Raw genomic sequence first — 55,296 nt, 5'->3', positions numbered from 1 at the left:
TCGTGACCGGGCGAACCATGCCCGGACCGGCGTTCTCATGACCGCCGCCATGGGTCCCCACGCTCCGACGGGGGTGGGCGTGGGGCTCCTGGAACGACGCTACCGGCGGCTACTGCTGGGTTGTCCCCGTCCGTACAGGGATGCCCACAGGGACGAACCGGTCGCGACCCTGCTGGAGACCGCGGAGCCGGGACGCGTCCCTGGTCGTCGGCGGGCCGCGGACCAGGGCGGCCCACGTCGAGTCTGGTCGAGCGCGACGGCTGGAAGCGCTTCCGGACCGAACTCCAGAAGCTCCCCGAGGTGGACACGCCGCACCTGGACAGGGAGATCAGGGCGTCCCTTGAGGACCCGGAGTGCGGCAGGGGCTTCTCCACCGCCTTTCCGCCCAGGCGCAGGCAGATCATGGAGAGGACCCTTCAGGAGTCCGGCTGGAAGGACGGGCTGCTGCGGTGGTGAACCCCTCCGGGGAACGGCCGGTGAACGGCCCGCTCCCGGCCTATGGACGCTGGGTGGCGGATAGGCAATCATCTACCGATGAAATCGCTCCCCCTCACGTCGGGCATCATCGGCGGCGTGCTCGTAGTCGGTGTCGCAGGCTGGATGATCTGGCAGTTACAGGAGCCGGACTCGACGGGCCTCGCGCGTGAGCCGGTCGTCGTCGTCGGCGACAAGACGCGCGCCTCCCTGATGGAGGCCATCGACCGGTACCTGGAGACGGCCGATCCCAAGCGGGAGAAGCCCCAGGTGCTGGCCGCGTTGAAGCCGGAACTCAAGCCCAGGATGTTCTGTCACGAGAACCTCGTCGAGGTTCGGAAGAAGAGCGAGAGCCAGCAGCTCGTCGGCATCGCCGCCTCGTGCGAGGAGTACGCCCGGGTCGGGCAGAAGCTCCTGGCCAGCAGCCAGTACAAGAACCTGTCACTGCTGACCGTCGAACCGAACGGCGAGACCTACCGCGTCATCGACATCCAGGAGGCCCTTGAGGGGGACCTGGTGCGCTCCTCGGTGCGGGAGATGTTCTCCGCCGAAGGGGCGCCCCGGGCCCTGGAGATCAGCGACTCCGACTTCTCCGCGCTGAGCGAGGAGAACCGGGTCGAGGGCCGCAAGGTGTTCGGCCTGCCGCCGAACGCCGAGATCCAGCTCTACCAGCCTTCGTAGGGGTTCCCCCTCATTCGAGGCTCTTCGGCGTCGGACTCCCCTCGCCGACGTGTGACCCGCCGCTCGCCGGGGCTCCGGACAACCCCCGCATGTCCCGAACCCGGCGCGCCGCGGCTGTTTTTTCAGCCCCCGGTACGGTGCCAGAATCACGTCCATGATCACCGTCCGCCCCTACCTCCCCGAAGACCGTGCCGCCGTGCTCGCGCTGACCCCCCGCCTGGCCGAGGGAGTCGCGACCTGGCGGGACCCCGGCGCCGTGAGCACCGCCGTACTCGGCTGGGTGACCGGGTCCCTGGAACGGACGGGCAACGACGACCATGGAACGTTCGTGGCGGTTCACGACGGCCACGTCGCGGGGTTCGTCACGGTCACCGTCCGCACGCACTTCACCGGCGCACGGGACGCCTACGTCGGCGAACTCGTCGTCTCCCCCGAGGCCGAACGCACGGGTGTGGGAAGCACCCTGATGTCCGCGGCCGAGTCATGGGCACGCGCGCACGGCCTGCACCGCGTGACCCTGGAGACCGGCGCCGCCAACCTCCCCGCCCGCGCCTTCTACCGCTCCCTGGGCTTCACCGAAGAAGACGTACGGCTGAGCAAACCGATCTGACCCGATTCGATCTGTACCTTCCCACCACCGCGAACCGGGATTCCGAGCTTTCCCTGCGCCGCACACGAAGGGTTCACGGACTTTTCCGCACCACACGCAAGGGTTCTCCGGACCTTACCGGCACCATGCGTGAAGGTTCGGCCCACTTTTTCCGAGCACCGTCCGTGAGGACTTTGTCTTCGCCCTTCCCGATACCGCGCGGAGAGGTTCGCCCCGCGCTTCCCGACGCCAAGGACCTGCGCCTTCCCCATGCCAAGCCCAGGGGTTCGACCTGCGCTTCCCGGTGTCGTGCGTGAAGGGTTTGCTTGTGCCTTACCGGCCCCAAGCGTGAGGGGTGTCCGGCTTGGGCGCGTCGGTGCTTGGACTGAGGAACGCAGGAGCGAAGCGACGAAGAGACGAGGGAAAGCACCGACTCAGGGCGCCCGAGCCCGCGACGCCGCCAGGCGGAGCAAAGGAACACAACCCGCGACGCCGAAGGCAGCGCAAAGAAACACAGTATGGCTTGAATGAGCACACCCAAGAAGTGAAAAATTGCCGTACCGGTCTGTTCCATCCGACGGTGTCCCGGCACGAAAACGCCTGGTACCGTCCCCCTCACCATGAGTTATGGATTATTTGTCGGACTGCTTTCGAGGTCAGAGTTCCCGTGAAAAGGATTCCCAGGTCAGAGTGGGCAGGACAATGACAGTTGATTGGTTTTCCCGGTCTGGTTTCCGTTCCCCTCCCGATGCCGGGACGACACCGGGAAGCGGGTCACCGGCGTCCCGGAGGGGTCACGATGGGTGACGTCCCCTCCCTCGACCCCGGTTCCCCTCGTGTGCGGTTCGGCGTGGAGATGCGGCGCCTGCGCGAGGCGGCGCACCTGTCCCAGTCCGCCGTCGCCGCCCGTCTCGGATGCACGCAGACCCAGATCAGCAGGCTGGAGATGGCCACCCGTACCCCGTCGAGGGCGGACGCGGAGAAGCTGGACCAGATTTTCAACCTGGCCGAAAGACAGCATTTCGTCGGTCTGCACCGGCGCATCGTGGCCAGACCGGGCGGCCCGAAGTGGTTCATGGGCTGGGTTGAGGAGATCGAACCCAATGCGCTGGCCCTGCACTCCTGGGACCCCCTGCTGATTCCCGGGCTGTTGCAGACCGAGGCCTACGCGCGGCGGATCTTCAGCCTGGAGCCGAGGATCACCGCCACCGAGGTGGACGAACGCGTCCAGGCCCGCATGCGCAGGCGGCAGATCCTCGACCAGCGGAACCCTCCCTCCCTGCTGGTCCTCATGGACACGGGTGTGCTGCGGCGCCCGGTCGGCGGCCCCGAGGTGATGCGGGAGCAGCTCGACCATCTGCTCGACGCGGTGAGACACCCCTCTGTCTCCCTTCAGCTCGTCGCCCCGGAATGCCTGCCGGGAATGCTCGGCGCTTTCATGATCGCAAAACTTCCGAACGGCGATCCCGACATCGTCCATGTGGATTCTTCGGCAGATGGACGGGTTTCCTCCGAGCGCGAGACCGTCGCCTCCGTCTGGAAACGCTATGAAGCCATACGACTGTGGGCCTATCCTGAGCACGCATCCCTCCGCATGATCGAGGAAGTGAAAAAGGAATGGACCTGAGCACCACTGTGTGGCGAAAGTCCTCACTCTCCGGCGGAAACGGTGGGCAGTGTGTCGAGGTCGCCGGTCTGACAGGCGGCACGGCGGTGCGTGACAGCAAGAACCCCGACGGGCCCAGCCTTCTCTTCACCGCCGCCGAATGGCGGACGTTCGTCGAAGGCGTCAAAACCGGTGAGTTCGACAGGTTGGTCTAGGGTTTTTTCCTGATCGGTCACAGGACGACGCGTCGGATGACACCGGCCCGCCCCTCACGGCGCGGGGACCGGTGTCATCTCATGCCAGAGGAAGGTAAACAGGAATGGACCTGAGCACCACCGCATGGCGAAAGTCCTCATTCTCCGGAGGAAGCGCCGGGGCCCCCGAGCTCGCCCGGCTCACTTGATGCGCGGGAGCCGGGTCGCCGGCGTCCTCGTGCTGCTGGCGACGGTCTCCGCCTGTGGCCGGAGCGCCGTGAGCGCCCGGATCCCCGCTCCGGCGCCGTCGTCCTCGCCGCCTTCGTCCCTGGCCGCGTCGGTCTCGGCGCCGTCGTCGCCCGTTCCCCGGCCCGCCGTGACGGTCGGTCCCGGGGTGCCCGGCAAGAAGACCAAGGGGTGCCCGGTGACCAAGCTGCGCAGCCGGGGTGACATGCCGCAGGACGTGGGCGAACAGTTCCGGCAGGAGCAGCTGACCCCCGGCGACTGGTACGGCGTGGGCGGCCTGTGGACGTTGCTGGACACGACCGACGTCGCCTACAAGCGTTCCGGCGAGACGGTGGCCGTCAAGACGGTGTGGTGGCGGGATCGTGACGAGGCGCTGACGGTCGAGGCCGTCTCGGTCAAGACGGGTGAGACCGTGCGGGGGGAGAGCCCCGGCCCCTACCCGGTGCCCGGTGTGCAGCCCATCTCACTGCCGCTTCCCCATCTTGGCTGCTGGCATGTGTCCGCCTCTCTCGGCGGAACAAAGGTCAGTTTCATCACCGACGTGGCCCGCATCGGGGTTCTTGACTAAACCTATCCCAAACCCCCCAAATGGGATGATAAGTAGAAATACAACCCTCTGTTATGGGAAAGAGCTATATAAGCGGAGGGGAATTGCGTGTTGACGATGCGTTCTCGCCGTGGATGCGCCAGAGTGGGATTCGGTCCGGCATCACGGATGTCGGACCGGCGCCTGTTTCACGGTTTCCCTCTGGAGCGAGGAACGGCCAGGAACGCACCACCGCACGGCGTTGAGGGCGACAACGCCGTGAATCCTCACCTGACCGGCTCCGGCGGACGAAGACATCCGTGAAACCGCCAGAACAGCACGGAAAAATCAGGTACCCCAATCGTCCCAGCGAGGACAGCCCATGGCCTCTCCCCCTAATGCCAAGGCGAACGAACTGGTTTCCCGGTTCCGCGAGCTCATCATGCGCAACACGGAACTGGGGCGTCGGACGCCCCCTATCGTCTGCCTGTTCGACGGACAGGACAACGGCGGCGCAGCGAACGAGCTGATCACCGCGCTCCAGGGAAATCAAGGAATCGGCAGGTCGGTCGCCATTTCCTCCACTCACGTCGACGTCTCCCTCGTCTCCTCTCCCTCTTCTGCCACCACCGGCCAGGATCCCTCCGGCACGACCGACCCGGACTCCTCCACCTCGACCGGCCAGGGCCCCGTGTTGCCCCTGCTGCACAGGGTGTACGGAAATTTCGCGAGCAGGAAGAACAAGGGACGCCTTCGGTTCCCTCGCTACGCGCTGGCCAGTTGGCTGACGCACCAGAGGCTGCTCTCGGAAGACGCCGAGAACTGGCGTGCCGAGTTGCGCCGTCATCTGGCGGCCAAGGCGGGCAAGAACAAGCAGGAAGTCACGGAAACGCTGGACCTGCTGGCCGTCACCACTCCGATCCCGCTGGTCGGCTGGCTCCTGTCGTTTCTCATCCGTTCCTGGCCCAGGGCCTGCGCCCGGCTGTGGCTGAGCGGGTCACTGCCCGGCTGGAGACAACGGACGCGGTGGTTCATGCGGCAGGGCTACATGTCACCGCGACCGGCGGGCGACTTCATGGAGTTCGCCCTGAAGCTGACGATCAGGGACATTCCCATCAACGGACAGCGTCAGATCAAGCTGCTGCTGGTCCACGCCTTCCTGGAGGACCTCAGGGCCGCCTACCGACGCACGTGGCGTCCGTCCACGTGGCGCCGTACCGCCAACCCCGTCGTCCTGATCAGCGGGGTCGCCCAGGGCAACGCGGGCATGGAACTGCTGTCCCTGATCAACGACGTGCGCAACGAAACTGGGGAGGAGGATCCGCTTCTGGTCATCGCCCAGTGTGACGGATCAGACGACATGTGGACGGACGCCCCGAAGGACTACAACGACTGGTGGAAGGGGCTCAACCCCCGTCCGCGCACCATGAGAACGGACGCCTGGCGACTGGGGTACACCGTGTCCATGTCCGAGGATGATCTCTCAGCCAAGGAGGTCGTGGAGAGGGCGAACCTCACCCCACCCGACTTCCCCCTGCCCGCCCGTCCCGGTGTGCTGTTCTCCGCGACGGTTGCGGTCCTGTTCCTGGTCGGCAGCGGTCTGTGGTGGGCCGGCGCGCCATACGTCAGGGCCGGGTGTGTGCCGTTACTGAACCACGACGGTGTCTCCGTCGCGCTGGTCGACGACGTCTGTGTCGGCTACAGCGACTCCGCCGATCGGCTCTTCGGCGTGGACACCAACGATCCCGAGGCCGCCGCCAGGCTGACCTGGGTCGAGCAGGCGATCTTCCGGCAGAACGCCTGCGCCGAGAGAGCGGTCGCGAACGACCCCACACGCAAACGGCTCACCATCGTCTATCTGGCGGGCTTCCTCGGCGACGAGGAGAACAGCCGGGACTGGCGCACCGCCCAGGCCGAGGAGATGGAGGGACTGCTGCTGAAACAGATCAGACAGAACGGCAAGGCCCAGCCCGACGGCAGGTGCGCTCCCGCCTCGGCCCGTTCCTATCTGAGGATCGTCATCGCCAACGGCGGTCCCGCCATGCGGTACGCGGACCAGGTGGTCGAGGGCCGGATCAGCGCACTGGTCCGGGACGACCCGCACGTCATCGGCGTCGTCGGTCTCGACAGGAGCATCGCCTCCACGGAGAAGGCCATCGCCACGCTGGGGAACCTGGGGGTGCCGGTGCTCACGACCACTCTCTCCGGCACGAACCTCGACCAAGACTCACCGCTGTACTTCCAGATGGTGCCCTCGAACACGGTTCAGGGCAGGCTCGTCGCCGACTACGTGAAGAGTACGGCCTCAAGCCCTCACCCCATCCGCCATGTCCACGTCTTCCATCCCCCCATCGTCAAAAGCGCGTCCGGCGTACCGGACGACCTCTACGTCGCCTCCCTCGTCCAGAGTCTGGAGGAGTGGCTCGGCGCCGCCCGCGTCCCCTACACCGACCATCCATGGGTCGGCGGGGAGGCGAACTCCGACGGGGGGCTGCCCTCGGCCTGCTCCGACCGGCCGGGAGACATGATCTTCTACGCGGGCCGCCACGAGCGCTTCGCCGACTTCCTCACCGCGATATTCAGCCAGTGCAACACGGCGGGGCAGACCGTACCGATCATCACCGACGACGCGATCACCCGGTTCCTCTCCGACGCACCGAACAACCCCGGCGACATTCCCGCCGACGTGAACATCGGGTTCGTCTCCAAGGGCAGCGATGTCGTGCTGACCGGCCGATACTGCCCCGCCCCCACCGAGGCCCCGCCGCCCGAGAACAAGATGAGCACCGTCCTGGCGACCTTCTGCGCGCAGCTCGCCGACCTGTACTCCGAGCACGGGCAGGGCACGAGGTCGTCCGCCGGGATCAAACTCCCGCGCTGGGCCGGAGAACGGATAGGGCTGGCCTACGACGCGGCCGGGATGCTGCTTGAGGCGGCGAGCGCCCCCTACCCCGACCGCTACGCCCGGCTCGGCGTCGCCTACGAGCCCAACCGGGCCGCGGTGGCGCAGCAACTGCGCGACAAGCGCTATTCCGGGGTGATCGGTACGTACAGGTTCGGCGCCTCGCGAGTGCAGAACGAAACGGGCATAGCAATTCTGGGCGTATAGAACATCCGAAATGCCATCGACCCGCCGACCTGCCTGTACAGGAGAACCTATGCGGCAGGAAACACCGACATTCACAGCACCTGCCCTCCTCTTGGGAAAGAAGAGGACAAATCACGATCATTGATAATGACCGCCGAATAATTCTTTGCCGTTAAGCGATAGGTTGCTATCGTTTTTTGGGAAGGAACAGAACGGCCGGAAGGTAAGTCAACCGGGGGGTCGCATGACCGAGTCCATTGCGCTGCCGCTGCACATGTGGCGGGCGGGGTTCGACCCCGCTCCCGAGCTGGAGGCACTTCGGGACGAGGAGGGCATAAGGCGGATCACGACGACGCTGGGCTTCGACGCCTGGCTGGTCACCCGCCACGACGACGTACGGGCGGTGCTCGGTGACGCCGAGCGCTTCAGCAACGACTGGCAGAGCCACTACCCCGTGCCCGGTGATCCGTACCGGACCGAGGAGGAGAAGGCCAGGTTGCGCGCGGGCAACCTGCTCTCCTTCGACCCTCCTGAGCACACCCGGATACGCCGGATCCTGACGCCGGAGTTCACGCTGCGCCGGATGCGCAGGCTCGAACCCCGGATCACGCGCATCGTCGAGGACCACCTGGACGCGATGGAGAAGGCCGGATCCCCCGCCGACCTGGTCTCCTCCTTCGCGCTGCCGATCCCCTCGCTGGTGATCTGCGAGCTGCTCGGCGTGCCGTACGCCGATCGGGAGGACTTCCAGCGCAGGACCGGCAGGTTGCTTGACCTGTCCCTCGCGCCGGAGGAGCGGATCGCGGCCCAGCGTGAGTCGCGGCAGTACATGGCCGAGCTGGTCGCCCACGTCAAGTCGGACCCGGGCGAGGAACTGCTCGGCATGCTGGTGCGCGAGCACGGCGACGAGCTGAGCGACGACGAACTCGCCGGCATCGGCAGCCTGCTGCTGGTGGCCGGGCACGAGACCACCGCCAACATGCTGGGCATCGGCACGCTGGCCCTGCTGCGCCACCCCGACCAGCTCGACCTGCTCAGGAAGGAGCCCGAGCGGGTCGAGGCGGCGATCGAGGAGCTGATGCGCTGGCTCAGCATCGTCCACTCCGGGGGCTTCAGGATGGCGACGACGAAGGTCGAGGTCGCGGGGCAGGTCATCGAACCGGGCGAGCTGGTGCTGTGCTCCCTGCCCGCGGCCAACCGCGACGCCGCGTTCGTGCCCGATCCCGGACGGCTGGACATCACCAGGGGCGCCTACGGCCACATGGCCTTCGGACACGGCGTACACCACTGTCTGGGGGCCCCGCTGGCGCGGATGGAGATGCGGGTCGCCTTCCCCGCGCTGCTTCGGCGCTTCCCCGGGCTGCGCGTCGTCGATCCCGAGGCGCACTTCCGCACCTTCCACGTGGTGTACGGCCTGACCTCCCTGCAGGTCGCCTGGTAACCGTCCGCATCCGGACTGCTAGCGTTCGGTGTGTGCCAGAGCAACGACACAGAGCCGATGCCCTGCGCAACTCCGACAGGATCGTCAGGGCTGCGATCACGGCCTTGCGAGAGGGGGGCACCGCCGTACCCCTCGATGAGATCGCCCGCAGGGCCGGGGTCGGGATCGCCACCGTCTACCGGCGGTTCGGCGACCGTGACGGCGTGATCAGGGCCTGCTTCGAGACGTACTTCACCGAGGAGGTCGAGCCGCACGCGCTGGCGGCCCGCCGGGCGGCCGACCCTCGGCAGGGGCTCGCCGAGGCGCTGGGCGCCATCGTGGACACGTTGGCCTCGCACCGCGCCCTGCTCACCGCGGCACGGGAGGCGGGCGCGTTCACCGAGTCCCTGTTCGAGCGGTTCGGCGCGCCGCTGGGCGACGTGCTCGCCGACGCCCTGCGGCGCGGACTGGTCCGCGCCGACCTGCTGGTCCGCGACCTGGCGGCGATGGTGGTGATGACCCTGGCCACGATCGGCCCGACGGGTCTCGACGGCCACCGGAGATACCTGGCGCTCCTGTTCGACGGGACCCGTCCTTCAGAGGCGCCGCTGCCTCCGCCGTCCGAGCCGGGCGAGAGGATCAGTCCCGCAGGGCAGCGGCCTCACGCCCGTGCACGATCAGCGCGTACAGGATGACGACGTCGACCGCGATGACGACGATGGACCACCACGGATTGGCCGCGAGCCAGGCCATCTGGGTGATGGCGTTGACCGCCACGAGGACGACGGCCGCCATCCGCGCCCACTCCTGACCCATCAGCAGGGTGATGCCGACGGCCACGAGCAGGATGCCGAGTATGAGGTGGACCCAGCCCCATCCGGTGAGGTTGAGCACCAGCAGCTTGTCGCGGATCTGCACGTAGAGATCGTTGTTGAAGATCGCGTACAGACCGGAGATGGCGTTGAAGAAGCCGTCCACGATCATGACCACGCCCGCGAACCAGATCCAGCCGATCCAGCCCGTCATCCGCGTGTTGTGTGCCATATGGTGCTGTGCCATATGAATCTGCTGCCCCTTGACCGGTGAGTCGTCACCGACGCCGGGGAAACCTCGCCCGTCCCGGTGCCGTCCCGTGGACGGGTCTTTGCCCTCCACTCCTCCACGGGCGAAACCACGGGCGAAACCGCCGCCGACCGTACCGTCCCGGCTGTGCGGATTGAGTGATCCGACCCCGGGTACATCGCACGTTCCGTCCGGGTCCGCGGCACGCGTCCGCACTGATCACTTTCAGATACACTTCTGTATCTGAGCGCGGAGGTATGTGGATGCGGTTGTCAAGGGAGCAGAGCCGTGAGGAGACCAGGCGCAAGTTACTGGCCTCGGCCTCGGAGCTGTTCGCGGAACGCGGGGTCAACGGCACCTCCATCGAACAGATCGCCGAGCGGGCCGGCTACACCCGAGGGGCTTTCTACGGCAACTTCGACGGCAAGCACGAGCTGGTCGTCGCACTGCTCACCAGGCGCACCGAACGGGCACGGGAGGAGTTGGCCGAGATATGCGGCCGGGCCACCTCGTCCGAGCATCTGACGAGCCTGCTGCACGCCTGGCACCGCGACCACGCCGAGCACCAGGAGAGCTGGCTGGCGCTACGCCTTGAGCTCCTCCTCTACGCCCTGCGCAACCCGGAGATCCGCCCGCTGCTCGCCCAGCGGGAGCTGTTCGCCAGGGACGCGATCACCGAGGGGGTACGGCGGGAGCTCGTCCGCCGGGACGCGGGCCCGCCCGCGGACCCGAAACTGCTCTCCATGATCGTCCACGCCCTGGAGGACGGCCTGCTCGTCCAGAGGCTGCTCACCCCCGACGACGTCGACGACCGCACGGCGACCGACGCCGTCACCCTCCTCCTCGACTCCTGGGCGGCACTCGACACGCGAAAGAAGGACTGATGCACGACTACCGGGTGACCATCAGAGGCAGGTTCATCGGTCTCACCGACGACCAGCGGGCCGAACTGACCGCGCGACTGGCCGACCGCGACATGCTGCTCAACGGCTTCACCAGGGAGGGCGGCTTCGCCTACGACGCCGCCATCGGGCCGTTCAGCTTCCGCTACGTCATCGCGGTCGACGACGAGGAGGGCGAGGCCGAGGCCGTCGAACTGGCCCTGGCCGCTGTCAAGGCCAGACTCGGCGAGTACGGCCACGGCGACCTGTCGGTCTCGGCCGTCGACATGCGCGAGGTGAAGATCCGCCGCCGCTGACCGCCTTTCCCAGGCCGTCCTCCGGGGTCGTCCTCCCCAGACCGTCCTCCCCGGTGGCCGTCTTTCGGCGGCCGTCCTCCCCGGTGGGCCGGGTCAGCCTCCGGGTGTGGAGGGCGGCTCGGCGACGGTGGTGTGAAGCGCGAGGCCGCCGCCGTCCAGGGGCCGGAACCCCAGTTCGTGGAGTTCGGGAACGTCGAGCGCGGTGACCACCCGTAGGGCACCCACCTCGGCCGCCTCGTGGATCACGACGCGCACCAGCGCGGCACGCACCTGCGGGGGGACGCCGGGCTGGACGTGCGCCAGTTCCAGGCGGGCGGTGGTGCGCGGCGCGTCCTCCCAGGAGGCCACCGCCTGACCGACGAAAGGCTCTCCCCGCTCGTTGTCGGCGTAGGCCTGCAACCAGCAGACGAGCCTGTTCTCGGCGACCAGCCTCCGGGGAACGGTCACGTCCATCCCCGCCTCGGCCAGCCAGGAACCCGCCTCGGACGCGGCGACGGGAACCACCGTCCTCCTCCGCGTGAGACGGAACCCCCTTCGCAGGGATATGAGCGGAACATCACTGACATAGAACCCCGCAGGCCAGGGGTCCGGGGCGTCGCGAACGCCCAGCACCACATAACCGTCCCTGACCGTCCTGCGCCCCCGGCGGACCAGCCCGGTCGCGAGTTCCTCCGCGAGGCGGTAACCGACGTCCGCCGCCCATTCGTCCGGCGAGGTCATCGGTTCGCCGATCACGGAGTTCCTCGGCTCCGTGGGAAACGCGACCTCGACGGCGTAGGTGTTCGGGTCCTTCCTCCAGCGGAAGACCACCAGCATGCCGTACGGCTCCGCGACGACATCGACGACGAAGGCCCCCTCCGTCAACGCCCTCACCCGCAGCAGACACCCCCTGAGCGCCGCGAAGACCTCCTCCCGAGACCACCCGGTCGTCATTTCCCCACCTTCCCGATGTGGCTCAGCCCAAGGCGTACTCATATAGCTCTCATATAGCTGGAAATTTGATCATCATTGGCTCATCGCCTGATTTCCAGGAAAGGTGGTCCGTTCGTGGTTCCCGAGGGTTTCGTTCGCGCTCTTGACGGGTTCGAGACGGTGCTGGCCGCCGTGCCTTCCGGCCGGTGGGACTCGCCCTCCCCGTGTGAGGGCTGGCGCGCCGTCGATGTGGCCGGTCATGTCATCGCCGGACTGTCGGTGGTCAAGGCCCGTGCCGTCGGCCAGGCGCTCCTCGAGGCCGACCCCGACTGGCGGGAGGTCGCGGGCCCGGATCCGGTGGCGACGTGGCGGGCCGTACGCGCCGACATGACGGCCGCGCTGGAGCCTGAGGCGCTGGCTCGCCGGATCCCACTTGCCCTGGACCTGGAGGTGACGCTGGGCCAGTGGCTCGAACAGTATCCACTGGAACTGCTCGTGCACACCTGGGACCTGGCGCGGGCCACCGGGCAGGACGTCGTCCTTGACCCCTGCCTCACGCGTCAGGCCCTGGAGACGGCGAGGCTCTTCGCTCCGCAGGGCCGGGAGGCGGGCATGCTGGGGCCGGAGCGCGCCGTGGCCGACGACGCCGACGACCAGACCCGCCTGCTGGCCCTCTTCGGCCGTGACGTCACAGAAACGACCTGAGAGCCTGACGCGCCCTCAGCTCGCCGTGGACGGTCCGGCGGTCGAACCGTCCTGAGTTCCACTCTCCAGTCCCTGGAGCAGGACGCGGACGTCCCCCGCCCGATAGCGACGGTGCCCGCTGGGGGTGCGGACGGAGGCGATCTGGCCACGCAACGCCCAGCTCCAGCCGACGACATCTCTGCCAAGCCAATACGCGACCTATATCGGGTTTGAGTCCGAAGCCGAAGGAGTCAGGAACTACGAGATCCTGGCCGTCCCCGGCCTGCTGCAGACCGAAAGTTACGCACGGTCCATGATCAAGGGAACCGTTCCCGACGTGTCGCGCGACGAGGTGGAAACCCGAGTCGCCGCCCGACTGCAGCGACAACGTCTGCTCGACCGCCCCACTCCGCTCAAACTGTGGGCCGTGATCGACGAATCAGCCCTGCTTCGCGAGGTCGGTGGTCGACAGGTGATGCATGACCAACTGGCCAAACTGCGCGAGGCGGCCGAAGAGCCGAACATCACCATCCAGGTGACCCCCGAAGCGCCGGAGCCTATCCCGGAATGCACGGCGCTTTCGTACTGCTTGATTTTCCCGGCGAAGGCCACGACGTCGTCTATATGGAAGGCAGCTCAAGCGATCTATTCTTGGAGGACGAGCAAGATATTTCGCACTACAGCATATTGTTCGAGCATCTCCGGGCGGTAGCCGCCGGCCCGGATGCAACACGTGCCATATTGGCCACAGCCCAAGAGAACTGGAAGGAGGGCAGGGCATGATGGATCTTGACCTGTCCGGCGCCGAATGGCGCGTGAGCAGTCGCAGTCAGGGCAACGGCCAGTGCGTGAAAGTCGCCACCAATCTTCCTGGACTCGTGGCCGTCCGGGACAGCAAGGATCGCGGTGGACCGGCGCTGACCTTCACACCCGCAGAGTGGACCGCTTTCACCGAAGCCATCAGGCACGGAGGGTTCGACCTCCCTCCTGCGTGATCTCTCGACGAATAAAAACCCCTTTTTGGAGTCCCTGCCTCTACGGCAGAGGCTCCGCCTCTCAAGCACGATGCATTTGCTCCATCGCATTTGCATCGTCGCAAAAACTCTGCCGAAGAGCAGTGTCCAGGGCACTAAGATCCCCCACCTCCCTCCCATGAGTTTTCTGCTCCGCGTCTTATCCCACTGATGCTTACACGGATTAGAGCCTCCTGCCGCCCTAATCCAGATCGCGCAGAACCATGAAATCGATTACGGCTGATCCGCCGCTCCCATCCGGGTCACGACCGGCCGCGAATAAACTGTTTAGGCCTTCGATCACCTACTCCTGCCCATACGAGCAGGCGGGTCCGCCGCTCATCGCCAAAGGTCCGCAGATCGGGAACGCTCAGCCCACACAGGTCGGCCGGGTGCGGCGCCAGTAGGACCAGGCGGCCAGGGCCAGGGCCAGGCCGTACGCGGCGAAGGCGCCCAGGCCGAACCAGGTCACCAGGAGGGCGTCGCCCACGGTGGAGAAGTCTCCCCTGGAGACGGTGATCACTCCCGCCGTGCCGAGGGTGGCGTAGACGACTCCGGCCACCCCGTAGGGCGCGAGCGTGGCGGCGCCGATCAGTGCCGGGGTGAGCGGCAGCCAGCGGGGCACCCGTCTCCCCCGCAGGACGAGCGTCCAGCGGGGGAACACCTGGCCCCAGGGCCGCACCAGACCGAGGAGGAGGAACACTCCGAGCGCCACCAGCAGCGCCGTGGGGTCGATGCCCCAGCGGTCCAGGGTGAGCCACAGCTCCGAGGCGCCGTTGCGCTCGTGCGTCGCCACCATCTCCTCGCCGGTGACCCCCGCGAAGGTCCCGCCGAGCACCCATGTCGTCTTCATGACCGCGTAGGGCAGGAACGCCGCGGCGCCCACGTATGCCGACGCCCGGACGCGCCGCGGAGCGGGTGTGGGTTCCGGCCTGTTCCACACGGTCGAGGAGGTGTGTACGGCACCGCACCGCGGGCAGACGCCGGAGGTCGAGGAGCGGTAGGAGAGGGCCGTGGCGGCGAGCAGCACCACACCGAGCCCGGCGAGCGCCCGGTTGGCGGCCCCCGTCCAGCTGTCGACGGTCTGGCCGAAGACGAAGGTGATCGCGTCCATCAGCAGGCCGAACGCGGCCACGCCGACCAGCGCGCACAGCCCGATCAGGGCGGCGAGAACGACCCGCCGGGGAAGCCGCGGGCCCCGGGGCCGCGCCGCGGCCAGCGTCGTCACCGCCACGAGGGCGGCGGCGGTCACGGCGGCCCAGTTCAGGCCGACCGGCAGCGGATGCGCGGCACGGTAGAAGATCGCGGTTCCGGTCAGCGCCGTGACCAGGCCGAATCCCCCGTAGGCCACCGCCCAGCCGAAGGCCGCGTATCCGGTCCACGCCAACCGCCGATCGGGTGACGATGGATGTGCGATGTCAGTCATGAGCCAACCCCCGTTCGGCTCCGGAACCTACACAGGTGGTCCTGTGGCGAAGCTGAGCCGGGCTGAGAGGGCTCACAGCCGATCGGTCAGTCGTCCTCGTCGGGGGGCGGGTCGGGCAGCCGCCAGCCCTCCAGGAGGAGGGGCAGGGTGTAGTGGGTGGCGAGCAGGGTCAGGGCCAGGGGCAGCAGCAGGGCGGTCGGCACGTCCAGGGTCAGCCGGCCTCCCGTGCTCCACAGGCCGGCCAGGACCACCAGTACGGCCAGCACGACCGTGGTGAGGGTGTGCGCGCCCGTGTAGGCGCGCTGCTGTTCGCCACGCTGCCGTTCGTCGAGATACTCGGCGGGGATGGTGGTGACGCCCTTGGTGGCGAGGGTGAGCCAGCCGTACACCGGGACCAGGACGGCCACGGCGAGCGCGAACATGGACAGGTAGACGTTGCGGGCCAGGTCGCTCGGCGCGAGCCTGACGATGACCACCAGGCCCGCCCAGAGCACCAGCAGGGCCGCGCCCCCGGCGATCACGAGCCGCCTGCGGTTGCGCCTGCCCGTCCAGACACGGCGGGCCGGGCTGTTCTCGATGAGGGCCACACGTTCGCGGACTCGACGGTCGATCCAGCGACGCATCGGTCTCTCCTTCCTCATGTCCCGCCCCCGCTGCCCAGCCGGGCGAAGGGGGTCAGTGAGAACACGACCTCCACCGGCACCTCGAAGTACTCGGCGATCCGCAGCGCGAGGAACAGGCTGGGGCTGTACTCGCCGCGTTCCAGGTAGCCGACCGTCTGGTAGTGCACACCCAGGGCCGTCGCCAGGTCCTTGCGGGAGATCCCGCGTTCGGCGCGCAGCATCGAGATGCGGTTGTAGACGATCTCGCTGGACATTCGGGAGCCTCATATCCGCCGCTCGGCCTGCCGGGTCCCGGACGCCCCGCGGGTGACCTTGCGCAGCAGCCAGGGTGCCAGAACCATACCGGCGATCGCCCAGAGTCCCATCACCGTCGCGGCGGTCCCGAGCTGCCAGGCGCCGCCGAGTTCGGCCGCCGCGGCACCCGGCGGCAGGAACGCGGCCCGCAGGGCGTGTCCCTGCCAGTAGAGCGGGAAGGCCTGGGCGACCCGGCCGACCACCTCGGGCAGCATCCGCAGCGGGAGCATCACCCCGGAGATCAGCATCAGCAGCATGGACGGCAGCCCGAGCACCAGCGCCGCGCTCTTGGGGTTGGACAGCATCGCGCCGAGCGCGGCCCCGACGGGCACCACGGAGAGCGCCCCGAGCACGAGCGCCCAGCCGAAGGTCAGCCACGCCTGCGGGGTCGCGGGGGGCCGGACGCCCGCGACGAGCACGCCCGCCAGCAGCATCAGCGTCGCCTGCGTCAGGATCTGGCACAGCACCGAGACGGCGCGTCCCGTCACGTAGACCGGGATGCCGCGCGGCAGCGCCCGCAGCCGGAGCAGCGCGCCCTCCTCCCAGTCGGCCGCGATCAGCATCGGCAGCGTCGTCACCCCGGTGGAGAACACCATGAACGCCGTGAACCCGACCGCCATGAACGTGGCCATGTCGACTCCGCCACCGGCCGGATTGCCGCCTATCCACAGCGTGAGCAGCAGGAAGACGCCGACCCCGCCGGCGAGCTGGCCGGTCACCTCCTTCCTGTCCCGCAGGAGGGTGCCCTGCTCGATCAGTCCTCGACGGATCCCGAGGCCCAGTGTGCCGTTCATGCCGCGCTCCGATCGATCAGGCTCAGGTAGCTCTCCTCCAGCGTCGGCCGCCGGATCTCCAGGTCGGGGACGGGCCCGCCGTACCTCTGGTGGAGTTCCCAGGCCAGCCGTGACGGGTCGTCGGTCAGCTCGCACCCGTCCTGCCAGCGCACCCGTGACGGCGCCCGTACGGCGGCGGCCAGCTCGGCGGGGGTGCCGGAGACGGCGACGCGTCCCTCGACCAGCACCGCGATGCGGTCCGCGAGCCGTTCGGCCTCGGCCAGGTCGTGGGTGGTCAGCAGGATGGTCGTGTCGAGCCCGCGGACCAGGTCGTGGAACTCGCGCCGCGCCTCGGGGTCGAAGCCGGTCGTCGGCTCGTCGAGGAAGAGCAGGTCGGGCCTGCCGACGACGCCGAGCGCCACGTCGAGCCTGCGGCGCTGGCCGCCGGAGAGCCGGCCGACCTTCGCGGTGGCCTTCCCGGACAGGCCGAGGGCGTCGAGCAGCTCCCCGGTGTTCCACGGCGCCGGGTAGTGCGCGGCGACGTGGCCGAGCAGTTCGCCCACCCGCCAGCGCGGGTGGTCCCGCCAGTTCTGCAGGACGACGCCGAGCCTGGCCCGCCAGGCGTCGTCACCCCGCGCGGGATCGACGCCCAGGACCTCGACCTCGCCCGCCGACGGGAGGCGGAAGCCTTCGAGGATCTCGACGGTGGTCGTCTTCCCCGCGCCGTTCGGCCCGAGCAGTGCGACGGTCTCCCCGCGTCGCACCTCAAGGTCGACCCCGCGCAGCACCTCGTTCCGGCCGTACGACATTCGCAGCCCGCGAACGCTAATCACAGCATCCATGCTTTCGAATGTAGTACACCTACTACATAAAAAACAACCACTACTACGAACGGATCTCGGCTGCCAGGATGGAGAGATGATCGACGTTCGTACGGCCCACACCTCGGAACTGGACACCGCCATCCTCGAAACCGCCAGGAGACTGCTCGTCGAGGTCTTCGACGGAGACCTGAGCGACGACGACTGGGAGCACGCCCTGGGCGGGGTGCACGCCCTGGCCTGGCGGGGAGCCGAGCTGGTCGGGCACGCCTCGGTGGTCCAGCGGCGGATGCTGCACGGCGGCAGGGCGCTGCGCGCGGGCTACGTCGAGGCCGTCGGGGTCCGCGCGGACCTACGGCGCGGAGGGTACGGCACCGCCCTGATGGACGCGCTGGAACGGGTCGTCCACGGCGCCTACGACCTCGGCGCGCTCAGCGCGTCCGACGAGGCCGTGCCCTTCTACCGGGGACGCGGCTGGCGGCAGTGGCGAGGCGAGACGTTCGCGCTCACCCCGGACGGCCTCGAACGCACCGAGGAGGAGGACGAGGGGGTCCACGTCCTCCCCGTGACGGTTCCGCTCACCCTGTCGGGCACGCTGACCTGCGACTGGCGCGACGGTGACGTCTGGTAGGCGCCGGTCACCGCGAAGTCAGGGGGCGGCGATCCACTCGGTCTCGGTGGTCAGCGCGTCCAGGTCCTCCTGGACGGGGGTGATGCCGATCCCCGGCCCCGAGGGCACGGTCATCTCTCCCCCGGTCAGCACGAACGGCGCCGTGACGTCCCGCCCGTAGTAGCGCGCGGTCGCCGAGATGTCGCCGGGCAGCGTGAAACCGGGCAGCGCGGCGAGCGCCAGGTTGGCGGCCCTGCCGAGACCGGTCTCCAGCATGCCGCCGCACCACACGGGCAGCCCGTTGGCGCGGGCCACGTCGTGGATGCGCCGCGCCTCCAGGTAGCCGCCCACCCGGCCCGGCTTGATGTTGATGATCGAGCAGGCGTCCATCCTGATCGCCGCCGCCGCGTCACGCGCCGAGGTGATGCTCTCGTCCAGGCAGACCGGGGTGTTCGACCTGGCCGCGAACCGGGCGTGGGTGTGCAGGTCGCCGGGGGCGAAGGGCTGCTCGATCATCGCCAGGCCGTAGGCGTCGAGCCTGGTCAGATGGGGGATGTCGGCGGCCTCGTAGGCGGTGTTGGCGTCCACGGTGAGCATCACGCCGGAGCCGAAGGTCTCCCTGACCCGCCTGACGGGTTCGAGGTCCCAGCCGGGTTCGATCTTCAGCTTCACCCTGGCGTACCCGGCGGCCAGGTGCCGGTCCACGGTGTCGAGCAGCGCGTCGATGCTCTCGGCGATGCCGACCGAGACGCCGACGGGCAGGCTGTGCCGTACCGCGCCCAGGTAGGAGGCCAGGGAGACGCCCCGGGAGCGCAGCCAGGCGTCGAGCACGGCCGTCTCGACGGCGGACTTGGCCATCTGGTGGGCGCGCACGTGGCCGAACGCGGGGGCGACGGCCGCCGGGTCCAGGTCGAGGGGGAAGAGCACCGGCAGCAGGAACCGGCGGATCACGTCCGCGGCGCCCTCAAGGTACTCGGGGCAGTAGCTCGGCTCGTCCTCGGCCACGCACTCCGCCCAGCCCTCGCCCTCGTCGGTCACCACCCGCACGAGCAGCGCCTCCCGCACCGTCTGGGTGCCCAGGGACGTCCTGAACGGGGTCACCAGCGGCAGCGCGACCTTACGCAGCTCCACACCTGTCAGTTTCACGCCGTGCCTCCTCTGGCCAGTAGATACCACCCGGATCGGGTGAAGCCGGTGATCCGGTAACCGTCGGCGAACGCCGCGCCGAGCACCCCGCCCAGCGCGGCCCGCCAGTGTCTGGCCTCGCCGGGCTCGTCCACGCGCAACCGCTCGATGTCCGGCGGAGTCGCGCAGCGTAGCAGAGGCGCCCCGCCGCCTGGCCGTACGGTCCCCGCCTCGTCGAGGACGGTCACGGCGGCGGTCTCGGACGGCCCTGCCGCCCGTTCGGTGGCCGGGGCGGGGTCCGGGGTGACGGGCCAGGTGACGAACAGCCGGTCGGAGACGTCCCCGTCGTTGATGCCGTCACTCATCGGGCCGTAGAAGTCAGGGAGGTACTCGGCGACCTTCGCGCCGAGTTTGACCAGGTTGAAGTAGGCGTTGCGCCGTACGAGCGGGTCGAAGGTCCAGGAGACGGCGACGAGGCCGCGCTCGGCCGCCCAGGCTCGCTGGTGTTCCTTGAGCGCCAGGCCGACGCCGAGTCCCCGCGCCCGGGAGGCGACCCCGGCGACGTGGGAGTGCAGGCTCCTGTCCGCGGCGAGGAACCCCACGGCGGCGCCGACCAGTTCCTCGTCGAGGAAGGCGCCGCCGATGTAGCCGCCGACGTGCGCCAGCGCGCACATCACGTCCAGGGAGATGGGCGGATCGTCACCCGGCCTGGTCCCCCAGACCTGACGGAGCAGCCGGTCGGCGCGCTGCAGGTCGGCGGTGCCGTGCAGAGAGAGGAGACGTACCCCGGCCCGAGCCGAGGCGAGGAGTTCGACCATGGCAGACAGCATCCTGCCGGAAGGCCTCCGGAGCGTTGGCGCACACGCCGAACTTCACCCGCCCGGATTTGTGGTCCCGCTCAGCGCCACCCGTCCGGCGCTCGCACGACCTCGCGGCGTCGCCCGAACCCGTACGGCCCGGCGGCGCCGCTCGAAGCCCGCCCTGCCTCTCTCACAACCTGCCCGCCCGATGACGCCGCTCACGAGCCGTCCGGTCCCGCGGCGCCGCTCAGCCGGAGCTGGAGCGCCAGGACCAGGCGGGTGTCCGGGTCGTCCAGGTCGATCAGCTCGCCGATCCTGCGCAGCCGGTAGCGCAGGGTGTTGGGGTGCAGGGACAGCGTGTCGGCCGCCCTGGGCACGTCGTAGTGCGCGGTCACCCACACCCGCAGGCTGCGCACGTAGTGGGTGCCGTGCCTGGCGTCGTGCGCGGCGACCACCCCGAGCGGCTCGCCGTGCAGGGAGGGCTTGGCCCGGACGGAGGCGTCCATGTCCATCAGGAACAGCGCCGCCGACAACTCCTCGTGGTGCCCGACCTCGGCCCTCGCGTACGGCCCGCACACCGCCCGCAACGCCTCCTCCGCCTGACGGGCGCTGGTCGGCGCCAGCGCGGCCGCCGGGACCACCCTGCCGATCCCCGCCCGCCACTGCCCGCCGAGCCGGTCGCGCATCCTGGCCAGGACGTCGGCGGTGATCCTGCGCAGCAGCGGCGTCACCGAGTCCGTGGCGACGATCGCGTGGGCGCGCCCGTCGACCGCCCCCGTCGCCGCGCGCATCCGGTAGGCCGCGTAGGCGGTGCGCAGCAGGTCGCCGGTGTGGGTGGCCGCGAAGGCGTCGGCCGTACGGCCGTGCGGCCCGATGGTGACCACGGTGACCGGCTCGTCGGGCAGCAGGCCGAAGGAGGTGGCCAGCTCCCTGACCGGCCCGATGCCGCGCAGCAGGTTGCCCAGGCACTCGTCACGGCGCCTGCGGGCCTCGTCCGCGGCCAGGGTGATCCTGGCCAGGTGGGGGGCGGCGGCGCGGGCCGCCTCCGCGAGCACCTGCGCGGCGTCGGCCGCCAGCGGCTCCTCCGCCCTGAGCGCCCAGATCGTGCCGAGCGCCTCACCGTGCGCGCGGATGGCGATGGCCAGCCGGGGGTAGTACTCGCGCGGTTCGTAGCTCCACACCGCGTCCTCGGCGCGCAGCACCGCGGCGTACTCCTCGGTGTTGGTCGGGTGCTCGGGCACCCTGCGGCCCAGGATGCCCTCCCTGCGCAGGTCGTCGATCTGCTGCCCCTCGACCGTCGAGTAGGCCAGCACCCGCATCGCCAGGTCCTCGATGGCCACGGCCCCGCCGACCCGTACCGCCACCTGGTTGGCCAGCGCGAACAGGTCGGCCGCCCTGGCGTCGCCCAGCGACTCGACGGGCGCGACCACCGCGAGCAGGGCGTCGATCAGCGTGTAGAGCTGCCCCCAGGACAGGTCGGGAGCGGCGGCGAGCAACGCCGTACCGGCCGCCTCCGCCACCTCGGCCAGCGACTCCGGGTCGCTCGTGCCCGGTTTGACCACCACGACCGCGACGCCCGCCTCACCCGCGCGGGCCAGCATCTCGGCGGACGGGCGCCCGGTGACCAGCAGCACGGCGCCGTCGAGACCGGTCATGGCCTCCTCGGGGTCGTAGATGACCGGTGTGCCGATCAGCGGCTCCCTGCCGCCGGGCAGGGCGAGCGGACGCACCATCTCGGGACCGAGACTGTCCAGCAGCACACCGAGCGTGACCCGGCCGCGCGCCGTCATGACATCCCCCGGCGCAGGACCGTTCCATGCCTGCCCCCGGTGAACTCGCCGTCGGCGACCACCTCCCGCCCGGCGAGGAACACGTGCCGCACCCCGTGGGGACGCACGTCGGGGACCTCGTAGGTGCCGTCGTGGCCGACGGTCGCGGGGTCGAAGACGCAGACGTCGGCGACCGCGCCGGGACCGAGCCAGCCCCGGTCGGTCAGCCCGAACTGGGCGGCGACGGCCGAGCTGACCTTGCGGATCGCCTCGGGCATCGGGACGACCTTCCGCTCCCTGACGTAGGTCCCCAGGAAGGTGGGGAAGGTGCCGAACGTACGCGGGTGGTTGGGGCCGACCGGGGGCCCGCCGTCCGAACCGATGGAGACCAGCGGATCCGCCATGATCGCGGTCACGTCGTCGTCGTGCATGGTGTGGAAGACCCCGGAGGCGTGCGGGTCCCGCCGAAGCAGGTCGCACAGGGCCTCCCACGGGTCCCCGGGCAGGTCGGCAAGGCGCCTGCCCTCGACGGCGAGGTCGGAGTGGGTGAGGATCTGCACGTCGGCCGGGTGCAGCTCACGCCACAGGCCGACCCCGGTGCCGGTCGCCGGGTCCTCGGCCATCGCGCGGAGCGCGGCCCTGGTCAGGGGGTCGGCGAGCCTGGCCAGCAGTGCCTCCTGGCCGCCCTCGCAGGCGACCGGCGGCAGCACGGCGACCAGACCGGTGCAGAAGGCCAGGTACGGATACACGTCCGCGCGCACGTCCAGGCCCGACCTGCGCGCCTCGGCGAGCTTGGCCAGCAGCATGGCCGAAGACCCGTGTACGGCCCGGCCCGACGCCTTGCAGTGCGAGACCTGCAGCCGCACCCCGGCCCGGGTGGCGACGGTGATCGCCTCGTCGAGCGCGTCGGCCAGGCCCTCGCTCTCGCTGCGCATGTGCGTGGCGTAGGGCAGGTTCCACCGCCGGGCGACCAGCGCGAGCGCGACCAGCTCGTCGGTGCCGGCGTAGGCGCCGGGGACGTACTCAAGGCCGCTGGACAGCCCGACGGCGCCCGCCTCGAACGCCTCGGCCGCCAGGACGCGCATCCGGTCGAGCGCCTCGCCCGTCGGCTTCGCCTCCATCCCGCTCGCCGCCAGCCGCAGCGTGTTGTGCCCCACCATGACGGCCAGGTTGTTGCTCGGCCCCGCCGCCCGCGCCGCGTCGAGGTACTCGCCGAACGTGGTGAACGCCTGCTCGGCCAGTACGGCGGGCATGAACCCGGCCGTCTCCGGGTTCGCCGGCCCGCAGGAGAAGCCGCAGTTGCCGACGATCTCGGTGGTGACGCCCTGGTGGAGCTTGAAGGGCTGGGGTTCGGCGAGGAAGGGCACGGTGTCGGAGTGACTGTGCGGATCGACGAAACCGGGGGCGACGACCATCCCCGCGACGTCGATCACCCGCCTGGCGGGCCCGAGGTCACGGCCGACGGCGACGATCCGGCCCTGGGAGATCGCGACGTCGGCGTCCTTCGCGGGGCTGCCGAACCCGTCGTGAACGCTTCCATGGCTGAGCAGCAGGTCGTGCATGATGCAAGGTTTCCTTTCTCACTACTCCGGCCACAAGCGACCAAAGTATGCAGTGTCTTTTGCGCTGCCTTCGGCAGCGCGGGGNGCTTCGGGTCGGCGTCTTCCCTCGTCACTCCGTCGCTTCGCTCCTGCGTTCCTCAGTCCAGACACCGACGCGCCCAAGCCGACACTCCTCACGCACGGCGCCGGTAAGGCGAAGATCAAACTCCTCACGCGCGGGGCTGGAACGGGGCCTAGGGGGTTGGGGGGACCGAGGCCAGGAGTTTCTGGGTGTAGGGGTGGGTGGGGGCGTCCAGGATCTGGGGGGTTCGGCCCTCCTCGACCACCTCTCCCTTGAACAGGACCACGGTCCTGTCGGTGATCTGTCTGACCACGGCCAGGTCGTGGGTGATGAACAGCAGGCTGGTGCCCAGGTCGCGGCCCACCGTGCGCAGCAGTTCCAGCACGTGGGCCTGGACCGAGACGTCCAGTGAGGCGACCGGCTCGTCGCAGATCAGCAGGGCTGGCCGTACGGCCAGGGCCCTGGCGATGGCCACGCGCTGCCGTTCGCCGCCGGACAGCGCCCTGGGGCGGCGCTCGGCGTAGGAGGCGGGCAGGCCGACCAGGTCGAGCAGTTCGGGGACGGAGAGCCGTCCCTTACGTGATCCCTGGGCGGCGGCCTCGGTGAGCGTCGAGCCCACGGTCAGGGAGGGGTTGAGCGAGGTCGAGGGGTCCTGGAAGACGCACTGCACCAGCCGGTGCGCCCGGTCTCCCCGCCGCCCGCGCCGGGTCAGGTCGAGCCCGGCCAGCTCCACCCGGCCTCCGTCGGGGGTGGCCAGGCCCAGGACGCACCGGGCCAGGGTGGTCTTGCCCGAACCCGACTCGCCGACGACGCCGACGCTCTCGCCCTCCATGACGGTCAGCGAGACGCCGCCGAGGGCGGTGTGCCCGCCGTACTGTTTGCGCAGGCCGTCGATGGTGAGCAGCGGGCCGCCCGCCGGGGCCTCGCGGAGCTCGGCGGGCTGTGACCCGGCGTGGGATCCGGTGTGGGGGCGGGGGCGCACCTCGTACAGGCAGGCGGTGCTCCTGCCCGGGGTGACCTCGCGCAGCGGCGGACGGGCGTGCCCGCACCCGGGTTCGGCCTGGGCGCAGCGGTCGGCGAAGGCGCACGTCCCGGTGACGTCCCCCGCGGACGGCACGGCGCCCGGGATGCCCTCAAGCCTGGGCAGCGTCACGCTCACCGAGGGCAGCGCCGCCAGCAGCCCGGACGTGTAGGGGTGGGCGGGCACCTTGGCCACGTCGAAGCCCGGCCCGCTCTCGACGATCCGGCCCGCGTACATGACCGCGACCCGGTCGCACATCTCGAAGGCCACCCGCAGGTCGTGGGTGATCAGCAGCACCCCCATCCCGCGCGTCCGCTGGACCTCGCGCAGCAGCATGAGGATCTCGTGCTGGGTGGTCGCGTCGAGCGCGGTCGTGGGCTCGTCGGCGATGAGCAGCTCGGGGTCACCGGCCAGGGCCGCGGCGAGGGCGATCCGCTGCCGCATCCCCCCGGAGAGCTGGAAGGGGTAGCGTCCCGCGACCGAGGGGTCGTCGATGCCCACCTCGGCCAGCCGCCGCGTCACCTCCTCCCCGCGCTGGGCGCGGTTCCGGCGCGCCGCCCCGGTCCTGGGCAGTGACTCGGCGATGTGGGCGCCGGCAGTGATCAGCGGGTTGAGCATGGCGAAGGGGTCCTGCATGAGCAGCGCGACCCGGCTGCCGCGCACCGACCGCAGCACGCGCTCGCGGGCGCCGAGCAGTTGCAGGCCGGACAGGGTGACCGAGCCGGACGCGGTCATGCCCTTGGGCAGCAGCCCCGCCACGGCCCTGGCGGTCAGCGACTTGCCGCTGCCCGACTCGCCGACCAGCCCGACGGTCTCCCCCGCGGAGACGGTCAGGTCGACGCCGTCCACGACCAGGTGACGGCCGGTGACGGTCAGGCCGGTGACGTCGAGGAGGGTCATCGGGCGCCTCCCTTGGAGAGGGTGTCGAACAGCCGGTCGCCCAGCAGGGTGGCCGAGGTGGCGATCAGGGTGATCAGGACGACCGGGGCGACGGAGGCCCAGGGGTTGAGGTCGAGCAGGTCCCGGTTCTCCTCGACCATCAGCCCCCAGTCGGGGGTGCCCGCGGGCAGGCCGATGCCCAGGAAGGAGAGCCCGGCCAGCGAGACCAGGGCGGCCACGAAGCTCAGCAGGGCGTTGGAGACGACCGTGGGGGCGAGGTTGGGCAGCAGGTGGCGGAACATGACGCGCCGGGGCGGCAGCCCCAGGGTCCTGGCCGCCTCGGCGTAGGCCAGGTCGCGCTGGGCGAGCGTCAGGCTGCGGATCACCCGGATGTCGCCCGGTGTGAACAGTACGGCCATGGCCAGCACGGACCAGCCGTACCCGCCGCCGAGCACGCCGACCAGCACGATCAGCACCAGCATTCCGGGCATCGCGATGGCCAGGTCCACGGTCCGCATCATCAGCGCGTCGATCCAGCCGAGCCGGTACCCGGCGAACAGGCCGAGCGAGGTGCTCAGCGTGGTCGTGCCGAGCGCGACGAGGACGGGCCACAGCAGCGCGGACCCGGCCCCGGTCAGGAGGCGGGACAGCACGTCCCTGCCCAGGTCGTCGGTGCCGAGCCAGTGGGCCGCGTCCGGACCGGCCGCGCCGAGCGCCAGGTCCTGCGTCGCCGGGTCGTAGGGGGCCAGGTGGGAGCCGAACAACCCGACGAGGATCGCCAGGCCGAGCACCCCGGCCAGCACGCCCCTCACAGCGCCACCGCGCCGTGCCGTACCCGGGGGTCGACCACGAGGTAGGCCAGGTCGATCAGCAGGTTGACCACGACCACGATCGCACCGCTGAACAGGACGAGCGCCTGCACCACGGGGATGTCCTTCTGGCTGACGGCGGCGATGAGCAGGGCGCCGAGTCCGTGCAGGCCGAAGGCCTGTTCGACGAAGAGGGCGCCGGTCAGGTTCGCCGCCAGCAGCAGGCCGCCGACGGTCAGCACGGGCAGGGCCGCGTTGCGCAGCGCGTAACCGATCCAGACACGCGCGCGCGGCAGCCCCCGCGCTCTGGCGAAGGTCAGGAAGTCCTGCCCTGCCAGGTCGAGCGCCGCCGCCCTCATCTGCCGTACCACCATGGCTCCCTGCGCCGCGGCCAGGGCGAGCGCGGGCAGCGTCAGGTGGGTGACGCGTTCGGCGAACGTCTCGCCCGCGCCGAAGACGGGGAACCAGCCGAGGGTGACCGCGAAGCCGTACAGCAGCAGGATGCTCATCGCGAACGGCGGTACGGCCAGCAGGACCAGGGAGCCGAGGGTGATGCCCTGGTCGAGGAGGCCGCCCCGGCCCATCGCGGCCACCAGCCCGACCGGGACGCCGACGGCGAAGGTGATCAGCAGGGCGTAGCCCGCCAGGCCCGCGGTGACCGGCAGCCGGTCGGCGATGACGTCGGCGACCGGCTCCCTGGAGTAGATGGAGACGCCGAAGTCACCGTGTACGGCGTCGCCGAGCCAGCGGGCGTAGCGCAGCGGGAACGGGTCGTCGAGGTGGTACTCGGCCCTGATCGCGGCCCTGGTCTCCGGCGTCGAGGGGCGGGTGCCCAGCAGCACCTGCTCGGGACCGCCGGGTGAGGCGACGAGCAGCCCGTAGGTGATCACCGAGAGCGCGCCGAGCAGGACCAGCGCGGCGGCCAGGCGGCGGGCGACGAGAGTGAGGACGGCCATGTCACTTGCCCGCCGGGCGGATGACGACGAAGAAGTTGGGGTTCCAGACACTCAGTCCCGGCGCGGTGAACCCGTCGCGCAGCGCGATGCCGTTGTCCATGTGGAACAGCGGGACGTACGGCACCTGCTCCCCGATCTCGGTGAGCAGGGCGGTCACCTGGTCCTGACGCTCCTGACCGGTGGCCTCGCTCAGGGCGTCGAGCCGGGCGTCCAGTTCGGCGGAGCCGTACCCGGAGAAGTTGAAGCCCTGCGGTTTCGCCGCGGCGCGACCGATCATGTCGGGCAGGACCTCGATCGGCTCCGGGGTGCCATAGGAGAGGTTGACGTACTGCACACCGAGCCCCTTGTGGTCCATCAGCATGGCGATGTACCTGTCGCCGGGGCTCGGCTCCATGGTCAGCTTGATGCCGATCTTCGCGAGGTCGGCGGCGACGGCCTGCATGACGGTCGCGCCGTCCGACCCCGAGGAGTACGGCACCGCCATCGTGAACCCGTCCGGGTAGGCCGACTTGGCCAGTTCGGCCTTGGCGGCGGCCAGGTCGAACGGGTGGTCGGGGAACTTCGGCGTGTCGTCGCCGTAGAGGGCGGTCATCTGCGGCATCGGCAGCATCGCCCTCGCCGTGGTGCCGTGCCCCCCGGTCATCAGGGTGGTCAGGGCCTGGCGGTCCACGGCGTGCGCGATGGCCCGCCGTACGTGGACGTCCTTGAGCGGGCCGTTGCCGACGGCCAGCGACAGGTAGGCGATGTTGTTGCCGGGGTAGAAGCTCGTGGTGACGCCGGGGAGGTTCGTCCACTTGCGGGCGTCCCGGGCGTTGAGACCGTCGGTGGCGTCGATCTCCCCCGACCTGACGGCCATCCTGAGCGTCTCGGCGTCGGAGATGGATTTGATCTCGACCCGGCGCAGCGCGGGCTTCGGCCCCCAGTAGGACTCGTTGCGCTCCAGCACGGTGCCCGAGGTGAGGGAGAACTTCACGACCTTGAAGGGGCCGGTGCCGACCGTGCCGACCTCGGGACTGCCCAGGTCCCTGGGGTGCGCCTCGGCCAGCTTGCGCGGCACGACCTGCCAGGCGATGGCCGCCACCGACAGGAAGGCCGGGTTGGGGCGGGTCAGGGTGACCCTGACCTTGTCGGTTCCGACGGCCTCGGCCTTCTTGACGGTGGTGAAGTAGCTGGCCGCCTGGGAGGCGACGGCCGGGTCCAGGTGACGGCTCAGGGAGTAGGCGGCGTCGTCGGCCGTCAGCGGGGAGCCGTCGGTGAAGGTCACGGCCTTGCGCAGGGTGAACTCGTAGCTGTCCGGCGTCGGCTGGGTCCACGACGTGGCCAGGCCCGGGGCGGGCGCCCCCTTGGCGTCGAGGGTGACCATGGTGTCCAGCACCGCGAGCTGGATGGTGGTCGAGGCGTTGTTGAAGCCGTGCGCGATGTCCAGGCTGTTCGGCGCCGCGGAGGACGCCCAGACCAGGGTGTCGCGGTCGGCGCCGGTCGCGCCCTTCTGCGGGGAGCCCGCGCAGGCCGCGACGGGAAGGAGGAGCAGGGCGACCACGGCGGCCCTGATGGTCGGCGTTTTCATGGTGACCACCTCGGGAGGGGAGCGGGATAGTGGGACGCTAGAAGCCGTCCGGCCCGCGTTCACTGACCCCGCAGCCAAAACCCTCGGTCCCGCCCTCGTGCTACAGGCCAACATGGGCTCCCGCTCCCCGTCTCGGCCCGCCCTCCGGCGCTCCCGGGCCGCCCCGGAAAAGCCCTCTCCGGGCTCATCCGGGAAGGCCGTCTCCGGGCTCATCCACGGAGGTCGCCGCCGGGCTCGCCCGTGAAGCGCATCCGGCGCAGGCCGCCCCCGCTGATCAGCAGGTCGTCGCCGTCGGGCCGCAACGTGAACGGCCCCGCCTGCCACACCCCCGCCGGGGCGGGTTCGACGGGAAGCCGCAGCTCACGCCCGGCGCGCAGCACGCCGTCCCTGACCGTGACGCGGACGTCCAGTTCCTCGCTGTGGTAGGCCCCGCCGGGCATGGGCTCGGTGCCCGGCGCCTGACACGGCCGGTAGACGATCGGGCGCCGGGCCCCCAGGCCGCTGTCCAGCGCCAGCTCGCCGTCCCGGCGCTCAAGCCAGAGCCCGTCCGCGTCGCCGAGGCCGTACCAGCGGCCGTCCTTGGCGAGGGCGAACTCGGTGACGTCACCGCTCCTGTCGAGCCTGACCCGGCCGTTCTCCGCGGCTTCGAGCGTGAGGAAGGCGTCTCCCACCGGGTCGTGCCAGTGCCCGGCCGGCACCTCGACCGCCGGGTCCACCGTCTCGGCCGGTTCGAAGAGTGCCCCGGGCACCTCGCCCAGCAGCGCCCTGGCCAGGCGTTCGCTCAGCCTGACCGGGTCGACCGCCGTCTGGTTGGACAGTACGGCGACGCCGAAGCCGGCCTCGGGCAGGTACAGCAGGTTCGACAGGTAGCCGGGGACGCCTCCCGCGTGCCCGTAGCCCGCGCTGCCCGCCATCGGTGTGTGGTAGATGCCGCTGGCGTAGCGCAGGGCGGTGCCGTCGGCCAGCACGGTCGGTTCGAGCAGCTGCCGCCGCAGGTCGTCGCCCAGGACCCGCCCGTCGGCCAGGAAGCCGAACCAGGGGGCCAGGTCGGCCACGCTGGTCACCACGCCGCCGTCACCGACCGCGCTCTCCAGGGTGTCGGCCCGCTTCGGCTCGCCGTCCGCGTTGCCGTAGCCGTACGCCAGCCTGGGCAGCGGCAGTGTGGTGTCGTCCCTGAACAGGGTGTCGTCCATGCCGAGCGGACCGAAGATCCGCTCGCGGGCGAACTCGGCGAGCGAGCTCCCGCTCACCGTGCGGACCACCACGGCGGCCAGGACGTAGCCGGTGTTGGAGTAGCTGAAGTCGGTCCCGGGCGGGAAGGCCGTGTGCCGGATCCCCCGGACCTCGTCGAGCAGCCGTTCCTCGGTCAGCGCGGTGAACGGCGTCCCGGTGAACGCCTGCAGCGTGTACCACTCGGGCAGCCCTCCGGTGTGCTGCAGGCACTGCCGCAGCGTGACGGGTACGGTCAGCGCCAGGTCCGGGATGTGCTTCCTGATGTCGTCGTCGAGGCTGAGCCTGCCGTCCCTGGCCAGCAGCATGACGCACGCGGCGGTGAACTGCTTGCTGACCGAGGCGATGTCGAAGCGGGTGTGGGCGTCGACCGGGACGCCGAACTCGACGCAGGCCATCCCCTGGGCCGTGGTGAGCAGAGCCTTTCCGTCGGCGTAGACGCCGACCGCGAGCCCCGGGGCGCCGGGCCCGACCAGGGCCGCGACCTCGCGTTTTACCAGTTCAAGATCCATGGCTTCACTATGCACGACACGGTGCCGCGAACCTTTTGGCCGTGGACGCAAAGTTGACGACACCGCTTTGGCGCCGGGGACGACGCAGGACCGGCAACCTTTGTCGCGCGGCCCCACGCCCGCGGGAAAAGCCGGAATTAGGTTCGTCGAATGATCAAAGTTCTCGTGAGAGGGCTGGCGGCCTGCGTCACCGTGGCCGTGGTCGCCGCCCCTGCCCACGCCGCTCCCTCCTCCGCTCCCGTGTCCGTGTCCGCGTCGGTGAACGCGTCGGTGAGCGCCGCCCGGTTCACGGTCCCCGTCCTGCCGAAGCCGACGGGCCCCCACCCGGTCGGCGCCGTCGACCTGCACCTGGTCGACTCCTCCCGCGCCGACCCGTGGGAACCGGGGCGGCGGCGCGAGCTGATGGTCACGCTCCGCTACCCGGCCCGCGCCAAGACCGGCGTCAGGACGCGGTACGTGACCCCCGCCGAGTCGGCGCTGCTGCTGGCCGGGCTGGGCGTCGAGGGCCCCCCGCCGGACCTGCTGAACAGGATCAGGACGAACGCCAGGACCGGGGCGCGACCCTTGCGTTCGGGGCTGCCCCTGGTGGTCCTCTCACCGGGGTTCGGCCTGCCGCGCTCCTCGCTCACCACGCTCGGTGAGGAGCTGGCCAGCCGGGGCTACGCGGTCGCCACGGTCGGGCACCCGTACGAGGCGATGGCGACCACCCTGCCCGACGGCACCACCGTCACCTGCGCGGCCTGCGAGATCGAGGACTCCCCCGGCCTCGTCCCGGCGATCCGCTCGGCCGACGTGTCCTTCCTCATCGGCAGGCTGACCGGCGCCCGTCCCGCGTGGGGGCCGCCCGGCCTGATCGACGCGTCGAGGATCGGCATGGCGGGCCACTCCATCGGCGGCAACAGCGCGGCCCAGGCCATGGTCGACGACCCCAGGATCGACGCGGGCCTCGTCATGGACGGCTCGTTCATCGTCCCGCTCCCGGAGAGCGGTCTGGCCAGGCCGTTCATGTTGTTCGGCACCGAGGGGTCGTTCCTTCCCGGCGGTCCCGACGAGGAGACGTCCTGGCGGGACAACTGGCCCCGGCTGACCGGCTGGAAGCGCTGGGCGACGGTCACCGGCGCCGAGCACGAGTCGTTCACCGACTACCCGGTGCTGATCGAGCAGTTCGGCACGCCTCCGGGTGCGCTCCCCGCCGCCAGGGCGGTGCCGATCACCCGTTCCTACGTGCGGGCTTTCTTCGACCTGCACCTGCGTGGGGTCCCCTCCCCCCTGCTCAACCGCCCCTCCCCCAGGAACCCCGAGGTCAGGCTCTGGAAGACCCCCTGACCCCCTCCCCGGTACGGCCCCGCCGTACCGGGGACACAACCGTCGCAACCGTCCGGTTGATCGCCGACTTCGGAGACGAGCAGCTCAAGGTCGGTTAGCGGGGCCAGTAGTGGGAGGCGGCGAGGATGAGGGCGGCGGCGCCCACCAGGCCCGCGTCCTGGCCGAGGGCGGCGGGCACCACCCTGGCGCGGCGGGCGAAGCCCATCCGGGTGTGCTCGCCGAGCGCGGCCTCAAGCGGGTCGAACAGCAGGCGTCCGGCCTGGGAGAGGCCGCCGCCGACGGTGACGAGGTCGAGGTCGCAGAGGTTGACGGCGGCGGCGACGGCCAGGCCGAGGGCCCGTCCCGCCCGTTCCATCGCAGCCAGTGCCAGCCGGTCGCCCGCCGCGGCGTCCAGGGCGAGCTGCCGCCCGCTCGCCGTCGCCGCCTCCACGTACGGCACGGCCTCCCCCTGACCGGGCGCCTCCCGTACGGCGGCGCCCGGCTGCCAGCCGCGTCCCAGCGCCCAGGCGGCCAGGGCCGGGCCCCGCGCGACGGCCTCAAGGCAGCCCCTGGCCCCGCACCCGCAGACCGGCCCGCCGGGTTCGACCACGACGTGCCCGACGTGCCCGGCGTTGCCGCTGCCGCCGTTGATCAACCGGCCGTCCAGGACGAGCCCGCCGCCCACTCCCGTCGAGACGACCATGCCGAGCATGTTGGCGCTGCCCCGGCCCGCACCCCGCCAGTGTTCCGCGACGGCCAGGCAGACGGCGTCGTTGTGCACGTGCACCGGCACGCCGGGGAAGCGCTCCGCCAGCCGCGCTCTGAGCGGGAAGTCACGCCAGCCGGGCATGTTGATCGGCGAGACCTCGCCCTCCGGCCAGTTCATCGGGCCGCCGCAGCCGACCCCGACACCCACGACCTCGGCCGGTTCCGTGAGCAGCGCGTCGATCAGGGAGTCGAGCGTCCTCCACAGCGTCTGGGCGTCGCCACCCGGGGGTGTCGCCGTCCTGCGGGTCCTGAGGACCTCGCCCTCGCCGCCGGCCTCACTGCCGACCAGGGCGACGGCGAACTTCGTCCCGCCGATGTCGACGGCGAGCACCGATCCGGACATCTAGCGATCATACGGTCTGTCGCCGCCGGGGCGTGAGGAGAAGACCAGGACGGAGGCGGTGAAACCGTGCACGTGGTTGTGGCCCCCGACGGGGCCGACCTCGCCCGCGGCGAAGAACCCGGCGACGCCGATCGGGCCGAGGGTCTCCCTGACCGCGACGGCGTCGTGGTCGGCGCTGCCGAACATGGCCGACCCCCTGCCGTTGCAGGAGAACAGCAGCGCGCCGTCCACTCCGCCGAACTCCTCGCGGTGGGCGTCGAGCAGCTCGTAGAGGTCCTCGTCGGCGGTCGCGGCGTCACGCACCTGGAAGCGCACCGTACGGCCGATCTCGACGACGTCCCCGATGGCGACGGCCTCCCGTTCCGGGTCGATGCCGAGCACCCCCCGGATGAGGAAGTCGCCGTGCTCGTGCCGTTCTGCGTACTCGTCCATGGCGACGCCGATCTGCAGTCCTGAGGCGACCAGCTCCCGTTCGTCCTCGTCAAGCGCGCTGACCACCTCCTCAAGCCTGGCCAGGGCGGGCTGGCCCGCGAGTTCGAGCAGGAGGTTGTCCTCGACCCCGGTGACGGCCATCGTCGGGCCGATCGGACGGCAGCCCTGGCTGACCACGGTCCTGACATCGACGGCTCCGCCGAGCAGGACGCCGACCGCTCCCTCGGTGTAGACCTCGCCGTCGGCGAACAGCCGTACGGCTCCCCTGCCCCTGAGCGCGTTGGCCAGGCCGCCGATCAGCGGCAGGTCACCGAGGACCTCGTCGGAACGTTCGACGAAGCCGTCGGTCGGAAAGCTGTAGGGGTCGGCGAAAAGGATGGCCGCGTGGTCGTCGGCCTGGGGTTCCGGCAGGCCGACGACCACGAAACGGTCATCGGCCCTGAGGGTGTCCAGGGCGAAGGTCGTCAGCCGGGCTCCGTCGAGGGTCGCGGCCCAGGCGCTCACCGCGGGGGTGACCTCCACACCCCGGCCGTCGCCGATCACGCCCGTCGCGCTGCAGCCGATCACCGCCGCCTCCGGTGTCATCCGCATGACGCGCAGCCCCGCCTGGGCGACCTCGTCGGGGTCGTCGCCGCAGATGAAGAAACAGACCAGGTGAGGCGGCCCGGTCAGGCCGGAGATGGCCTGGCGCACGGCGGTCTCCGCCGCCATGACCAGGTCGGAGCCCACGGCGAGACCGTCGGAGAAGCAGCTCGTCAACAGCGCCACTCGTCTCACCTCCCCTTCTTGTCCGAAGCCTTGCCTTGCAGCGATTCTCCCCACTGTGAGGACATGCACGCGCGCCGGACGGCACACGATGTCCAAGATCCGAAAGCGGGATAACAGTCCCGGTTTCGGCTTCGGGGACGTAGGCTCAATCTCGTGCCTCAAATCCCAGAGCCACGTACTCTGCGCGATCTTCGCGCGAGCGGCCATGTCCACCGCACGGTAAAGGCCGAGATCCGCGAGAACCTGCTGGCCCGGCTACGGGCCGGGCAGCCGAGGTTCCCCGGCATCGTGGGTTTCGACGAGACCGTCCTGCCACACCTGGAGACAGCCCTGCTGGCCGGGCACGACCTGGTCCTGCTCGGCGAGCGGGGGCAGGGCAAGACCCGGCTCATCCGCACGGTGACCGGTCTCCTCGACGAGTGGACGCCGGTCGTCGACGGCTGTGAGATCAACGACCACCCCTACGCCCCCTCCTGCGCCCGCTGCCGCAGGCTCGCCGACGAGGCGGGCGAGGAGCTTCCGGTCGCCTGGCGGCACAGGGACGAGCGTTACGGCGAGAAGCTCGCCACCCCGGACACCTCCGTCGGCGACCTGATCGGTGACATCGACCCCATCAAGATCGCCGAGGGGCGCACGCTCGGCGATCCGGAGACCGTCCACTACGGCCTGGTCCCCCGCAGCAACCGGGGTGTCTTCTCGGTCAACGAGCTGCCCGACCTGGCCGAGCGGATCCAGGTCTCGCTGCTCAACGTGCTTGAGGAGCGTGACATCCAGGTCAGGGGATACAACCTGCGCCTGCCGCTGGACATCCTGCTGATCGCCAGCGCCAACCCGGAGGACTACACCAACCGGGGCCGGATCATCACCCCGCTGAAGGACCGCTTCGGCGCCGAGATCCGCACCCACTACCCCCTGTCCATCGAGACCGAGCTCCGGCTCATCCGCCAGGAGGCCGCGCTCGACCAGGTGGGAGCCGACCTGCCCGACCACCTGGTCGAGGTGATCGCCCGCTTCACCCGCCTGGTCCGTGAGTCGACCGCGGTCGACGCGCGCTCCGGGGTCTCGGCCCGTTTCTCCATCGCCGCCGCCGAGACCGCCGCCGCCTCAGCCGTACGGCGGGCGGCGCTGACCGGCGAGGAGCGCGCGGTGACCCGGGTCGCCGACCTGCCGGGCATCGTGCACACCCTGCGGGGCAAGGTGGAGTTCGAGGTCAGCGAGGAGGGCCGGGAGACCGAGGTCCTGTCCCACCTGCTGCGCAGGGCCGTCGCGGAGACCTTCCGAGGCACCATCGGCGGCCTCGACCTGGCCCCGCTGCTCGAACGGTTCTCCGAGGGCACCCAGGTGGAGTCGGGGGCCATGGTCCCCGCCGCGGACCTGCTGCGCGGGATCGGCCCCGTGCCGGGGCTCGCCAAGATCATGTCGGGGCTCGGCATCGGCGACGAGTCCCCCGGGCACGCCGCGGCGGCCCTTGAGTTCGCCCTTGAGGGCCTGTATCTCCTGCGGCGTCTGTCCAAGGACGAGGTTGACGGCACGACGGTCTACCGCACCTGAGGCCCGGCGGCGCGTGTTGGAGGGCGTTCGATGAGCTATCGCTATGGCGAGTACCGGGAAGGGCCCGACCCGCTCGCGCCGCCGTACGACGTGCGTTCGGCGCTCGACCAGATGGGCGACTCCGTGCTGGCCGGGGCCAACCCGTCCCACGCCCTGCGTGACCTGCTCAAGCAGGGCCTGCCGGGGGCGGACGACCGCCGCGGCCTGGACGACCTGCTCCGCGAGGTACGGCGGCGCAGGCGTGAGCTGCGCGAGCGCGGTCGTCTCGACGGGACGCTCGAACAGGCCAGGGCGCTGCTGGACAAGGCGATCGGCCAGGAGCGCGCGGAGCTGTTCCCCGACCCGTCCGACGACGCCAGACTGCGTGAGGCGGAGCTGGACGGCCTGCCCTCCGACGCGGCCGGCGCGATCCAGGAGCTGAGCGGCTACCAGTGGCGTTCGGCCGCCGCGCGTCAGACCTTCGAGGAACTGCGCGACCTGCTGCGCAGGGAGGTGCTCGACACCCAGTTCCGCGGGATGCGCGAGGCGCTGGCCAACCCCGATCCGGCCGCGATGGAGCGGGTCGGGCAGATGATGTCGGCGCTGAACGACATGCTGGACCGGGATGCGCGGGGCGAACACACCCCGGAAGACTTCGACGCCTTCATGTCGAAATATGGGGACATGTTTCCGGAGGCGCCGCGGAACCTGGAGGAGCTGGTCGACCTCCTCGCCCGCAGGGCCGCCGCCACCCAGCGTCTGATGGCCTCGCTCACCCCCCGCCAGCGCGAGGAGCTCAGCCGCCTGATCGACCAGACGCTCGACCAGGCCGGGCTCGGCGAGCAGATGCGCCGCCTCGGCGACTCCCTCTACGCCCGCCGGCCCGACCTGGCCTGGAACACCCCCGAACGACTCTCCGGCGAGGACCCCCTGGGGATGGGCGACGCGGTCAACGCCCTTGAGGAGCTGGCCGACCTCACCCAGCTTGAGGCCGCGCTGCGCCAGGACTACCCGGGCGCCCGCCTCGACGACATCGACGAGGCGGCCGTCCGCCGCGCCCTCGGCCGTTCCGCCGTCGACGACCTGGACGCGCTCAAGCGGATCGAACGAGAGCTCGAACGGCAGGGATACCTGCGCCGCCAGCGCGGCAAGCTCGAACTCACCCCCAAGGCGGTGCGCCGCCTCGGGGAGACCGCCCTACGCCGCGTCTTCGCCTCCCTCGACTCCGGTCGCAGGGGCGACCACGACCAGGTGGACGCGGGCTCCGCCGGGGAGCTGACCGGCTCGACCCGGCCGTGGCGCTTCGGCGACGAGCAGCCCATCGACGTGGTCCGCACGGTCGTCAACGGCGTACGGCGCGGCGGAGCGGCGGGGACGGTGACCCTCTCGGTCGACGACTTCGAGGTGGCCGAGACCGAGCGGCGCACCGCGGCCGCGGTGTGTCTGCTGGTCGACCTGTCCTACTCGATGGCGCTGCGCGGCACCTGGGCGGCGGCCAAGCAGACCGCGATGGCCCTGCAGGCGCTGGTCGCCTCGAAGTTCCCCCAGGACTCGGTGCAGATCATCGGCTTCTCCAACTACGCCCGGGTCCTGCAGCCCGACGAGCTGGCCGGGCTCGAATGGGACATGGTCCAGGGCACCAACCTGCACCACGCGCTGCTGATCGCGGGCCGCCACCTGGACCGCCATCCGGACTTCGAGCCGGTCGTGCTCGTGGTCACCGACGGTGAGCCGACCGCCCACCTGCGGCGCAACGGCTCGGCCGCCTTCGAGTGGCCGCCGACGCGCGAGACGCTCGACCTGACGCTGGCCGAGGTGGACAAGATGACCCGGCGCAGGGCGACGCTCAACGTCTTCATGCTCGCCGACGACGAGCGGCTGAGGGACTTCGTGAACGAGGTGGCCAGGCGCAACGGCGGCCGGGTCTTCTCCTCCAACGCCGACCGGCTCGGCGAGTACGTCGTCAGCGACTTCCTGCGGGTCCGCAGGAAGCGCTGAACCCTTCCTCGAAGGGCCTGTCAGGCGTCGGCGTAGGCGAGGTAGTGGTTGAGCGCGAGGTCGAAGCCGTCGTGGTAGTGGCGGTACGACCGGTAGCAGGGCCGCCAGGCCGTACTGTTGCCGACTCCGGCGCGGGCGTCCTCGACCGCGGCGGGAACCCGTTCGGGGCTGGGCAGCAGGCCTCCGCCGAGATAGCGGGGGTCGGCCAGGACGGTGCAGCGCTCACGGTCGCCGGACACGTAGCGGCCCCGGCACCAGCCGCTCTCCTCGTCCCACACCAGGGCGTCGCCGCCGGTCAGCAGGATCGTGGCGGCCCTCGGGTCGCAGGGCCCCGCCCACCAGCCGGTGGCCTGGACGCCCAGCGCCTCGACGACGCGGCTCACGTAGGAGGACGGCTGGCTGCGCCACTCCTCGGTGTACGGCTCCACATGTCTCACACCCACAGGGGGCACTCCCTTGTGCCGTCGTGCATGATCTGGTTGACTGCTCGCCCGGCACGGCCGTGATCTCGTTGCCGACGGCCTCGGCGCCCAAGAGCGAACCCATCGGTGATCCTACTCACTTCAATGGGATGCTTAGCGCATTAATAAGAAGATCTACCATCGCACATCACCATAAATGCGGATTATCCAAATTGTGATGTTCTGTCCGCAAACTTGGGGCGCCGGTTCCGGCGGAGCCCCCCGCTCCCGACCTGAGCCCCGCCCTGAAGCCCCGTCCTCTGACCCTGTGTGATCCAGGACCGCGGCCGCCGGCTTCCCAGGGCGTGCCTTCCCTGACCGAGATCACCGAGGGCTAATGTCTGGTTCATGACCCAACTGCTGCTCTGGCTGCACATCGGCTTCGCGATCTTCACGCTCGGACCGCTCACCGCGGTGACGATGTCCACGCCGAAGTTCATCCGCTCCAGGGACCTCAGCGTCCTGCGCTACCTGCACAGGACCACCCGGATCTACGCCATCGGCGCGATCGGCGTCTTCGTCGCCGGCCTGCTGCTCGGCCGCGAGTATCTCGGCAGGCCCTACCTGTCGGTCTCCATGACGCTGTTCATCGTCGCCGCGGTCCTCCTGGTCATCGTGGACCGCGACCAGGCCTCCGCCATCAAACTGCTCAGCGCCGAGCCCTCGACCGACGACGCGAAGGCCCAGCGCGGGCGGATCGCCGCCTTCTCCGGGGTGATCGCCCTGATCTGGCTGGTCATCCTGGTGCTGATGGTCTGGGGCAGCCCCGCCTGAGGACGGGCCGGAGACCTCTGACGGCGGTGGAGACGGCCGACCCGGAAGACGGCGGGCACGAGATCATCTCCGCCCGGCCGTCAGCCAGGAAAGGATCTTTTCCGGAACACCATGAAAAGCGCCTTTTCCGGCAGGGAGTTTCCGATTCACTGCCATTCCCCTTTTCCCGTGCCGGGGCGGTTCACCGGAACGCACGGGAACAGGCGGCAGAGCACACGAAGCCGGGCGGAAGGGGCACGCCCGGCCCGGCCTCGACCCAGCCGTTCAGCCTCAGCCCAGCACCCGGCCTCAGCCCAGCGCCCGGCTGAGATCGGCGAGCAGGTCGTCGACCGACTCGATGCCGACGGACAGGCGGACCAGGTCCGCGGGCACCTCAAGCGGCGACCCGGCCGCCGAGGCGTGTGTCATCCGCCCCGGGTGCTCGATCAGCGACTCGACACCGCCCAGGGACTCACCGAGCGTGAAGAGCTTGGTCCGGTTGCAGATCTCGACCGCCTCCGCCTCGCCCCCCGCGACCCGGAACGAGACCATGCCCCCGAAGCGCCGCATCTGCTTGGCCGCGGTCTCGTGCCCCGGGTGGTCCGGCAGACCGGGATAGAGCACCGAGGAGACCCTCGGGTGGGCGAGCAGCAGGTCGGCGACCCGCTCGGCGTTGTCGCAGTGCCGTTCCATCCGCACCGCGAGCGTCTTGAGCCCGCGCAGCGTCAGCCACGCGTCGAACGGCCCGGCGACCGCGCCCATGGCGTTCTGGTGGAAGGCGAGCCTTTCGCCCAGTTCGGCGTCGGCCGTGACGAGCGCGCCACCGACCACGTCGGAGTGCCCGCCGACATACTTCGTGGTCGAGTGGACGACGACGTCCGCGCCGAGCGCCAGCGGCTGCTGCAGGTACGGCGAGGCGAAGGTGTTGTCCACCACGAGCAGCGCGCCGTTGTCGTGGGCCAGTTCGGCCAGCGCCGCGATGTCGGCGATGCCGAGCAGCGGGTTCGTCGGCGTCTCGACCCAGACGATCCTGGTCTTCGGCGTCATGGCGGCGGCGACCGCGTCGAGGTCGCCCAGGGCCACCGGGTCGTAGTGCAGGTCCCACGGCCGGTTCACCTTGGAGAACAGCCGGTAGGTGCCGCCATAGGCGTCGTTCGGGATGAGAACGTGGTCACTCGGCCTGCACACCGTGCGCAGCAGCGTGTCCTCGGCCGCCAGACCGGAGGCGAAGGCAAGACCTCGCGCGCCGCCCTCGACCGCGGCGACGGCCTCCTCAAGGGCGGTCCTGGTCGGGTTGGCCGAACGGCTGTACTCGTATCCGGCGCGCAGACCGCCGACGCCGTCCTGCTTGTACGTGGACACCGCGTAGATCGGCGGAACGACGGCCCCCGTATACGGGTCCGGCTCCTGACCTGCGTGGATGGCCAGAGTTTCGAATCCTTCAGTCATAGGGCAACGCTACTCGCACCCGGGCGGGCACATGTCGCGTCCACCCGGCCAGGCGTGCCGGACCGTCCCCCGACGACCCGGTCCGCCTGGCCGTACCCCCAGGTGGAGCCGCCACGGGCACACCGCGAAGTCCCTTCGGCGGATTCGCCGTCAGGCGGCCCGGTGCCCGCTGCCGGCCGTGTGACGCCCCGGCAGCCACACGACCTCACCCCCCGCCTCGACCGGCGGCACCTTGATGTGACGGCCGCTGGCGCCCTCGCCGCCCTGGCCGTTGATGCGCGAGAGAACCACCGGGTCCGCGAGCGCCAGAGCCAGCGCGACCACGAACCCAACGATCAGTACCAGGACTCCGATGACGGTCATCTCCGTCCCCCCTTCGACTCCTCAAGCATCGGCCGCCGACCCCGGCGGGCGCCTCCGCTGAAGGACCGGTTCCCCATGAGGCCGCTCCACCGAATGGCTGATGTCCGATTTGGCCAAGAGTCTTAGGCTCAGTGGCCGTGGGGGAGACACATCGCATCGTCTACTGGATCCAACGGCTCAGCGAGATCGCTCTGATCGGCTGGCTCACCCTGCTGTTGCTGCTCGACGTGATGGTCGTGCTCACCCGCCCCGACAACCCCGTGGTCTGGCTCGGCCCGGTCTGCGGCGCCATCGGCGTCCTGGCGGTGCTGCTGCGCCGTACCCACAGGATCAGCGGATACGCCACCCTGCTCGTCGCGTCGTTCGTCACCACCCTGATCATCGGCTCCAGCCACGTCAGCGGGCTGCCCTCCTTCGCCGAGACCGGGTCACTGCTGATCCTCACCATCGCGGGCCTGCGCTGGATCGAACCCATCAGCAGGGCCGCGATGTTCTCCATCGCGTCCGTCGTCGTGCTGGAGAGCGCCGCCGGACGGCTGCGCGAGGACACCCCGTCCCTGGCCGTCGGCTTCCTCGTCTTCGTCGGCTGGTCGATCGCCGCCGGGGTGGGCGCCTACCTGCGCTTCCAGCTCGAACGCCGCAAGGAGGCCGTCAACTCGGTACGGCGCGCCGAACGCCTCGAACTCGCCAGGGAACTGCACGACCTGGTCGCCCACCACATCACCGGAATCGTCGTCCAGGCCCAGGCCGCCAAGATCGTGGCCGAACACAAGCCCGAGGCCGTCGTCCCCGCGCTCGACGCGATAGCCGGGGCGGGCGCCGACGCGCTGACCTCCATGCGCCGCCTGGTCAGCGTGCTGCGCGCCCAGGACGGGGCCGCCCGCTCCCCCGGCAGCACGCTCATGGACATGCGCACCCTGGTCGAACGGTTCTCCGCGGGCGGCCCCCAGGTCGCCTTCGACATCGGCCAGGGCATCAACGACGAGACCATGGCCCCCGAGGTGCTGACCACCCTCCACCGGGTCCTGCAGGAAGCCCTCACCAACGTGCGCAGGCACGCCCCGGGCACCGGCTGGGTCGAGGCCGACCTACGGCTCGGCGGCCCCCCAAACGGGCCCTCCGCCGGGCCTTCCCCCGGCCCTCCCAGGAGGGAGCAGCACCAGGGAACACACTGGGTGTGGCTGCGCGTACGCAACTACGGCTCGGCGACCGACGCCAAGATCTCCCGCCTCGGCGGCGGATTCGGTCTGGTCGGCATGTCCGAACGCGTGGAGGCCCTGGGCGGCCGCCTGACCGCGGGCCACACCTACACGGGGGCCTGGGAAGTGGTGGCGGGCTTTCCCGTGTCCCTTGGCGGCGCCTAGCGGCGCCGAAGGCCGCGCCCCTTCGCGCAGCCTTCGGCTGACCTCGATCACCTGTGACGGCGAGGGAGCGTCCAGGGCTTCACCCCACGGCGCCGACAGCGGGCTGGGCGTCCCTCCGCCTCGGCCCGCGACGTCACGCCGCTCAGTTGAAACAGTCCTGCTCGTTGAGCGCGATGCCGTACTCGGTGACCTTGCCGCGCGTGACGCCGAAGGTGTAGTAGGCCTTCTTGTTTCCGGGAACCGTGATCACATAAAAGTCGTGGACGTCTTTCCTGATGTGCGGATAGGCGGTCTTCATCTGCTTGGCGGTGGAGCCGATCCCGACGCCTTCCGGAGTCCTCATGCCCTTCGCGGCGAAGATGGCGGCCAGTCCCACCTTCGGCGAGATGAAGACGCCGACCGAGTCCTTGGGAGTGGGGAAGTCCTTCAGGTCCCAGCCGGAGCAGCCGCCGTCGCCGGACAGCTTCTTGACGACGCCCCCTGTCTTCTTGGCCTGCGTGACGGTCATACCGAGCTTGACGGCACCGTAACCGTAGGGGCCCAGCGTGGGCCTCGTCTGGGCGTCGGCCACGGTGGTGCCGACGACCAGCAGTGAACCGGCGAGGAGCGATGCCCCGATCATCGTCTTCATCATGCTCTGTTCGACTACGAAACGGTGGCGAAGGTTCTCAACGGAGCCGTTTTCCTCCGACGACCCCGACCCGGGTCCTCGTGCTGGACGGGCCCTGTCGGACGTTCGTCTCCGACTGCCGGGTGCGCGCAGCGGCCGAACCGGTCGGCCACGTGTGGGACCCCGTCGTGATCTCGGCCCTGCGCATGGGACCGACACGGCGCAGGGAACTGCTCACGAGGATCGCGGGAGCCGGCGACAAGGTCCTGACCCAGACGCCGCGCCGTCTGCGAGCGCGCGGGCTCGTCGTGAGGGACGGCGGCGCCAACCAGGCGTCAGCGCCCGCAGGCGCGGTCTACCGGCTCTCCGCACTGGGCGAATCGTTCGCGAACGGCCCTCTGGCGCACCTCGCGCAGTGGGCCGCCGACAACCAGGACCGCCTCACCGGCGAGCCCACCACATCGTGACGGGCTGCGGGTCCGTCGCGGAAGCCGGTCCGACCTGCGACAACGACCCGATGATCACCCACAGCCCGGACCGAGGGAGGCATGGACCCGCGGCGCCCAGGCCCTCGCGGCGTCGAAGGCGCCGCGAGGGAAAGGGGAGCACGACTAGTTGTTGACCAGGAACGCCAGCAGGTCCTGGCGGGTCACCAGGCCAACGGGCTTGCCGTCGTCCAGGACCACGGCGGCGTCGGCCTTCTCCAGGGCCTCTATCGCGATGGAGACCGGCTCTCCCGCGCCGATCATGGGCAGGGGCTGGGACATGTGCTCGGCCAGCGGGTCGGTCGGCCGTACGCGGCCCCGGTAGAGGGCTTCGAGCAGGTCGCGTTCCACGATCGAGCCCACGACCTCGGCGGCCATGACCGGCGGCTCCTCCTTCATCACCGGCAGCTGCGAGACGCCGTACTCCCGCATGATCGCGATGGCCGTGTCGACCGACTCGTGCGGGTGGGTGTGCACGAACTCGGGCATGCCCGCGCCCTTGCGGACCAGCACGTCCCTGACCAGGCCCTCCTCCGAGGAGGTGGTCAGGAAGCCGTAGTCGGCCATCCACTCGTCGTTGAAGATCTTCGACAGGTAGCCCCGGCCGCCGTCGGGCAGCAGCACGACGACCACGTCCTCGGGGCCGGCCTGCCTGGCGACCCGCAGCGCCGCGACCGTCGCCATCCCGCAGGAGCCGCCGACCAGGAGCGCCTCCTCCCGGGCCAGGCGGCGCGTCATGCCGAAGGAGTCCTTGTCGGAGACCGCGATGACCTCGTCGCAGATCGTGGTGTCGTAGGTGGAGGGCCAGATGTCCTCTCCGACGCCCTCAACGAGGTACGGCCTGCCGGTGCCGCCCGAGTAGACGGACCCTTCGGGGTCGGCTCCGATGATCTTGACCCGGCCGCCGGAGACCTCCTTGAGGTAGCGTCCGGTGCCGCTGATCGTGCCGCCGGTGCCGATGCCCGCGACGAAGTGGGTGATCCGCCCCTCCGTCTGCTCCCAGATCTCCGGCCCGGTCGAGTGGTAGTGGCTCTCGGGGTTGCCGGGGTTGGAGTACTGGTCGGGCTTCCAGGCGTTCGGCGTCTCCCTGGCCAGCCGGTCGGAGACCGAGTAGTAGGAGTCCGGGTGGTCCGGGGAGACCGCCGTCGGGCAGACCACGACCTCGGCCCCGTAGGCGCGCAGTACCGCGATCTTGTCCTGGGCGACCTTGTCCGGCACGACGAACAGGCAGCGGTAGCCGCGCTGCTGCGCCACCATGGCCAGGCCGATGCCGGTGTTGCCGGAGGTGGGTTCGACGATCGTGCCGCCGGGCACCAGCGCGCCCGACCGCTCCGCCGCGTCGATCATGCGCACCGCGATCCGGTCCTTCACCGAGCCGCCGGGATTGAAGTACTCCACCTTGGCGAGCACCTGGGCGGACACCCCGGCGGTCACCTTCCGCAGCCGGACAAGCGGCGTGTTTCCCATCAGTTCCACAAGCGAGTCATACACACGCATCGCGACGATCACCTCGAAATACAGAGCCAGGTCGGCTTGTTGTGCTGAACGCCGTGCCCCCAAGGGGGTTGGTGGGACTCTCGGCTAGGTTCAAGGCAACGCTACCCGTCGTGGGGTACCGAAGGGGCAACGCCAGGTGATCTGGACACCGGGGGCGGCTCGGGCCGCCCGTCGTATCGCCGCCGCCGCGGCCGTCGGCGGAGGAGGGCTCACCGCGCTCGGCGCGGTCACGTACGGCCTGCTGATGGGCGAGGCCCTGCTGGCCCGGCGCATCGTCGGCCGCCCGCACGGCATGGAGGGGCCGCCCTCCGACGGGGTTTACGGTGACTTCGCCGGTGAGCCGGTCCGGATGGTCATGCTGGGTGATTCGACCTCGGTCGGTCTGGGCACCTCCGAGGCGGCGCAGACCCCGGGCGTGTTGATCGCCACGGGGCTGGCCGCGGTGGCCGAGCGTCCGGTACGGCTGACCGTGGTCGGCAGGTCCGGCGCGGTCTCGGCGGATCTGGACGACCAGACCGACCTGGCGCTCGAAGCCTCCCCCGAGATCGCGGTGATCTTCGTCGGCGCGAACGACGTCACCACCCAGACCAAGCCCACCCACGCCGTGCGGCACCTGCAGAAGGCGGTGCGGCGGCTGCGTGAGGCGGGGGCGGAGGTCGTCGTCGGCACCTGCCCCGACCTGGGGACGGTCAGGCCGATCGCGCAGCCGCTGCGCTGGGTGACCCGGCGCTGGAGCCGTCAGCTCGCCGCGGCGCAGACCGTGGCCGTGGTCGAGGCGGGTGCCCGTACGGTCGCCTTCGCCGACCTGCTTGGCGGTGAATTCTCCGCAAACCCGGACGAGATGTTCGGACCCGATCGTTTCCACCCATCTGTTCAAGGTTATCTACAGGTTGCTTACGCGGTGCTACCGTCTGTGTGCACCGCGCTTGGACTGTGGCCGGAGCCGCGCTCCGAACGCGGTGGGTCGATCTACCTCGTGGCGGCCAAGGCCGCGGAGGAACCCGGCGCCGAAGTCTCCGCGACTCGCGTCGCCGGCCGAGCAACCGGACCCCACGGACGGTGGGCGACACTGCTCCGCCGGAGGCACGGGGTGCTGCCCAACGACGCCTGACCACGGTCACTCTCCGCGGTAAGGCCGTTACGTCTCGCCTTTTTGGAGTGCAATGCCCGTGATCCGGCCCCACGTGAAGAAGGCTGCGGTCCTCGCCGGAGTGCTCGCCCTGACCGGCTGTTCCGGCAGCGAGGCGGCCGTTCCCGCCCATCCGACCTGGCACAACGGCGAAGTGAACGCGGTGAGCCGTACCACCTCGGCCGCAGGTGTCGCCATGACGACCTCCATGAGGGCGGACGGCACGCTGGAGACCGTCGCCCTCGACCTGGCCACGGGCAGAAAGCTGTGGGCGCACCCCGCGACCATGGCCGGTCGGCTGCCGGGCATGGGCGTCCCCGCCCCGGCGATCGTCCAGTCCTCCGGCGGACGGCTCGTCGCGGTCACGGTCGACCCTGTCCGCCAGGGTCGTTGGAACGCCGCCCTTGTCGGCCGTGACGCGCGCACCGGCAACCGGCTGTGGACACGCCCGCTGCACTCGACCTTCGGGCCGCAGCGCTGCGGGGCGTTCGTGTGCGTCTCAGAGGACACCGCCCTGTCCAAGGCCCGGATGTCCGTGCTGGCCCCGGAGACCGGCAAGCCGATGTGGCAGCTGCCCGGTATCGCCGAGGTCGAGTGGTCCGGCGCCTCCCACGCCGTGCTCCTGCGCATGGCCCGTCACCCCGTCCTTGAGGCCTACGACCTGGCCTCGGGCAGGCGTCCGTGGCGGCTGCCCGTCGAGGAGGCGCTCGGCCCCGGGGTCGACCTGTCCGGCGGGTGGGCCTTCGGCTCGACGGCCGACGACCTCGTCGGCTACGTCGCCCCCTACACCGGTCCCTCGAAGAAACGGGTCTCCGCCTTCGGCCTGTTCTCCGTCAAGCTCACCGACGGCACGGTCAACTGGCTGCGTCCCTCCGTGGTGCGGGTCTACCCCAGCGGCAGCCCCGGCCTGGCCCCCGTCGTGCGCCCCGTCGACCCACGGGGCCAGTACGGCGGGTTCGCCAGGCTCGACGCGAGCAACGGGCGGGTCCTGGGTCAGATCTCCGCGGCCCAGATCCCCGGTTCCGGCTGGTGGCTGGCCTTCCCCGACCGGATGGACACCCTCGGCTTCCTCAAGCACGGCCGGCAGGGCAGCGCCTTCGACCTGGCCACGGGCCGCGGCACCGAGATCAGGGACCAACGCGGCTGGTCCTTCTGCGTCACCGACCCCAGGCCGCTCCCCCTGAAGCACCAGGCGGCGGGTTTCTACCCGGTGGCCTCCCTGTGCGAGTTCGACCTGGCCAGCGGCAAGAGGACGAACGGCTCGGAGGCTCCGCCCGCGTGGTTCACCGGCAGCCAGGGGGGCTGGCGGATATGGCGCGACGAGCTGGGCGGGCTGCACGGCGTCAAGGACGGCACCCCGACCGCCCCCGGCATGTACGGCTGACGCCCCCGTACAAAGTTCTGTTCCGGGCCGCCCCACTCGCGGCCTTCGCCCTACCGGGGAGTAGCCTCCGCTCAGGAGTGCCCGACAACCCAGGAGAGCCCCATGCCCGAGGCAGTCATCGTCGCGACCGCGCGCTCGCCCATCGGACGCGCCTTCAAGGGATCGCTCAAGGACATCCGCCCTGACGACCTGACCGTCCAGATCGTCAGGGCCGCCCTGGCCAAGGTGCCCCAGCTCGACCCCACGACCATCGACGACCTGATGCTGGGCTGCGGCCTGCCCGGAGGCGAGCAGGGGTTCAACATGGGCCGGGTGGTCGCCACCCTGCTCGGACTCGACGGCGTGCCCGGCACGACCGTCACCCGCTACTGCTCGTCGTCCCTGCAGACCACGAGGATGGCCCTGCACGCGATCAGGGCGGGCGAGGGCGACGTCTTCGTCTCGGCGGGCGTCGAGTGCGTCTCCCGGTTCGTCAAGGGCAACTCCGACTCGCTGCCCGAGACCGAGAACGAACTGTTCGCCGAGGCGCGCAGCCGTACGGCGCGGGCCGCCGAAGGCGGTGGCGAGGTCTGGCACGACCCCCGTGAGGACGGCGAGCTGCCCGACGCCTACATCGCCATGGGCCAGACCGCGGAGAACGTCGCCGCGCTCAGGGGCGTCTCACGCCGGGAACAGGACGAGTTCGGTGTCCGGTCGCAGAACCTCGCCGAGGAGGCCATCGCCAACGGCTTCTGGGAGAGCGACATCACCCCGGTGACCCTGCCGGACGGCACCGTGGTGACCAGGGACGACGGCCCCCGCCAGGGGACGACCTACGAGGCCGTCTCCCAGCTCAAGCCGGTCTTCCGGCCCGACGGGACCGTCACGGCGGGAAACTGCTGCCCGCTGAACGACGGCGCGGCCGCGGTGATCGTGATGAGCGACGTCAGGGCCGCGGAACTGGGCATCACCCCGCTGGCCAGGATCGTCTCGACCGGTGTGACCGGCCTGTCCCCCGAGATCATGGGGCTCGGGCCGGTCGAGGCCTCCCGGCAGGCACTGTCCAGGGCGGGCATGGCCATCGGCGACGTGGACCTCGTCGAGATCAACGAGGCCTTCGCGGCCCAGGTCATCCCGTCCTACCGCGACCTCGGCGTCGACCTCGACCGGCTCAACGTCAACGGCGGCGCCATCGCGGTCGGACACCCCTTCGGCATGACCGGAGCCCGCATCACCTCGACCCTGGTCAACAGCCTGCGCTTCCACGACAGGACGATCGGCCTGGAGGCCATGTGCGTCGGCGGTGGCCAGGGCATGGCCATGATCCTGGAACGCCTCAGCTGAGCCGGGAAACGCCGCGCCGTACCCTGCGACACGGGCGGGTACGGCGCGGCGGCGTCTCAGCCGTGGATGTCGGGGCCCGCACGGGTGATGGTGACGCGCAGCAGGACCCGCCGGTCCCGCTCCATGGCGGCCCGGTAGTCGTCCCAGTCGGGGTGCTCGCCGGAGATGTCCCGGTAGTAGCCGACCAGCGGTTCCATCGCCTCAGGCAGCGAGAGGACCTCCGTCTCCCCTTCGATCTGGATCCAGTCACCGTAGAAGGAGTCGTTCATCACGCAGAGCGTGGCCCGCGGGTCCCTGCGAAGGTTGCGAACCTTGGCGGCGGTCTCCCTGCTACTGACGATCGCGCGCCCCTCGGCGTCCAGCCCGACCGTCACCGGGGAGAGCTGCGGACGTCCGTCGGCGTGCTTGGTCAGCAGAACCGCACGGTGGTTGACGCGGATGAAGTCACGTGCCTTGTCGAGATCCATGATCCCCATCATGGACCGGGCACACAGAAGCCCGCACCCCCCGATGGGAGGCGCGGGCTCGCGGAAGACGGATAACTTACATACGACGGCTGTGGCGGCGACGTTCGTGCTCACGCACGATGGCGGCGGCGTAGCCGTGGGACAGCCCGTGCTCCTGGGCGAGCCAGTTGGCCCGCTCCTCGCAGCGCAGGAAGGACGGGCCGTTGTCGATGGCTTGGAACCACTCTGGGAGTGCGCGGCCGGTGATATCCGTGACTCTAGCGATCAGCTTGCTCTGCGTCTCCAGTGAGTGGCTCAACGACATGGGCACCTCCACGGATAGGCTCCTTTGCTTGACAGTGCCTCACGTGTCCCCAGATAGCAAGCCCTGCGGACCTGCCCATCCATCATTCTTCGTCGCCTTGTCGTCTCTTTGCGTCACCTTCGGCGTCGCGGGCTGTGTCTCCTTGCTCCGCCTGGCGGCGTCGCGGGCTTGGGCGCCTCCGAGTCGGCGCTTTCCCTCGTCACTCCGTCGCTTCGCTCCTGCGTTCCTCAGTCCAAGCACCGACGCGCCCAAGCCGAAACTCCTCACGCACGGCGCCGGTAAGGCACAGGCAAAGCCCTCACGCTTGGCACCGGTAAGGGCACGAGCGAACCCTTCACGCTTGGCGTCGGTGAAGTTCTCACGCACGGCGTCGGGGGTAAGTGGGGGTGGAAAGCGAACACCCCGCGTCACCGGGGGTGGCGCGGGGTGTTCGGGGTGGTCGGGCAGCTAGTCATTACTGGTGAAGTAGCTGACGAAGCGGAGGATCTCCAGGTAGATCCAGACCAGGGTGACCGTCAGGCCGAAGGCCATCAGCCAGGAGTACTTCGCGGGGGCTCCGGCGCGGATGCCCTGCTCGACCGAGTCGAAGTCGAGGAGCAGGAAGAAGCAGCCGACCAGGATCGCCGCGATGCTGAAGACGTAGGACAGCGGGCCGCCGGAGCGGATGCCGACGCCGTCCTCGATGAAGAAGGTCGCCAGCCAGTTGACGAGCATGAGGCCCATCAGGCTGAGCCCGGCCGCCACGACGAACTTGGTGAACTTCGGCGTCACCCGGACGATGCGCAGCGTGTAGACCGCCAGCATGGCGCCGAAGGCCAGTGCCGTACCGACGACCGCCTGGAAGACGACACCGTTGTACAGGTCGTTGTAGGCGTGGCTGATCACACCGATGGCGACGCCGTAGGAGACCGCGTAGCCGAGGATCAGCACCGGGTTGGTGCTCTGCCTGAACGAGACGATCAACGCGAGCACCAGGCCGGCGAGCACGCCGATGATCAGTGCGGGTCTTCCGAGGTTGAGCGCCCAGGCGAGCGCGGCGGAGACGACCAGCGTGCCCAAGGTGATGAAACCGCGCACGACCACGTCGTCGATGGTCATCCTCCGTTGCGCGGGCGGCGCGTAGGAGGGCGCGTCATACATTCCCCTGAGCTGCTCGGGGGTCGGGGTGCCCCAGGCCTGCTGGCTCCCGGGCGCCTGCCTGCTGAACACAGGATTCTTGCTTTCCATCGCTAGCCTCCACGCTGCGACCTACGCGATCGGCGTATAGATCGGTTGTCACACGGCCGTATCGTGTTGTTGTCCGTTTTAGGGTCAAGTGACCGTACGGCTACCGCCGAGGATTCCAACGAACGGCCGCAGCGCCGGGTTCCCGGCCCTACGGAGGCATAATGGCCCGCCCGCCGGGTCCACGCCAGGCCCCCTCCCCCGCCGGGAGGCCCGGGAAGGGGCCGGTGGGTCAATGGAAACGACCGGAGCGGGGGCGGGAAACGCTTCCCGGAATCGGCCGGTCGCTTCCGGAAACCGGCCGTCCGTGGATTTGTCGCGTTGTTTTCCCCACCCGGTGTCTCCGGTAAGGAAAACGACACGGTCACAGCGGGGAAAACAACCGTGCACCGTCGAAAGCGTGTTCCGCTCCATCAACCGAAGCGCTCGACGAGTCGCCGATAAGTGTCGAACGCGGGTTTAGGCCGGTAGTCGTCACCGAGAAGGCCGAACCGGTGGAACAGACCGGGTTTCGCACTGTCGGCATCCCGCAGGGCGAAATGGGTGTAGCCGCCGATGTTGAGCCGAGTGCGGTGGTCCGCGATCGCCGTGACGATCGTCTCCAGGACCTCGGCCTGTCGCTGTGGACTCCGGTCAGGGCCGGTCGGCCAGCCGTTCTCGGTGATCCACAGGGGGACCGACTCGTCGATGCCCGCCGGGGTGAGGCACCGGTCGCGGTGGTGGCCGAGCAGTCCCGCGACGGCCTCCGCCAGGCCGTCCGCCGGGGCGGGCTGGAAGACGTCGGGGAAGAAGTCGAGGCCGACGTAGTCGACGGCCTCGACGAAGCGCCGTCCGCCGTCGGCGGTGAGCGCGGCGACGAAGCCCTCGGCGGGGCCGAAAAGGGGCGTGGTGTTGAACCCGACCCTGAGGTGGTCCAGGCCCAGCAGGCGCGCCTCCTCCTTGGCCGCGACGACGCCCTCGACGAGGGCTTCGAGCACCCGGGGGTGGCCTCCGTCGTACAGCGGCAGGTTCGGCTCCTCCGTCACCTGGAGGGTCGCGACACGCGTCCCGTGACGGCGGACGAGGTCACGGACGAAGGCCACGTAGCCCGCGACGTCGCCGCTGTGCGAGCGGTACTGCGCGACCAGGTCGAGTGCGCGCCCGTCGGTGGCGTACCGTTCGACGCGCTCGGGGGCCTGCGGGTAGACGTCTCCGGGATCGGCGAAGCTGACGTAGCCGCGGACCAGGAAGGGCCCGCCGTCAGGGCGCAGGTGGGTGAGCGCCTCGGTGATCCGTCTCGGGTCGTCCGGAGGCCCCTGGAGCACTCCGCCGTTCTCGTCGCCGGCCGCTCCGCCGGGGTAGATCCCGAAGAGAAGGCCGTCCGATGTCATGTGAGGTCCTTTCGGTCGTCGGGCCAGGTCAGGCTTCCTGTGCGGATCTCCTCCGCGGCGCCGGTGACCCAGTCGAGTTCGCCGCGGGTCATGTGCAGGGCGTATTCGGCCTCGATGACGAACAGGCGGGGCACCTGTCCCGAGGCCAGCGCGTCGTCGAGGGCCCGCCGGTCCTCGGCCATGGCGGCGCGCAGCCGTTCGGCCCGCTCCAGCAGCGCCGCCCGCGCGCGCTCGGGGCCGAGGGCGCCGAGGTAGGCGACGGCGGTGAGGAAGAGGGGATATTCGCGCCGGGGGACGCGGATCTGCTCGTCGAGCCGACGTACGAAGGCGTCCCGGCCCGCCTCGGTGATCGCGTAGACCGTGCGAGCCGGTCTGTTGCCCTCCTGGACCCTGGCCTTCTCGACGATCCACCCCTCCCCCTCAAGGGCCGTGACCACGTCGTAGAGCGAGCCCCGGTTGATCCGGACGCTGGCGTCCTTGCCGCGTTCCCGCAGCACGACGGCCATCTCGTAGGGGTGCATGGGCCTTTCGAGCAGCAGCCCCAGCACTCCCAGGGCCAGAGGGTTGTCCACACTTCGAGCCATAGTCGCCTCCTGATATCAGGAACCGACTATAGGAGGCGCCGTACGGCACCGCAACGGCGCCCGAAAACGCCCTGAACAGATCACGACATCCGGCCGATCTGGAAGACCGGGATTTCCGCGCCATAATTTGGCCGACAGGACCACATACGATCGGCGCGCAAACGACGGGACAACACGAAACGCCCCGACCCGGGGTTTTCCCACACAACAGAGCGGCCCGTGACCGATTTTTCCTGGTCACGGGCCGAACTTCGCGGATCACTACGAGTGCCCCCGGAGGGACTCGAACCCTCACTCGAACCCTTTTAAGGGGTTTGCCTCTGCCATTGGGCTACGGGGACGCCGTAATCATACGTAACTGACCACTCATCAGAGGAGCACAACTTTGTATCAGGCGTCACACAAACCATGCCACAGCGTTCCGATCTCCGAGACCGCCCCCAGTCCCGGCCGTACGGTGTGAACGCGCGAGCCCCCTCCCGGAACGGACCGGGAAGGGGCTCGCGACGGACGGCGGCCACCTTCGGGTGACCGCCGGGTGGCCGTCAGGTCCTGGCCGCGCTGCGGAACTCCTCACGGGGCGCCTCGATCTCACCGAGCGAGACGGTCTCCCGCTTGAAGAACAGCGCGAGGGTCCAGTCCATCGTCACGCGGACCTTGCGGTTGACGGTCGGCACCCGCGACAGGTGGTAGGTGCGGTGCATGAACCAGGCGAGCAGCCCACGGAGCTTGATCCCGTAGACGTTGGCGACACCCTTGTGCAGGCCGAGCCCGGCGACCGAGCCGACGTACTTGTGGCGGTAGTCGGCCAGCGGCTGGCCGTGCAGGTGCCGGGTGATGTTGTCGGCCAGCACCTTGGCCTGCCGTACGGCGTGCTGGGCGTTGGGCGCGCAGTACTGACCGGGGCTGGTCACGTCGGGCACACCGGCCACGTCGCCCGCCGAGAAGGCGTCCTCGACGCCGGCCACGGTCAGCCGGGTGGTGGTCTTGATCCGGCCGCGCTCGTCCAGGGGCAGGTCCCCGGCGTTGACGACGGGGCTGGGCTTTACCCCCGCGGTCCAGACGATGGTGGCCGCCTCGAACTCCTCACCGTCGGAGAGCTTCACCAGGCCGCCCTCGCAGGAGTCGAGGCGGGTGTTCATCTTGACCTCGATGCCGCGCTCACGCAGCTGCTCGGCGGTCCACTTGCCCATCTCGGGGCCGACCTCGGGCAGGATGCGGTCCGTCGCCTCGACGAGGACCCAGCGCATGTCCTTGCGGGAGACGTTGCGGTAGTAGCGGACGGCGTCGACGGCCATGTCCTCAAGCTCGGCCAGCGCCTCGACGCCCGCGAAGCCGCCGCCGACCACGACGAACGTCAGCGCCCTGCGGCGCAGCGCCTCGTCCTCGTCGGTCTCGGCGCGGTCGAGGAGTTCGAGCACCCGGTTGCGCAGCGCGATGGCCTCACCGACCGTCTTGAAGCCGATCGCGGCGTCGGCCAGACCCGGGATGGGCAGCGTGCGCGAGACCGATCCCGCCGCCATGACGAGGATGTCGTAGCCGATGTCGTGCGGGGTGCCGACATTCGGCTCGAAGGCCACGGTCTTGGCCGCGTGGTTGACCTTGGTGACCTTGCCGTTGAGGATCGTCGCCTTCGACAGCACCCGCCGCAGCGGGACGACGACGTGCCGGGGCGAGAGGTTTCCCGCCGCCGCCTCGGGAAGGAACGGCTGGTAGGTCATGTGGGATTCGGGGGTGAGAACGGTGATCCGGACGCTACCGTCGCGCAGTTCCTTACGAAGGGTGTGCTGCAGACGCAGCACGGTGTAGAGCCCGACGTAACCTCCGCCGACGACCACGATGTGCTTGGCGGTACGGTTCACTTCGACGCCATCCTTAGGTCGATGCCTTGTGAAAGCTTTCACAAGCATACGTCTCCCTCGAAAACCAGACCAGGCACCCCCTGTGTAACTTTCGCCATAGTTTCCAGAACAGCGAGAAAATCCGGACATTTCAGAGCGAAGTTTTGACGATCTTCTCTTTGTGATCGAGTTCACAAGCTCCGCAACACGTTTGCCCTGGTCAGAAGGGTGTCGAGCATCTCGGCCGTCACCCGGCCGGTGAACGTGTTCTGCTGGCTCGGGTGGTAGCACCCGAGAAGACGGGCCGTTTTCCCGCCACGGGAGATCTCGACCTCGGCGCCGTGTCCGAAGGGCGGCCTGCGGGAGGGCAGGACGTACCCGGCCTCCCGTAGCGCGGGCCAGATCGCCTGCCAGGCGAATCCCCCGAGCACGACGATCACCCGGACGCTGTCGGCGACCAGTTCGATCTCCCTGGCCAGCCAGGGGAAGCAGGCCGTACGCTCGGCCGGCTCCGGCTTGTTGCCCGGCGGGGCGCAGCGCACCGAGGCCAGCATCCGGGCGCCGACGAGCCGCTGCCCGTCCCCGGCGCGCGTGCTGGTCTCCTGTACGGCGAGCCCCGTCCGGTACAGCGAGGCGAACAGCCAGTCCCCGCTGCGGTCACCGGTGAAGATCCTCCCGGTGCGGTTGCCGCCGTGCGCCGCGGGGGCGAGCCCCACGATGAGGACCTCCGGCCTGTCCTCTCCCCACCCGGCGATGGGCCTGCCCCAGTAGGTCTCCTCCGCGAAGGCCCGCCGTTTGACCGTCGCCACCTCCTCCCGCCAGGCGACCAGGCGTGGGCAGGCCCGGCAGACGGACTGCCTGGCGGTCAGTTCACCGAGCGTACGGCTCGCCGCCGCCAGCCGTACGACCTGGGCGGGGTCGTGGGCGACGGGGGTGTCCGGCAGGGCGGGGTCTTCGGGCCAGCCGGACCCTGGAGGAACGAATGTCATGTCCTCGATCGTGCCAGGAGGAAA

53 protein-coding genes, 1 tRNA gene and 1 pseudogene are annotated in these 55,296 nt (G+C 70.1%); 24 read left to right on the top strand and 31 right to left on the bottom strand.

Going from position 1 to position 55,296, the window contains the following annotated elements; all coding sequences use genetic code 11:
- The first annotated feature begins 300 nt into the window (after positions 1 to 300).
- The 9 genes from ACFOYY_RS37345 (at position 301) to ACFOYY_RS37305 (ending at position 9,519) form a co-directional block, all read left to right on the top strand.
- A complete protein-coding gene (locus tag ACFOYY_RS37345) occupies positions 301 to 456 on the top strand; it encodes a hypothetical protein (RefSeq protein WP_386195984.1) in 156 nt (51 codons plus the stop codon).
- Between the two features lie 78 nt (positions 457 to 534).
- Positions 535 to 1,155, top strand: a complete 621-nt coding sequence (locus ACFOYY_RS37340; RefSeq protein WP_352013841.1) for a hypothetical protein — start codon at positions 535 to 537, stop codon at positions 1,153 to 1,155.
- A 154-nt stretch (positions 1,156 to 1,309) separates the two neighbouring features.
- Complete coding sequence (locus ACFOYY_RS37335; protein WP_386195982.1) at positions 1,310 to 1,765, top strand: GNAT family N-acetyltransferase; 456 nt, start codon at positions 1,310 to 1,312, stop codon at positions 1,763 to 1,765.
- A 727-nt stretch (positions 1,766 to 2,492) separates the two neighbouring features.
- On the top strand, positions 2,493 to 3,371 hold the full coding sequence (locus ACFOYY_RS37330) for a helix-turn-helix domain-containing protein (protein ID WP_386195980.1): 879 nt from the start codon (positions 2,493 to 2,495) through the stop codon (positions 3,369 to 3,371).
- Positions 3,362 to 3,565: a DUF397 domain-containing protein gene (locus ACFOYY_RS37325; protein ID WP_352013845.1), complete on the top strand. Its 204-nt coding sequence runs from the start codon at positions 3,362 to 3,364 to the stop codon at positions 3,563 to 3,565. The genes ACFOYY_RS37330 and ACFOYY_RS37325 overlap by 10 nt, the downstream gene beginning before the upstream one ends.
- Positions 3,566 to 3,752: 187 nt before the next feature.
- Positions 3,753 to 4,358, top strand: a complete 606-nt coding sequence (locus tag ACFOYY_RS37320; protein ID WP_386195979.1) for a hypothetical protein — start codon at positions 3,753 to 3,755, stop codon at positions 4,356 to 4,358.
- Between the two features lie 340 nt (positions 4,359 to 4,698).
- Positions 4,699 to 7,425 carry a hypothetical protein gene (locus tag ACFOYY_RS37315; protein WP_386195977.1) on the top strand — a complete coding sequence of 909 codons (2,727 nt, stop codon included), beginning with the start codon at positions 4,699 to 4,701 and terminating at the stop codon, positions 7,423 to 7,425.
- A gap of 223 nt (positions 7,426 to 7,648) precedes the next feature.
- Positions 7,649 to 8,845 (top strand): cytochrome P450, encoded by a 1,197-nt coding sequence (locus ACFOYY_RS37310; protein WP_386195975.1) that lies wholly within the window; start codon positions 7,649 to 7,651, stop codon positions 8,843 to 8,845.
- 32 nt (positions 8,846 to 8,877) lie between these two features.
- Positions 8,878 to 9,519, top strand: a complete 642-nt coding sequence (locus tag ACFOYY_RS37305) for a TetR/AcrR family transcriptional regulator (protein ID WP_386195973.1) — start codon at positions 8,878 to 8,880, stop codon at positions 9,517 to 9,519.
- On the opposite strand, the gene ACFOYY_RS37300 is transcribed toward ACFOYY_RS37305, so the two are convergent.
- A complete protein-coding gene (locus tag ACFOYY_RS37300; protein WP_362776697.1) occupies positions 9,464 to 9,868 on the bottom strand; it encodes a DUF7144 family membrane protein in 405 nt (134 codons plus the stop codon). The two genes, ACFOYY_RS37305 and ACFOYY_RS37300, sit on opposite strands and share 56 nt — an antisense overlap.
- A gap of 281 nt (positions 9,869 to 10,149) precedes the next feature.
- On the opposite strand from ACFOYY_RS37300, the gene ACFOYY_RS37295 reads away from it, so the two are divergent.
- The gene (locus tag ACFOYY_RS37295) at positions 10,150 to 10,770 is read left to right on the top strand and encodes a TetR/AcrR family transcriptional regulator (protein WP_352013850.1); all 621 of its coding nucleotides are present in this window, start codon (positions 10,150 to 10,152) and stop codon (positions 10,768 to 10,770) included.
- On the top strand, positions 10,770 to 11,084 hold the full coding sequence (locus ACFOYY_RS37290; RefSeq protein ID WP_352013851.1) for a DUF6204 family protein: 315 nt from the start codon (positions 10,770 to 10,772) through the stop codon (positions 11,082 to 11,084). Before ACFOYY_RS37295 ends, ACFOYY_RS37290 begins: the two co-directional genes overlap by 1 nt.
- A 93-nt stretch (positions 11,085 to 11,177) precedes the next feature.
- Here the strand turns inward: ACFOYY_RS37290 and ACFOYY_RS37285 are convergent, their stop codons facing one another.
- On the bottom strand, positions 11,178 to 12,017 hold the full coding sequence (locus tag ACFOYY_RS37285) for a hypothetical protein (protein WP_386195970.1): 840 nt from the start codon (positions 12,015 to 12,017) through the stop codon (positions 11,178 to 11,180).
- Between the two features lie 114 nt (positions 12,018 to 12,131).
- Here ACFOYY_RS37285 and ACFOYY_RS37280 point away from each other — a divergent pair, with 114 nt between their 5' ends.
- The 3 genes and pseudogenes from ACFOYY_RS37280 (at position 12,132) to ACFOYY_RS37270 (ending at position 13,675) form a co-directional block, all read left to right on the top strand.
- Positions 12,132 to 12,701 (top strand): TIGR03086 family metal-binding protein, encoded by a 570-nt coding sequence (locus tag ACFOYY_RS37280; RefSeq protein ID WP_386195968.1) that lies wholly within the window; start codon positions 12,132 to 12,134, stop codon positions 12,699 to 12,701.
- 124 nt (positions 12,702 to 12,825) lie between these two features.
- Positions 12,826 to 13,463 (top strand): annotated as a pseudogene (locus ACFOYY_RS37275) (DUF5753 domain-containing protein).
- Positions 13,460 to 13,675 carry a DUF397 domain-containing protein gene (locus tag ACFOYY_RS37270; protein ID WP_386195966.1) on the top strand — a complete coding sequence of 72 codons (216 nt, stop codon included), beginning with the start codon at positions 13,460 to 13,462 and terminating at the stop codon, positions 13,673 to 13,675. Before ACFOYY_RS37275 ends, ACFOYY_RS37270 begins: the two are co-directional and overlap by 4 nt.
- 388 nt (positions 13,676 to 14,063) lie before the next feature.
- On the opposite strand, the gene ACFOYY_RS37265 is transcribed toward ACFOYY_RS37270, so the two are convergent.
- From ACFOYY_RS37265 to ACFOYY_RS37245, 5 genes are all read right to left on the bottom strand, one after another.
- Positions 14,064 to 15,119, bottom strand: coding sequence for a hypothetical protein (locus ACFOYY_RS37265; protein WP_386195964.1), 1,056 nt, complete (start codon positions 15,117 to 15,119; stop codon positions 14,064 to 14,066).
- Positions 15,120 to 15,205: 86 nt separating this feature from the next.
- Positions 15,206 to 15,742, bottom strand: a complete 537-nt coding sequence (locus ACFOYY_RS37260) for a hypothetical protein (RefSeq protein ID WP_352013854.1) — start codon at positions 15,740 to 15,742, stop codon at positions 15,206 to 15,208.
- A 14-nt stretch (positions 15,743 to 15,756) separates the two neighbouring features.
- Positions 15,757 to 15,996: a helix-turn-helix transcriptional regulator gene (locus ACFOYY_RS37255; RefSeq protein WP_352013855.1), complete on the bottom strand. Its 240-nt coding sequence runs from the start codon at positions 15,994 to 15,996 to the stop codon at positions 15,757 to 15,759.
- Positions 15,997 to 16,005: 9 nt separating this feature from the next.
- A complete protein-coding gene (locus tag ACFOYY_RS37250) occupies positions 16,006 to 16,830 on the bottom strand; it encodes an ABC transporter permease (protein WP_386195962.1) in 825 nt (274 codons plus the stop codon).
- Complete coding sequence (locus tag ACFOYY_RS37245; RefSeq protein WP_362776712.1) at positions 16,827 to 17,651, bottom strand: ABC transporter ATP-binding protein; 825 nt, start codon at positions 17,649 to 17,651, stop codon at positions 16,827 to 16,829. Before ACFOYY_RS37245 ends, ACFOYY_RS37250 begins: the two co-directional genes overlap by 4 nt.
- Before the next feature lie 76 nt (positions 17,652 to 17,727).
- Here ACFOYY_RS37245 and ACFOYY_RS37240 point away from each other — a divergent pair, with 76 nt between their 5' ends.
- A complete protein-coding gene (locus tag ACFOYY_RS37240) occupies positions 17,728 to 18,261 on the top strand; it encodes a GNAT family N-acetyltransferase (RefSeq protein WP_386195960.1) in 534 nt (177 codons plus the stop codon).
- Between the two features lie 18 nt (positions 18,262 to 18,279).
- Here ACFOYY_RS37240 and menC read toward each other — a convergent pair whose 3' ends face one another.
- The 9 genes from menC to ACFOYY_RS37195 form a co-directional block, all read right to left on the bottom strand.
- The gene (gene menC, locus ACFOYY_RS37235; protein ID WP_352013859.1) at positions 18,280 to 19,386 is read right to left on the bottom strand and encodes an o-succinylbenzoate synthase; all 1,107 of its coding nucleotides are present in this window, start codon (positions 19,384 to 19,386) and stop codon (positions 18,280 to 18,282) included.
- A complete protein-coding gene (locus tag ACFOYY_RS37230; protein ID WP_352013860.1) occupies positions 19,383 to 20,183 on the bottom strand; it encodes a GNAT family N-acetyltransferase in 801 nt (266 codons plus the stop codon). Before ACFOYY_RS37230 ends, menC begins: the two co-directional genes overlap by 4 nt.
- Positions 20,184 to 20,383: 200 nt before the next feature.
- Positions 20,384 to 21,955: a PucR family transcriptional regulator gene (locus ACFOYY_RS37225; RefSeq protein WP_386195957.1), complete on the bottom strand. Its 1,572-nt coding sequence runs from the start codon at positions 21,953 to 21,955 to the stop codon at positions 20,384 to 20,386.
- On the bottom strand, positions 21,952 to 23,496 hold the full coding sequence (locus ACFOYY_RS37220) for an N-acyl-D-amino-acid deacylase family protein (RefSeq protein WP_386195956.1): 1,545 nt from the start codon (positions 23,494 to 23,496) through the stop codon (positions 21,952 to 21,954). Before ACFOYY_RS37220 ends, ACFOYY_RS37225 begins: the two co-directional genes overlap by 4 nt.
- 233 nt (positions 23,497 to 23,729) lie before the next feature.
- Positions 23,730 to 25,478 (bottom strand): dipeptide ABC transporter ATP-binding protein, encoded by a 1,749-nt coding sequence (locus ACFOYY_RS37215; RefSeq protein ID WP_386195954.1) that lies wholly within the window; start codon positions 25,476 to 25,478, stop codon positions 23,730 to 23,732.
- Positions 25,475 to 26,269, bottom strand: a complete 795-nt coding sequence (locus tag ACFOYY_RS37210; protein WP_352013864.1) for an ABC transporter permease — start codon at positions 26,267 to 26,269, stop codon at positions 25,475 to 25,477. Before ACFOYY_RS37210 ends, ACFOYY_RS37215 begins: the two co-directional genes overlap by 4 nt.
- The gene (locus ACFOYY_RS37205; protein WP_362776726.1) at positions 26,266 to 27,222 is read right to left on the bottom strand and encodes an ABC transporter permease; all 957 of its coding nucleotides are present in this window, start codon (positions 27,220 to 27,222) and stop codon (positions 26,266 to 26,268) included. The genes ACFOYY_RS37210 and ACFOYY_RS37205 overlap by 4 nt, the downstream gene beginning before the upstream one ends.
- Before the next feature lies 1 nt (position 27,223).
- Positions 27,224 to 28,789, bottom strand: coding sequence for an ABC transporter substrate-binding protein (locus ACFOYY_RS37200; protein WP_386195951.1), 1,566 nt, complete (start codon positions 28,787 to 28,789; stop codon positions 27,224 to 27,226).
- A 209-nt stretch (positions 28,790 to 28,998) separates the two neighbouring features.
- The gene (locus tag ACFOYY_RS37195) at positions 28,999 to 30,531 is read right to left on the bottom strand and encodes a serine hydrolase domain-containing protein (protein WP_386195949.1); all 1,533 of its coding nucleotides are present in this window, start codon (positions 30,529 to 30,531) and stop codon (positions 28,999 to 29,001) included.
- Between the two features lie 150 nt (positions 30,532 to 30,681).
- Here ACFOYY_RS37195 and ACFOYY_RS37190 point away from each other — a divergent pair, with 150 nt between their 5' ends.
- Positions 30,682 to 31,857, top strand: coding sequence for an alpha/beta hydrolase family protein (locus ACFOYY_RS37190; RefSeq protein ID WP_386195947.1), 1,176 nt, complete (start codon positions 30,682 to 30,684; stop codon positions 31,855 to 31,857).
- A gap of 94 nt (positions 31,858 to 31,951) precedes the next feature.
- On the opposite strand, the gene ACFOYY_RS37185 is transcribed toward ACFOYY_RS37190, so the two are convergent.
- Complete coding sequence (locus ACFOYY_RS37185) at positions 31,952 to 32,947, bottom strand: ROK family protein (RefSeq protein ID WP_386195945.1); 996 nt, start codon at positions 32,945 to 32,947, stop codon at positions 31,952 to 31,954.
- Entirely contained in the window at positions 32,948 to 34,090 is a 1,143-nt protein-coding gene (locus tag ACFOYY_RS37180) for an FIST signal transduction protein (protein ID WP_352013938.1), read from the bottom strand.
- 210 nt (positions 34,091 to 34,300) lie between these two features.
- Here ACFOYY_RS37180 and ACFOYY_RS37175 point away from each other — a divergent pair, with 210 nt between their 5' ends.
- Together ACFOYY_RS37175 and ACFOYY_RS37170 are read left to right on the top strand one after the other, a co-directional pair.
- Complete coding sequence (locus ACFOYY_RS37175) at positions 34,301 to 35,698, top strand: sigma 54-interacting transcriptional regulator (protein WP_386195943.1); 1,398 nt, start codon at positions 34,301 to 34,303, stop codon at positions 35,696 to 35,698.
- Positions 35,699 to 35,728: 30 nt separating this feature from the next.
- The gene (locus ACFOYY_RS37170) at positions 35,729 to 37,675 is read left to right on the top strand and encodes a vWA domain-containing protein (RefSeq protein ID WP_352013871.1); all 1,947 of its coding nucleotides are present in this window, start codon (positions 35,729 to 35,731) and stop codon (positions 37,673 to 37,675) included.
- A gap of 20 nt (positions 37,676 to 37,695) precedes the next feature.
- Here ACFOYY_RS37170 and ACFOYY_RS37165 read toward each other — a convergent pair whose 3' ends face one another.
- Positions 37,696 to 38,118: a DUF6292 family protein gene (locus ACFOYY_RS37165; RefSeq protein ID WP_352013872.1), complete on the bottom strand. Its 423-nt coding sequence runs from the start codon at positions 38,116 to 38,118 to the stop codon at positions 37,696 to 37,698.
- Positions 38,119 to 38,484: 366 nt separating this feature from the next.
- Here ACFOYY_RS37165 and ACFOYY_RS37160 point away from each other — a divergent pair, with 366 nt between their 5' ends.
- A complete protein-coding gene (locus ACFOYY_RS37160; protein WP_362776743.1) occupies positions 38,485 to 38,910 on the top strand; it encodes a hypothetical protein in 426 nt (141 codons plus the stop codon).
- Positions 38,911 to 39,198: 288 nt separating this feature from the next.
- Here the strand turns inward: ACFOYY_RS37160 and ACFOYY_RS37155 are convergent, their stop codons facing one another.
- The gene (locus ACFOYY_RS37155) at positions 39,199 to 40,338 is read right to left on the bottom strand and encodes a cystathionine gamma-synthase (RefSeq protein ID WP_352013874.1); all 1,140 of its coding nucleotides are present in this window, start codon (positions 40,336 to 40,338) and stop codon (positions 39,199 to 39,201) included.
- 150 nt (positions 40,339 to 40,488) lie between these two features.
- Positions 40,489 to 40,701: a hypothetical protein gene (locus tag ACFOYY_RS37150; RefSeq protein ID WP_352013875.1), complete on the bottom strand. Its 213-nt coding sequence runs from the start codon at positions 40,699 to 40,701 to the stop codon at positions 40,489 to 40,491.
- 137 nt (positions 40,702 to 40,838) lie between these two features.
- Between ACFOYY_RS37150 and ACFOYY_RS37145 the strand changes: the two genes are divergently transcribed.
- Positions 40,839 to 42,065: a sensor histidine kinase gene (locus tag ACFOYY_RS37145; protein WP_362776749.1), complete on the top strand. Its 1,227-nt coding sequence runs from the start codon at positions 40,839 to 40,841 to the stop codon at positions 42,063 to 42,065.
- Positions 42,066 to 42,207: 142 nt separating this feature from the next.
- On the opposite strand, the gene ACFOYY_RS37140 is transcribed toward ACFOYY_RS37145, so the two are convergent.
- Positions 42,208 to 42,687: a hypothetical protein gene (locus ACFOYY_RS37140; protein ID WP_386195939.1), complete on the bottom strand. Its 480-nt coding sequence runs from the start codon at positions 42,685 to 42,687 to the stop codon at positions 42,208 to 42,210.
- Between the two features lie 89 nt (positions 42,688 to 42,776).
- Here ACFOYY_RS37140 and ACFOYY_RS37135 point away from each other — a divergent pair, with 89 nt between their 5' ends.
- Positions 42,777 to 43,142: a winged helix-turn-helix transcriptional regulator gene (locus tag ACFOYY_RS37135; protein ID WP_386195938.1), complete on the top strand. Its 366-nt coding sequence runs from the start codon at positions 42,777 to 42,779 to the stop codon at positions 43,140 to 43,142.
- 144 nt (positions 43,143 to 43,286) lie between these two features.
- On the opposite strand, the gene ACFOYY_RS37130 is transcribed toward ACFOYY_RS37135, so the two are convergent.
- Entirely contained in the window at positions 43,287 to 44,657 is a 1,371-nt protein-coding gene (locus ACFOYY_RS37130; RefSeq protein WP_352013879.1) for a cystathionine beta-synthase, read from the bottom strand.
- A 136-nt stretch (positions 44,658 to 44,793) separates the two neighbouring features.
- Here ACFOYY_RS37130 and ACFOYY_RS37125 point away from each other — a divergent pair, with 136 nt between their 5' ends.
- The 3 genes from ACFOYY_RS37125 to ACFOYY_RS37115 all read left to right on the top strand — a co-directional run bounded on the left by ACFOYY_RS37125 (position 44,794) and on the right by ACFOYY_RS37115 (position 48,493).
- Positions 44,794 to 45,768, top strand: a complete 975-nt coding sequence (locus ACFOYY_RS37125; protein ID WP_352013880.1) for an SGNH/GDSL hydrolase family protein — start codon at positions 44,794 to 44,796, stop codon at positions 45,766 to 45,768.
- Between the two features lie 73 nt (positions 45,769 to 45,841).
- Entirely contained in the window at positions 45,842 to 47,170 is a 1,329-nt protein-coding gene (locus tag ACFOYY_RS37120; RefSeq protein WP_362776756.1) for an outer membrane protein assembly factor BamB family protein, read from the top strand.
- 102 nt (positions 47,171 to 47,272) lie between these two features.
- Positions 47,273 to 48,493 (top strand): acetyl-CoA C-acetyltransferase, encoded by a 1,221-nt coding sequence (locus tag ACFOYY_RS37115; RefSeq protein WP_386195935.1) that lies wholly within the window; start codon positions 47,273 to 47,275, stop codon positions 48,491 to 48,493.
- A gap of 56 nt (positions 48,494 to 48,549) precedes the next feature.
- On the opposite strand, the gene ACFOYY_RS37110 is transcribed toward ACFOYY_RS37115, so the two are convergent.
- The 8 genes from ACFOYY_RS37110 to ACFOYY_RS37075 form a co-directional block, all read right to left on the bottom strand.
- On the bottom strand, positions 48,550 to 48,960 hold the full coding sequence (locus ACFOYY_RS37110) for a PPOX class F420-dependent oxidoreductase (RefSeq protein ID WP_362776762.1): 411 nt from the start codon (positions 48,958 to 48,960) through the stop codon (positions 48,550 to 48,552).
- A 76-nt stretch (positions 48,961 to 49,036) separates the two neighbouring features.
- Complete coding sequence (locus tag ACFOYY_RS37105) at positions 49,037 to 49,264, bottom strand: DUF4287 domain-containing protein (protein WP_352013939.1); 228 nt, start codon at positions 49,262 to 49,264, stop codon at positions 49,037 to 49,039.
- Positions 49,265 to 49,711: 447 nt separating this feature from the next.
- Complete coding sequence (locus ACFOYY_RS37100) at positions 49,712 to 50,491, bottom strand: Bax inhibitor-1/YccA family protein (protein WP_386195933.1); 780 nt, start codon at positions 50,489 to 50,491, stop codon at positions 49,712 to 49,714.
- A 410-nt stretch (positions 50,492 to 50,901) separates the two neighbouring features.
- Positions 50,902 to 51,858 carry a hypothetical protein gene (locus ACFOYY_RS37095; RefSeq protein ID WP_386195931.1) on the bottom strand — a complete coding sequence of 319 codons (957 nt, stop codon included), beginning with the start codon at positions 51,856 to 51,858 and terminating at the stop codon, positions 50,902 to 50,904.
- Positions 51,855 to 52,442: a helix-turn-helix transcriptional regulator gene (locus ACFOYY_RS37090; RefSeq protein ID WP_362776768.1), complete on the bottom strand. Its 588-nt coding sequence runs from the start codon at positions 52,440 to 52,442 to the stop codon at positions 51,855 to 51,857. Before ACFOYY_RS37090 ends, ACFOYY_RS37095 begins: the two co-directional genes overlap by 4 nt.
- Positions 52,443 to 52,710: 268 nt before the next feature.
- Positions 52,711 to 52,783: transfer RNA gene (locus tag ACFOYY_RS37085), tRNA-Leu, on the bottom strand.
- A gap of 204 nt (positions 52,784 to 52,987) precedes the next feature.
- Positions 52,988 to 54,304 carry an NAD(P)/FAD-dependent oxidoreductase gene (locus tag ACFOYY_RS37080; protein ID WP_352013887.1) on the bottom strand — a complete coding sequence of 439 codons (1,317 nt, stop codon included), beginning with the start codon at positions 54,302 to 54,304 and terminating at the stop codon, positions 52,988 to 52,990.
- Positions 54,305 to 54,474: 170 nt separating this feature from the next.
- Entirely contained in the window at positions 54,475 to 55,272 is a 798-nt protein-coding gene (locus ACFOYY_RS37075) for a uracil-DNA glycosylase (RefSeq protein WP_352013888.1), read from the bottom strand.
- Positions 55,273 to 55,296: the final 24 nt, after the last annotated feature.

Origin of the sequence: Streptosporangium jomthongense, from assembly GCF_042650425.1 — a bacterium.
Taxonomy (GTDB): Bacteria; Actinomycetota; Actinomycetes; order Streptosporangiales; family Streptosporangiaceae; genus Streptosporangium.
The sequence above is the reverse complement of the archived record's forward strand: the minus strand, read 5'-3'. Positions and strand labels throughout refer to the sequence as shown.

Excerpts from the sequence above, each read along its gene's own strand:
- ACFOYY_RS37340 (WP_352013841.1), top strand. The coding sequence starts at position 535 with ATGAAATCGCTCCCCCTCACGTCGGGCATCATCGGCGGCGTGCTCGTA.
- ACFOYY_RS37335 (WP_386195982.1), top strand. The coding sequence starts at position 1,310 with ATGATCACCGTCCGCCCCTACCTCCCCGAAGACCGTGCCGCCGTGCTC.
- ACFOYY_RS37330 (WP_386195980.1), top strand. The coding sequence starts at position 2,493 with ATGCCGGGACGACACCGGGAAGCGGGTCACCGGCGTCCCGGAGGGGTC.
- ACFOYY_RS37325 (WP_352013845.1), top strand. The coding sequence starts at position 3,362 with ATGGACCTGAGCACCACTGTGTGGCGAAAGTCCTCACTCTCCGGCGGA.
- ACFOYY_RS37320 (WP_386195979.1), top strand. The coding sequence starts at position 3,753 with ATGCGCGGGAGCCGGGTCGCCGGCGTCCTCGTGCTGCTGGCGACGGTC.
- ACFOYY_RS37315 (WP_386195977.1), top strand. The coding sequence starts at position 4,699 with ATGGCCTCTCCCCCTAATGCCAAGGCGAACGAACTGGTTTCCCGGTTC.
- ACFOYY_RS37310 (WP_386195975.1), top strand. The coding sequence starts at position 7,649 with ATGACCGAGTCCATTGCGCTGCCGCTGCACATGTGGCGGGCGGGGTTC.
- ACFOYY_RS37300 (WP_362776697.1), bottom strand. The coding sequence starts at position 9,868 with ATGGCACACAACACGCGGATGACGGGCTGGATCGGCTGGATCTGGTTC.
- ACFOYY_RS37295 (WP_352013850.1), top strand. The coding sequence starts at position 10,150 with ATGCGGTTGTCAAGGGAGCAGAGCCGTGAGGAGACCAGGCGCAAGTTA.
- ACFOYY_RS37290 (WP_352013851.1), top strand. The coding sequence starts at position 10,770 with ATGCACGACTACCGGGTGACCATCAGAGGCAGGTTCATCGGTCTCACC.
- ACFOYY_RS37285 (WP_386195970.1), bottom strand. The coding sequence starts at position 12,017 with ATGACGACCGGGTGGTCTCGGGAGGAGGTCTTCGCGGCGCTCAGGGGG.
- ACFOYY_RS37270 (WP_386195966.1), top strand. The coding sequence starts at position 13,460 with ATGATGGATCTTGACCTGTCCGGCGCCGAATGGCGCGTGAGCAGTCGC.
- ACFOYY_RS37265 (WP_386195964.1), bottom strand. The coding sequence starts at position 15,119 with ATGACTGACATCGCACATCCATCGTCACCCGATCGGCGGTTGGCGTGG.
- ACFOYY_RS37260 (WP_352013854.1), bottom strand. The coding sequence starts at position 15,742 with ATGCGTCGCTGGATCGACCGTCGAGTCCGCGAACGTGTGGCCCTCATC.
- ACFOYY_RS37255 (WP_352013855.1), bottom strand. The coding sequence starts at position 15,996 with ATGTCCAGCGAGATCGTCTACAACCGCATCTCGATGCTGCGCGCCGAA.
- ACFOYY_RS37250 (WP_386195962.1), bottom strand. The coding sequence starts at position 16,830 with ATGAACGGCACACTGGGCCTCGGGATCCGTCGAGGACTGATCGAGCAG.
- ACFOYY_RS37245 (WP_362776712.1), bottom strand. The coding sequence starts at position 17,651 with ATGGATGCTGTGATTAGCGTTCGCGGGCTGCGAATGTCGTACGGCCGG.
- ACFOYY_RS37240 (WP_386195960.1), top strand. The coding sequence starts at position 17,728 with ATGATCGACGTTCGTACGGCCCACACCTCGGAACTGGACACCGCCATC.
- ACFOYY_RS37230 (WP_352013860.1), bottom strand. The coding sequence starts at position 20,183 with ATGGTCGAACTCCTCGCCTCGGCTCGGGCCGGGGTACGTCTCCTCTCT.
- ACFOYY_RS37225 (WP_386195957.1), bottom strand. The coding sequence starts at position 21,955 with ATGACGGCGCGCGGCCGGGTCACGCTCGGTGTGCTGCTGGACAGTCTC.
- ACFOYY_RS37220 (WP_386195956.1), bottom strand. The coding sequence starts at position 23,496 with ATGCACGACCTGCTGCTCAGCCATGGAAGCGTTCACGACGGGTTCGGC.
- ACFOYY_RS37215 (WP_386195954.1), bottom strand. The coding sequence starts at position 25,478 with ATGACCCTCCTCGACGTCACCGGCCTGACCGTCACCGGCCGTCACCTG.
- ACFOYY_RS37205 (WP_362776726.1), bottom strand. The coding sequence starts at position 27,222 with ATGGCCGTCCTCACTCTCGTCGCCCGCCGCCTGGCCGCCGCGCTGGTC.
- ACFOYY_RS37200 (WP_386195951.1), bottom strand. The coding sequence starts at position 28,789 with ATGAAAACGCCGACCATCAGGGCCGCCGTGGTCGCCCTGCTCCTCCTT.
- ACFOYY_RS37195 (WP_386195949.1), bottom strand. The coding sequence starts at position 30,531 with ATGGATCTTGAACTGGTAAAACGCGAGGTCGCGGCCCTGGTCGGGCCC.
- ACFOYY_RS37190 (WP_386195947.1), top strand. The coding sequence starts at position 30,682 with ATGATCAAAGTTCTCGTGAGAGGGCTGGCGGCCTGCGTCACCGTGGCC.
- ACFOYY_RS37185 (WP_386195945.1), bottom strand. The coding sequence starts at position 32,947 with ATGTCCGGATCGGTGCTCGCCGTCGACATCGGCGGGACGAAGTTCGCC.
- ACFOYY_RS37180 (WP_352013938.1), bottom strand. The coding sequence starts at position 34,090 with ATGGCGGCGGAGACCGCCGTGCGCCAGGCCATCTCCGGCCTGACCGGG.
- ACFOYY_RS37170 (WP_352013871.1), top strand. The coding sequence starts at position 35,729 with ATGAGCTATCGCTATGGCGAGTACCGGGAAGGGCCCGACCCGCTCGCG.
- ACFOYY_RS37160 (WP_362776743.1), top strand. The coding sequence starts at position 38,485 with ATGACCCAACTGCTGCTCTGGCTGCACATCGGCTTCGCGATCTTCACG.
- ACFOYY_RS37155 (WP_352013874.1), bottom strand. The coding sequence starts at position 40,338 with ATGACTGAAGGATTCGAAACTCTGGCCATCCACGCAGGTCAGGAGCCG.
- ACFOYY_RS37150 (WP_352013875.1), bottom strand. The coding sequence starts at position 40,701 with ATGACCGTCATCGGAGTCCTGGTACTGATCGTTGGGTTCGTGGTCGCG.
- ACFOYY_RS37140 (WP_386195939.1), bottom strand. The coding sequence starts at position 42,687 with ATGATCGGGGCATCGCTCCTCGCCGGTTCACTGCTGGTCGTCGGCACC.
- ACFOYY_RS37130 (WP_352013879.1), bottom strand. The coding sequence starts at position 44,657 with ATGCGTGTGTATGACTCGCTTGTGGAACTGATGGGAAACACGCCGCTT.
- ACFOYY_RS37115 (WP_386195935.1), top strand. The coding sequence starts at position 47,273 with ATGCCCGAGGCAGTCATCGTCGCGACCGCGCGCTCGCCCATCGGACGC.
- ACFOYY_RS37110 (WP_362776762.1), bottom strand. The coding sequence starts at position 48,960 with ATGGATCTCGACAAGGCACGTGACTTCATCCGCGTCAACCACCGTGCG.
- ACFOYY_RS37105 (WP_352013939.1), bottom strand. The coding sequence starts at position 49,264 with ATGTCGTTGAGCCACTCACTGGAGACGCAGAGCAAGCTGATCGCTAGA.
- ACFOYY_RS37100 (WP_386195933.1), bottom strand. The coding sequence starts at position 50,491 with ATGGAAAGCAAGAATCCTGTGTTCAGCAGGCAGGCGCCCGGGAGCCAG.
- ACFOYY_RS37095 (WP_386195931.1), bottom strand. The coding sequence starts at position 51,858 with ATGACATCGGACGGCCTTCTCTTCGGGATCTACCCCGGCGGAGCGGCC.
- ACFOYY_RS37090 (WP_362776768.1), bottom strand. The coding sequence starts at position 52,442 with ATGGCTCGAAGTGTGGACAACCCTCTGGCCCTGGGAGTGCTGGGGCTG.
- ACFOYY_RS37075 (WP_352013888.1), bottom strand. The coding sequence starts at position 55,272 with ATGACATTCGTTCCTCCAGGGTCCGGCTGGCCCGAAGACCCCGCCCTG.